This window comes from Streptomyces sp. NPDC002680 (genome assembly GCF_042889145.1).
GTDB classification, from domain to species: domain Bacteria; phylum Actinomycetota; class Actinomycetes; order Streptomycetales; family Streptomycetaceae; genus Streptomyces; species Streptomyces adonidis.
Genome location: NZ_JBIAQP010000037.1, coordinates 1 through 42,247 on the forward strand (window position 1 = coordinate 1; position 42,247 = coordinate 42,247).

The 42,247-nt window shown below is 71.0% G+C and carries 41 protein-coding genes; 26 read left to right on the plus strand and 15 right to left on the minus strand.

Annotated features, from left to right (window positions below):
• Together ACFYXF_RS50970 and ACFYXF_RS50975 are read right to left on the minus strand one after the other, a co-directional pair.
• Positions 1–560, minus strand: a 560-nt coding sequence (locus tag ACFYXF_RS50970) for an alcohol dehydrogenase catalytic domain-containing protein (protein ID WP_389361122.1), incomplete at its 3' end; no start/stop codon positions are given.
• A 68-nt stretch (positions 561–628) separates the two neighbouring features.
• Entirely contained in the window at positions 629–1,552 is a 924-nt protein-coding gene (locus tag ACFYXF_RS50975; RefSeq protein ID WP_389361124.1) for an SGNH/GDSL hydrolase family protein, read from the minus strand.
• 322 nt (positions 1,553–1,874) lie between these two features.
• Between ACFYXF_RS50975 and ACFYXF_RS50980 the strand changes: the two genes are divergently transcribed.
• The 5 genes from ACFYXF_RS50980 to ACFYXF_RS51000 all read left to right on the plus strand — a co-directional run bounded on the left by ACFYXF_RS50980 (position 1,875) and on the right by ACFYXF_RS51000 (position 5,190).
• Positions 1,875–2,402, plus strand: coding sequence for a MarR family winged helix-turn-helix transcriptional regulator (locus ACFYXF_RS50980; RefSeq protein ID WP_389361126.1), 528 nt, complete (start codon positions 1,875–1,877; stop codon positions 2,400–2,402).
• 77 nt (positions 2,403–2,479) lie between these two features.
• Entirely contained in the window at positions 2,480–3,184 is a 705-nt protein-coding gene (locus tag ACFYXF_RS50985; protein ID WP_389361128.1) for a response regulator transcription factor, read from the plus strand.
• 72 nt (positions 3,185–3,256) lie between these two features.
• On the plus strand, positions 3,257–3,454 hold the full coding sequence (locus ACFYXF_RS50990) for a ferredoxin (protein ID WP_389361195.1): 198 nt from the start codon (positions 3,257–3,259) through the stop codon (positions 3,452–3,454).
• Positions 3,451–4,638: an NAD(P)/FAD-dependent oxidoreductase gene (locus ACFYXF_RS50995; protein ID WP_389361130.1), complete on the plus strand. Its 1,188-nt coding sequence runs from the start codon at positions 3,451–3,453 to the stop codon at positions 4,636–4,638. The genes ACFYXF_RS50990 and ACFYXF_RS50995 overlap by 4 nt, the downstream gene beginning before the upstream one ends.
• 30 nt (positions 4,639–4,668) lie before the next feature.
• The gene (locus ACFYXF_RS51000) at positions 4,669–5,190 is read left to right on the plus strand and encodes a MarR family winged helix-turn-helix transcriptional regulator (RefSeq protein WP_389361132.1); all 522 of its coding nucleotides are present in this window, start codon (positions 4,669–4,671) and stop codon (positions 5,188–5,190) included.
• A gap of 138 nt (positions 5,191–5,328) precedes the next feature.
• Here the strand turns inward: ACFYXF_RS51000 and ACFYXF_RS51005 are convergent, their stop codons facing one another.
• Together ACFYXF_RS51005 and ACFYXF_RS51010 are read right to left on the minus strand one after the other, a co-directional pair.
• Positions 5,329–6,969 (minus strand): trehalase family glycosidase, encoded by a 1,641-nt coding sequence (locus ACFYXF_RS51005; RefSeq protein ID WP_389361134.1) that lies wholly within the window; start codon positions 6,967–6,969, stop codon positions 5,329–5,331.
• Between the two features lie 95 nt (positions 6,970–7,064).
• Positions 7,065–7,838 carry an SDR family oxidoreductase gene (locus ACFYXF_RS51010; protein ID WP_389361136.1) on the minus strand — a complete coding sequence of 258 codons (774 nt, stop codon included), beginning with the start codon at positions 7,836–7,838 and terminating at the stop codon, positions 7,065–7,067.
• Between the two features lie 112 nt (positions 7,839–7,950).
• Between ACFYXF_RS51010 and ACFYXF_RS51015 the strand changes: the two genes are divergently transcribed.
• The 4 genes from ACFYXF_RS51015 to ACFYXF_RS51030 all read left to right on the plus strand — a co-directional run bounded on the left by ACFYXF_RS51015 (position 7,951) and on the right by ACFYXF_RS51030 (position 12,072).
• Positions 7,951–8,664, plus strand: coding sequence for a TetR/AcrR family transcriptional regulator (locus ACFYXF_RS51015; protein WP_389361138.1), 714 nt, complete (start codon positions 7,951–7,953; stop codon positions 8,662–8,664).
• 84 nt (positions 8,665–8,748) lie between these two features.
• Complete coding sequence (locus tag ACFYXF_RS51020; RefSeq protein ID WP_369035708.1) at positions 8,749–9,129, plus strand: DoxX family protein; 381 nt, start codon at positions 8,749–8,751, stop codon at positions 9,127–9,129.
• Positions 9,126–9,593, plus strand: a complete 468-nt coding sequence (locus ACFYXF_RS51025; protein WP_389361140.1) for a peroxiredoxin — start codon at positions 9,126–9,128, stop codon at positions 9,591–9,593. The genes ACFYXF_RS51020 and ACFYXF_RS51025 overlap by 4 nt, the downstream gene beginning before the upstream one ends.
• Positions 9,594–9,705: 112 nt before the next feature.
• Positions 9,706–12,072: a SpoIIE family protein phosphatase gene (locus ACFYXF_RS51030; protein WP_389361142.1), complete on the plus strand. Its 2,367-nt coding sequence runs from the start codon at positions 9,706–9,708 to the stop codon at positions 12,070–12,072.
• A 30-nt stretch (positions 12,073–12,102) separates the two neighbouring features.
• Here ACFYXF_RS51030 and ACFYXF_RS51035 read toward each other — a convergent pair whose 3' ends face one another.
• From ACFYXF_RS51035 to ACFYXF_RS51045, 3 genes are all read right to left on the minus strand, one after another.
• Positions 12,103–12,537: a cupin domain-containing protein gene (locus ACFYXF_RS51035; protein WP_389361144.1), complete on the minus strand. Its 435-nt coding sequence runs from the start codon at positions 12,535–12,537 to the stop codon at positions 12,103–12,105.
• A 46-nt stretch (positions 12,538–12,583) separates the two neighbouring features.
• Positions 12,584–13,117 carry an MFS transporter gene (locus tag ACFYXF_RS51040; protein ID WP_389361146.1) on the minus strand — a complete coding sequence of 178 codons (534 nt, stop codon included), beginning with the start codon at positions 13,115–13,117 and terminating at the stop codon, positions 12,584–12,586.
• A gap of 67 nt (positions 13,118–13,184) precedes the next feature.
• Positions 13,185–13,607 carry a DUF3291 domain-containing protein gene (locus ACFYXF_RS51045; protein ID WP_389361148.1) on the minus strand — a complete coding sequence of 141 codons (423 nt, stop codon included), beginning with the start codon at positions 13,605–13,607 and terminating at the stop codon, positions 13,185–13,187.
• A 109-nt stretch (positions 13,608–13,716) separates the two neighbouring features.
• Between ACFYXF_RS51045 and ACFYXF_RS51050 the strand changes: the two genes are divergently transcribed.
• Positions 13,717–14,346 carry a MerR family transcriptional regulator gene (locus ACFYXF_RS51050; RefSeq protein WP_389361150.1) on the plus strand — a complete coding sequence of 210 codons (630 nt, stop codon included), beginning with the start codon at positions 13,717–13,719 and terminating at the stop codon, positions 14,344–14,346.
• Between the two features lie 33 nt (positions 14,347–14,379).
• Here the strand turns inward: ACFYXF_RS51050 and ACFYXF_RS51055 are convergent, their stop codons facing one another.
• Positions 14,380–14,991, minus strand: coding sequence for a hypothetical protein (locus tag ACFYXF_RS51055; RefSeq protein WP_389361152.1), 612 nt, complete (start codon positions 14,989–14,991; stop codon positions 14,380–14,382).
• A 228-nt stretch (positions 14,992–15,219) separates the two neighbouring features.
• Here ACFYXF_RS51055 and ACFYXF_RS51060 point away from each other — a divergent pair, with 228 nt between their 5' ends.
• Entirely contained in the window at positions 15,220–16,191 is a 972-nt protein-coding gene (locus tag ACFYXF_RS51060; protein ID WP_389361154.1) for a TauD/TfdA dioxygenase family protein, read from the plus strand.
• 13 nt (positions 16,192–16,204) lie between these two features.
• Here the strand turns inward: ACFYXF_RS51060 and ACFYXF_RS51065 are convergent, their stop codons facing one another.
• The 3 genes from ACFYXF_RS51065 to ACFYXF_RS51075 are packed head-to-tail and all read right to left on the minus strand — an operon-like array spanning position 16,205 to position 19,737.
• Complete coding sequence (locus ACFYXF_RS51065) at positions 16,205–17,245, minus strand: LLM class flavin-dependent oxidoreductase (protein WP_389361156.1); 1,041 nt, start codon at positions 17,243–17,245, stop codon at positions 16,205–16,207.
• Between the two features lie 30 nt (positions 17,246–17,275).
• Positions 17,276–18,832, minus strand: coding sequence for a metallophosphoesterase family protein (locus tag ACFYXF_RS51070; protein WP_389361158.1), 1,557 nt, complete (start codon positions 18,830–18,832; stop codon positions 17,276–17,278).
• Between the two features lie 20 nt (positions 18,833–18,852).
• The gene (locus ACFYXF_RS51075; RefSeq protein ID WP_389361160.1) at positions 18,853–19,737 is read right to left on the minus strand and encodes an MHYT domain-containing protein; all 885 of its coding nucleotides are present in this window, start codon (positions 19,735–19,737) and stop codon (positions 18,853–18,855) included.
• Between the two features lie 250 nt (positions 19,738–19,987).
• Here ACFYXF_RS51075 and ACFYXF_RS51080 point away from each other — a divergent pair, with 250 nt between their 5' ends.
• From ACFYXF_RS51080 to ACFYXF_RS51105, 6 genes are all read left to right on the plus strand, one after another.
• Complete coding sequence (locus ACFYXF_RS51080) at positions 19,988–21,088, plus strand: substrate-binding domain-containing protein (RefSeq protein ID WP_389361162.1); 1,101 nt, start codon at positions 19,988–19,990, stop codon at positions 21,086–21,088.
• Between the two features lie 102 nt (positions 21,089–21,190).
• Complete coding sequence (locus ACFYXF_RS51085; protein ID WP_389361164.1) at positions 21,191–22,540, plus strand: ABC transporter substrate-binding protein; 1,350 nt, start codon at positions 21,191–21,193, stop codon at positions 22,538–22,540.
• 47 nt (positions 22,541–22,587) lie between these two features.
• On the plus strand, positions 22,588–23,577 hold the full coding sequence (locus ACFYXF_RS51090; RefSeq protein ID WP_389361166.1) for a carbohydrate ABC transporter permease: 990 nt from the start codon (positions 22,588–22,590) through the stop codon (positions 23,575–23,577).
• A complete protein-coding gene (locus tag ACFYXF_RS51095; protein ID WP_389361168.1) occupies positions 23,574–24,437 on the plus strand; it encodes a carbohydrate ABC transporter permease in 864 nt (287 codons plus the stop codon). The genes ACFYXF_RS51090 and ACFYXF_RS51095 overlap by 4 nt, the downstream gene beginning before the upstream one ends.
• Positions 24,438–24,484: 47 nt before the next feature.
• Positions 24,485–25,516 carry a hydroxyacid dehydrogenase gene (locus tag ACFYXF_RS51100; protein ID WP_389361170.1) on the plus strand — a complete coding sequence of 344 codons (1,032 nt, stop codon included), beginning with the start codon at positions 24,485–24,487 and terminating at the stop codon, positions 25,514–25,516.
• Positions 25,513–27,435, plus strand: coding sequence for a DUF2264 domain-containing protein (locus ACFYXF_RS51105; protein WP_389361172.1), 1,923 nt, complete (start codon positions 25,513–25,515; stop codon positions 27,433–27,435). Before ACFYXF_RS51100 ends, ACFYXF_RS51105 begins: the two co-directional genes overlap by 4 nt.
• Positions 27,436–27,524: 89 nt before the next feature.
• Here ACFYXF_RS51105 and ACFYXF_RS51110 read toward each other — a convergent pair whose 3' ends face one another.
• From ACFYXF_RS51110 to ACFYXF_RS51120, 3 genes are all read right to left on the minus strand, one after another.
• Positions 27,525–27,731 carry a hypothetical protein gene (locus tag ACFYXF_RS51110; RefSeq protein WP_389361174.1) on the minus strand — a complete coding sequence of 69 codons (207 nt, stop codon included), beginning with the start codon at positions 27,729–27,731 and terminating at the stop codon, positions 27,525–27,527.
• An 80-nt stretch (positions 27,732–27,811) separates the two neighbouring features.
• Positions 27,812–29,335, minus strand: a complete 1,524-nt coding sequence (locus ACFYXF_RS51115) for a M81 family metallopeptidase (RefSeq protein WP_389361176.1) — start codon at positions 29,333–29,335, stop codon at positions 27,812–27,814.
• A 31-nt stretch (positions 29,336–29,366) separates the two neighbouring features.
• A complete protein-coding gene (locus tag ACFYXF_RS51120; RefSeq protein ID WP_389361178.1) occupies positions 29,367–30,572 on the minus strand; it encodes an ROK family protein in 1,206 nt (401 codons plus the stop codon).
• A 184-nt stretch (positions 30,573–30,756) separates the two neighbouring features.
• On the opposite strand from ACFYXF_RS51120, the gene ACFYXF_RS51125 reads away from it, so the two are divergent.
• From ACFYXF_RS51125 to ACFYXF_RS51145, 5 genes are all read left to right on the plus strand, one after another.
• The gene (locus ACFYXF_RS51125; RefSeq protein WP_389361180.1) at positions 30,757–32,553 is read left to right on the plus strand and encodes a peptide ABC transporter substrate-binding protein; all 1,797 of its coding nucleotides are present in this window, start codon (positions 30,757–30,759) and stop codon (positions 32,551–32,553) included.
• Positions 32,554–32,563: 10 nt separating this feature from the next.
• The gene (locus ACFYXF_RS51130; RefSeq protein WP_389361182.1) at positions 32,564–33,523 is read left to right on the plus strand and encodes an ABC transporter permease; all 960 of its coding nucleotides are present in this window, start codon (positions 32,564–32,566) and stop codon (positions 33,521–33,523) included.
• Complete coding sequence (locus tag ACFYXF_RS51135; RefSeq protein ID WP_389361184.1) at positions 33,520–34,404, plus strand: ABC transporter permease; 885 nt, start codon at positions 33,520–33,522, stop codon at positions 34,402–34,404. Before ACFYXF_RS51130 ends, ACFYXF_RS51135 begins: the two co-directional genes overlap by 4 nt.
• Positions 34,401–36,191 carry a dipeptide ABC transporter ATP-binding protein gene (locus tag ACFYXF_RS51140; protein ID WP_389361186.1) on the plus strand — a complete coding sequence of 597 codons (1,791 nt, stop codon included), beginning with the start codon at positions 34,401–34,403 and terminating at the stop codon, positions 36,189–36,191. Before ACFYXF_RS51135 ends, ACFYXF_RS51140 begins: the two co-directional genes overlap by 4 nt.
• 528 nt (positions 36,192–36,719) lie before the next feature.
• The gene (locus tag ACFYXF_RS51145; protein WP_389361197.1) at positions 36,720–37,655 is read left to right on the plus strand and encodes an ROK family protein; all 936 of its coding nucleotides are present in this window, start codon (positions 36,720–36,722) and stop codon (positions 37,653–37,655) included.
• Here the strand turns inward: ACFYXF_RS51145 and ACFYXF_RS51150 are convergent.
• Complete coding sequence (locus ACFYXF_RS51150; RefSeq protein ID WP_235472576.1) at positions 37,641–38,261, minus strand: L-threonylcarbamoyladenylate synthase; 621 nt, start codon at positions 38,259–38,261, stop codon at positions 37,641–37,643. The genes ACFYXF_RS51145 and ACFYXF_RS51150 overlap by 15 nt on opposite strands.
• A gap of 58 nt (positions 38,262–38,319) precedes the next feature.
• Between ACFYXF_RS51150 and ACFYXF_RS51155 the strand changes: the two genes are divergently transcribed.
• The 4 genes from ACFYXF_RS51155 (at position 38,320) to ACFYXF_RS51170 (ending at position 42,080) form a co-directional block, all read left to right on the plus strand.
• Positions 38,320–39,864 carry a helix-turn-helix domain-containing protein gene (locus tag ACFYXF_RS51155; protein ID WP_389361189.1) on the plus strand — a complete coding sequence of 515 codons (1,545 nt, stop codon included), beginning with the start codon at positions 38,320–38,322 and terminating at the stop codon, positions 39,862–39,864.
• Between the two features lie 287 nt (positions 39,865–40,151).
• Positions 40,152–40,538 (plus strand): DUF6479 family protein, encoded by a 387-nt coding sequence (locus ACFYXF_RS51160; protein WP_389361191.1) that lies wholly within the window; start codon positions 40,152–40,154, stop codon positions 40,536–40,538.
• A gap of 17 nt (positions 40,539–40,555) precedes the next feature.
• Positions 40,556–41,383: a methyltransferase domain-containing protein gene (locus tag ACFYXF_RS51165; RefSeq protein ID WP_389361193.1), complete on the plus strand. Its 828-nt coding sequence runs from the start codon at positions 40,556–40,558 to the stop codon at positions 41,381–41,383.
• A 79-nt stretch (positions 41,384–41,462) separates the two neighbouring features.
• The gene (locus tag ACFYXF_RS51170; protein ID WP_389361199.1) at positions 41,463–42,080 is read left to right on the plus strand and encodes a DUF6629 family protein; all 618 of its coding nucleotides are present in this window, start codon (positions 41,463–41,465) and stop codon (positions 42,078–42,080) included.
• Positions 42,081–42,247 lie beyond the last annotated feature (167 nt).

Genomic DNA, 42,247 nt, shown 5'->3' on the forward strand with positions numbered 1-42,247 from the left:
ACGGTGACGTGCTTGACGCCGCGCAGTTTGAGCCAGATGGTGGCGCCGAGTCCGATGGGTCCGGCGCCGAAGACGACGACGGTGTCGTCGGGGGTGGCCTCGGAGCGGTTCACACAGTGGCGGGCGACCGCCATCGGCTCGTTCAGGGACGCGATGTCGAAGGGGACGGTGTCGGGGAAGACGGTGACCGTCTTGCCGACCTCGCAGTCGTCCAGGAGCAGGTACTCGCTCATCGCGCCGTGCGCGCCACCACAGCCGATGATCCCGGACGACACACCCTGCGGGTTGACGACCACCCGGTCGCCCGCCTTGAGGCCCTCGACCTCGGCGCCGACCTCCACCACCTCACCGGCAGGCTCGTGGCCCAGCGGGATGGAGACCATGGAACCGTCCGGACCGAACGGGCTGCCGCCGATGTGGACGAAGAAGGTGTCGGTGCCGCAGATACCGCAGGCACGGACCCGCATGAGCACGTCCTTGGGCCCGGGAACGGGACGTTCGACCTCGACGACCTCGATCTTGCCCTGGGCGCCGGTCTTGACGGACTTCATGGTGGCCATGGGGTAACTCGCCTTCTGAGTACGGGAACTGATGTTTTCGTGGGGGGAGATCTGGGGGTCGGGTGCGCTCATCCCGAAGTCCTGAGGGCGCGTACGACGGCATCGGCCATACCGCGCTCACCGCGCTCGTTGGGGTGCACCGGGGCCGCGTCCGCCGCCGGCATCAGGGGCTCGATCCAGCGGGTGTCCCGAGCCGCACAGGCGTCACGGCCGACGGAGGGCCCGTAGGTGTCGACGTACACCGCCCCCGCTGCCTCGGCCCGCTCGCGCAGCACGCTGTTGAGCTGCCGTTCCTTGGCGTCGAGGAAGCGCACGTCATCGGGAGCGAGGGTCATGTCGTCGTCGCAGCGGTTTCCCTCGGACGGCAGGATCGCCGGATAGCCGACGACGTACACCTCGGCCTGGGGAGCGCGGCGCCTGACCTCGGAGAGCGCGCCGGCCAGCCGCTCGCCCGCCGCGTCGATCCGCGCCGCCACCTCGTCGGCGCCGTCGGAGACGTACTCCGCGCGACAGGGCGCGTCGTTCCCGGTGAACCTGCCGCTGCCGGTCAGCCGGTAGACGGCGCCCTTCTTCACGCACTCCTGGACCGTGGCGGCGAAGCCGATGTCGTTGCCGCCCACGCCGAGGGTGACCAGCCCGGTCCTCGCGGAGAGCGCGGACAGCTGGGCCGGGTTGACGCCGTCGTCCGTGGACTGGGCGGAGGAGAGGTCGGCGATCCTGGCGCCGCTGCAGCTCATGTCGCGGAAGTCGGCCGCGTCCAGGGCCAGGTGCTTCGCGACCAGGGAAGGGTAGTTGCGGTCGGAACGGTCGCAGCCGGCGGGCTTCCCGGTCCGGGTGGGGATCCTGGGGCCGGAGGTGTAGGAGTCGCCCAGTGCGACGTACGGGCCCTGCGGCGGGGCCGTGTCGTCGTCGCCTCGTCCGACGGTGAGCACGGTGACCAGCGCGCCGCACGCGATCGCCCCGGCCAGCCCGGCTCGTACGAAGGTCCTCATCGGGGAGTCCCGCCTTCCGTCTTCTGGTGTCCTCGGACCCGGCGCCGGACGGGGGGAGTTGTCCGGAGCCGGGTCCGTGGACTGCGCCGATCCCCGTCCCCACGGGTGCGGCGCGGCGGGGCCTCCTCCGCTCAAGGCGGCCCCGGTCTCGGTGCCCGCGGGTTGTTCGACTCGCGGGCTTCGGTGATTCCCTTTTGCTTGAGTCAGGCAAGCACATGTGAGTTACTTGAGTCAAGCAAGCTAAATGTCGAGCCAGGCGAGCCGGGGAGGGGGGTGGGTCATTTTGCTTGAGTCACGCAAGCAGAATGCTAGGGTGGCGTCCATGCCCACACCACCGTCAGCGGAAGTCCCCGCTTCGGCGGCGACGGACGTGGCCGAGATCGACCGCAATCTCAACCGGATGGCTCACCTGGCCAACCACTCCAGAGAGCACGGACGGCTGAGAGAGCGGGCCGGCATCCCACTGGAGCGCTCCGCCGTGGTGCTCCTGCGGCAGATCGCCGACTCCGAACCCCTGCGTCCGGGGGAGCTGGCGAACCTGCTGGCGGTGGAGGCCTCGCACATCACCCGCCAGGTGCAGCGCCTCCAGGAGGCCGGTTACGTCACCCGCGTACCCGACCCCCATGACCGCCGCGCCCAGCGCATCCGGCTCACCGCGGCGGGCGAGGAGGCGGTCGTCCGTATCCAGGAGGTCAAGCGCCACTCCATGCGGATGGCCCTGGAGGACTGGTCACCCCAGGAACTCCGGCGACTGGCCGCCTTCGTGGACCGGATGGTCGACGACCTGCTCGCGTACGCCATCGAGTCGGACGACGGCCCAGGGGCCGCCGTACCCCACCCCACCCGCTGACCGCACCGGGCGGTCGACCGCGTGGCTCGCACAGCTGTCGAGACGTGAAGCGTGGATCCAATATGAACGGTCTTTCCATGGTGAGCATCAGCGAGAAACCGGCGCCGGGCGACGGGCAGCACATCCTGGTCATCGCCGGTGATCCCGAGATCGCCGAACTGCTGTCGACCACACTGGAGTTGGCGGGCTACCTGGTCGCCGTGGCGGGCTCCGGGACCGAGGCGCTGACCCGGCTCGGCGGCTTCCGCTTCGACCTGGTGGTGCTCGACCTGACCCTGCCGGACCTGGACGTGCTGGCGCGCCGCCACCGCGTCACCGGCGAACGTCCGGCGGTCCTCTTCCTCGCCCCCGTCGACTCCCTGGGCATGCTGCTGTCGGCGATGGGCCGGGTCGGGCAGGACTACGTGACCACGCCGTTCCGCATCTCCGAAGTCCTGGTCCGCGTCCAGGTGCTGCTGCGGGGCTGGAGCCCGGCACGGCAGCTGAGGGTGCTGTCGTACGGCGATCTGGCCCTGGACGACTCCATCTGCGAGGCGCGCCGTGGGCAGCGCCCGCTCGATCTGACCCCGGCGGAGTACCGGCTGCTGCGCCATCTGCTGGTCAACTCCGGGAAGGTGCTGTCGAAGGAGCAGATCGCCCGGCACGTCTGGGGCGAGTACCGCGGCGGCAACGCGATCGAACAACTCGTCTCCCGGCTGCGCCGCAAGGTGAACCAGGAGAGACCGGCGCTGATCCACACGCGCCGGGGCTTCGGCTACTGGCTCGGCGGTTCCACGCCATGACCGGGCCGGCCGTTCAACCCGTATCGACCTGTACACACAACGACGAACTCAACGAGGAGCATCGACATGACCATGCGTGTGGAACTGGACGAGCCCAAGTGCGTCGCCTCGGGCCAGTGCGTGATGGCCTCGCCGGAGGTCTTCGACCAGCGCGACGAGGACGGCATCGCCATCGTCCTTGAGGAGACACCCGAGGACGGCCTCCTCGACGGCGTCCAGGAAGCCGTCGCGATCTGCCCGGCGGCGGCGATCCGGCTGGTCGAGCAGTGAGGCGGATCCTGATCGTCGGTGCTTCGGCCGCCGGCCTTGCGGCGGCCGAGACGCTCCGGCGCCAGGGTTACCACGGCGCACTGACCCTCGTCGGGGACGAACCCGAGGTTCCTTACGACCGTCCGCCGTTGTCGAAGCAGATCCTCGCGGGGGAGTGGCACCCCGACCGGCTGGCACTGCGCGAGCGATCCGACCTCGCCGCGCTCGGCCTCGATCTGCGCCTCGGCACCGCCGCGACCGCCCTCGAACCGGCCGACCGCACCGTGCTGCTCGCCGACGGCACCCGGATCCCGTACGACGGGCTGATCGTGGCCACCGGCGTCCGCCCGCGCCGCCTGCCCGGCGAGGGCGCGCACGTCCTGCGCACCCTCGACGACGCGCTGACCCTCCGTGACCGGCTCACGCCGGGTCGCCGCCTGATCGTGGTGGGCGCCGGTTTCCTGGGCGCCGAGGCCGCGGCCGTGGCCCGGGGACTCGGCGCCGAGGTCACGCTCCTCGAACCGGCGCCCGTGCCGCTGGCCCACGCGGTCGGCGAGGAGGTCGGGCGGATGCTGTCCAAGGTCCATCTCGACCACGGCGTCGATCTGCGCACCGGCGTCGGTGTGAGCGAGGTGACCGAGGACGGGGTGCGCCTCGCCGACGGTGAACTCCTTGATGCTGAGGAGGTGTTGGTGGCCGTCGGCTCCAGCCCCAACACCGAGTGGCTGGCCGGCAGCGGACTGACCCTGGACGACGGTCTGGTCTGCGACGAGTACTGCGCGGCGGCACCGTACGTGTACGCGGCCGGTGACGTGGCCCGCTGGTACAACCCCCTGTTCGGCACCCGGATGCGGATCGAGCACCGCACCCACGCCGCCGAGCAGGGCATGGCGGCGGCCCGCAACCTCCTCGACCCGGACGCGCGCAAGCCCTTCGCACCGGTCCCGTACTTCTGGTCCGACCAGTACGACATGAAGATCCAGGCGTACGGCTATCTGCGCGGCCACGATCAAGTCGCCGTCGTCGAGGGCGATCTGACGGAACGGCGGTTCCTGGCCGCCTACCGCACGGGGGACCGGCTGGTGGGCGTCCTGGCGGTCGGTATGCCGCCGAAGGCGATCCGCCGGTGGCGGCAGGCCATCGCGGCGGGCACCGCCTGGCATGATGCCGTGGCGGGAGCGGCCCCGGCGGCTGAATTTACTTGAGTTACGCAACGAGATGGTAAACTTGAGGGTATGTCCACACCGCCACCCAAAACCCCGCCTGCCCCGAAGGATGTGGCCGAGATCGAACGAGCTCTCACCCGCATCTCCTATCTGGTCAGCCGCGCCCGGCAGCACGACCGCCTCATGGCGGTCGCCGGAGTCCCGCTGGACCGGGCCGCGACCGCGCTCCTGCGGCAGATCGCCGACTCGGAACCGATGCGCCCCGGTGAACTCGCCAACCGGCTCGCGGTCGAGGCCTCCCATGTCACCCGCCAGGTGCAGCAGCTCCAGAAGGCCGGTTACGTCACCCGCGTACCCGACCCCGACGACCGTCGCGCCCAGCGCATCGAGCTGACCGCCACGGGCGAGGAGGCTGTCGACCGCATCCGGGAGGCGAGCATCCGCGGGATGCGGATGGCCCTCGGCAACTGGTCCGCCGAGGAACTCCAGCAGCTCGCAGGGCTGTTCCACCGAATGGTCGACGACTTCCTCACCTACTCCTTCGAGGAGGAGGGCGAGGAGGGCGCCGCCGAGCCGGTCCCCAGCGCCTGACGCGCCGCCCAGTGCCGTATCGCACCGTTCCAGCGGTGCGATCGGCCGGGGCCTGTCGTCTGGCATCACGCCGTCTTCAGCTGGATCACGCCGTCTTCAGTACGCCCTACGGCCCAGGCGTGATCCGAACGACAGCACCTACTCCCCGTCGAGCACCAGCTCGACCGTGTGCCGGCCCGTTTCGGCCGCCGTGAGAACCGGGGCGCCCGGACGGCCGTCCACCGTGCAGGAGCGCACCCGGTTGCCGGCGCCGGTCAGCGCGATGTCCAGCGTCAGGTCCCGCCAGCGCAGGCCGCGCAGTCGGACCGGGCCCCATCGCTCGGGCAGGCACGGTCTCAGGCGCACGGTGTCCGCCGAGTGCTCCAGGCCGATCAGGCCCTCGTGGACGAGGCGCAGATACGCGGTCGCCGACCAGGTCTGGTGCGGCTGTGAGACGAAGTGCTCGGGTCTGCCGCTCGCACCGCTCTGCCAGCCCCCGTCGACCTTCCCGTTCACCGAGTCGTACACCTCGTAGTAGTCGCCCCCGCTGCCGGTGACGAGATCCGCGAAGGTCTCGACGGCACGCGCGAACTGTTCGGTCCGGCCGGCCCCGGCCGCCGCCAGCCCGTACAGGCCGTGCACCATCGGCCAGATCATCACGTTGTGCCGTCCGGGACGGCCGGCGCCGAACCGGGCGAAGTGCGGCCAGACGTTGACGATGCCGTGCGGCTGCCAGTGGGCGCCGTCCAGGATCTGCCGCGCCCGCCGCTCGTCGGCCACCCCGAGCAGCAGCGCGAGCGCGAGCCCCGCGCCCTCCTGCGAGGTGTCGACCCGACCCGCGAACGGACCGCCCCCGTGCACGAGATACGTGTACGTCCCCGCTTCCGGCCGCCACAGGTGCCGGTCGACCGCCGCCCGCAGCCGCTCGGCCGCCGCACGCCATGCCGCCGCCTCCACCGGTCTGCCGAGCGCGTCGGCCATGTCCGCCAGTGCCGAACGGGCGCCGTAGTACAGGCAGTTCGTCGACAGGCACAGCAGGTCCGCGGTGTGCGGATGGTCCAGGACGAAGGACGAACGGACATCTGCGGCCGAGGGCGGATCGGGATATCCGGAGATCCCGTCGTTCATGAACCCCGGCCCCCGGAAGAGCCCGTACGAACCGTTGAAACTCTGCTCCTCGCGTTCCCTCATCGTGTGTACGGACGTCTCGTACGCCTTGCCCAGGAAGTCCCGGTCGCCGGTGACCAGGTAGTGGTGCTGGGCGGCCACGATCCACACGACCTGGTCCCACCACTGGTTGTCCTGCTGCACGACCAGCCCGTCCGGCCCCCGGTCCACCACCGACCACAGGGTGTTGCGCCCGATGTCCGGTGCCAGCAGGGAGGCCGCGCTCCACGCGTTGACGGCCGCGTCCCGGGTCCACCGCTGCGGCGCCGGATAGCCGGCTCCGGCCCGGACGAGCGTGCCGGGAGGGTCGGTGAGCAGTCCGGCACTGTCGTAGACCGCCGGATCCGCCGCGATGGTGTTGCGGTCGGACATATCCGTGAGCGCGGACGCGTAGAGCCTGCCGAGCCGTTGCTGGGTGGCCGGGTCGTCGAAGGTGAGTGAGGGCATGGTGTCCCCGATCCTGGAGGTCACGGCACGGGTGCGGGCGGTGGGTCTGGTTGAGGCTGGGGCCGGTGCGGCGCCGACTCCGGCCGCCGTGAGCGCCGTACCGCTCGCGGCCTTCAGGAACCCCCGCCGACGGAACGGGCCTCCCTTGCCGTCCCGGTCACCGGTGTCCTGCTCCGCAGCCGCCATGGTCATTCCTCTCCGCATCCCGTGGGCCGTGTGGCTCCCGGAGCCTGGAGAACGACGGCACCGCGCGGACGGTGACGTGCCGGGGCGCGGGCGGATCAGGCGATGCCTCCGTTCGCGCGCAGCACCTGGCCGTTGACCCAGTGGCCGGCCGGGCCGACCAGGAAGGACACGACCGAGGCGATGTCCTGCGGTGTCCCCAGACGCTCCAGCGGGGGCTGGGCGGCCAGGCGGGCGACGGTCTCCTCGTCCTTCCCGTCGAGGAACAGGTCGGTGGCCGTCGGTCCGGGCGCGACGGCGTTGACGGTGATGTCCCGGCCGCGCATCTCCCGGGCGAGGATCAGGGTGAGGGCCTCGACGGCGCCCTTGCTCGCCGCGTAGGCGCCATATCCCGGGAACGACAGTCCGAGGACCGACGTGGAGAAGTTGACGAGCGCTCCGCCCGGCCGCAGCCGGCGCGCCGCCTCCCGGTCGACGACGAACGTGCCCCGGATGTTGGTGCGGTGCACGGCGTCGAGTTCGTCCAGGTCGAGATCGGCTATCGGCGACAGGGCCATCCGGCCGGCCGCGTGGACGACGGCGTCGACACCGCCGTATGTACTCTCCGCGAGGTCGAACAGGGCGTTCACGTCGTTCTCGTCGGCGACATCGGCGCGGGCCGAGAGCGCGGTGCCGCCGGCGGCCTCGATGGTGCGGACGGCGTCCTCGGCGGCCTCCTTGTTGCCCGCGTAGCCCACCACCACGGCGAATCCGTCGGCGGCGAGCTGCTGGGCCACCTGGCGCCCTATTCCGCGCGAGCCGCCGGTGACGATCGCGACGCGCGGGCCGGTGAGGGGGCGGTCGGACGGAGGCGTGCTGGGCTGACTGGTCATGACGGTTTCCTTCGTAGCGACGTTACGGTCGATTCGTATCGACGGTATCACGGAATCGTAGCGATGTTAAGAGGTGCTCGTAGCGCCGCTACGAATGGCGTACCGTGAACGCATGGACGCGAGAGAGAAGATCCTGGACGCCGCCACGGAACTGCTGGCCGGGGCGCCGGCCGCCGATGTCTCGACGCGCGCCGTGTGCGAGGCCGCGGGCGTGGGAGCGCCGATGCTCTACCGCCTCTTCGGAGACAAGGCGGGGCTGCTCGCCGCGGTGGTCGACCGGGGATTCGAGCAGTACCTCGCCTCCAAGCGCGCCGCCCGGCCCAGCGCCGACCCCGTCGCCGACCTCAAGCGCGGCTGGGACAACCACATGCGGTTCGCGCTGGACCACCCCAACCACTACCGCCTGATGTACTCACCCGAGCTGACCGCACCCCCCGCCGCCGCCAAGGAGGCCCACGCCCTGCTGCACGGCGTACTGGAGCGCTGCGCGGCGGCCGGACTGCTGACCGTCCCCCCGGAGGCCGCCACCCGGGTCGTCATGGCGGCGAACGTCGGCGCGGCCCTGTCCATGCTCACCAGACCCGAGCAGTACCCCGACATCCGCTTCGCCGCCCGGCTGCGCGACTCGGTGATCGACTCCCTCACCCGCCCCGCAGGTACCGGCGAACCGCGCGACACCGGCCCGGGGAACGCCGTACCGACGGCGGCGGCCACCCTCGCGGCCCGGCTGCGCGCCGAACCCCCGCAGCAGCTCACCGTGGTGGAGGCGGCCCTGCTCCAGCAGTGGCTGGGCACCCTCGCGGAACCCGGCGAGCCCCCGGCCTGATCACGGGTGACAGTCGAACACCCGCCTCCTCGCCCGTAATTACCGTCCCGTAGGATCGCCCGGCACACCATCCGAGGAGGAAGCGTGCCACGGTCCCAACGCTCGCCCCTGCTGCTCGCCGGTCTGCTGGCCGCCGCCGGCGTCACCCACTTCGTCGCGCCCCGCCAGTACGACGCGATCGTGCCGCGCGCACTGCCGGGCACGCCCAGGACCTGGACGTACGCCAGTGGTGTCGCCGAACTCGCGCTGGCGGCCGGGGTGGCGCTGCCGCGCACCCGGCGGGTCGCCGCGCTCGCCACGGCGGGCTTCTTCGTCGGGGTGTTCCCGGCCAACGTGAAGATGGCCGTCGACTGGCGAAACCGGCCCGCACCCCTGCGGACCGGTGCCATCGCGCGGCTGCCGCTCCAGGTGCCGCTCGTCCTGTGGGCACGCAGTGTCGCGAAGAACGGAGAGGGCCGGTCATGACACGCAAGGTGAACGTCGGAGACAAGATCGAGGACTTCGAGCTGCCCGACGAGAGCGGAGCGCCCAGGCGGCTGTCCGAACTCCTCACGGACGGGCCGATCGTCCTCTTCTTCTATCCCGCCGCCCTGACACCCGGCTGCACCGCCGAGGCCTGTCACTTCCGGGACCTGGCCGCCGAGTTCGCCGCCGTCGGCGCGCGGCCGGTCGGGATCAGCGGGGACTCGGTCGACAAGCAGCAGGAGTTCGCGCAGAGCCACACGCTCGGCATGCCGCTGCTGTCCGACGCAGACGGGACGGTCCGTGAGCTGTTCGGGGTGAAGCGCGGCTTCTCGATGATGCCGACCAAGCGGGTCACCTTCGTCATAGCCCAGGACCGTACGGTCCTGGAGGTGGTGACGAGCGAGCTGCGGATGAACACCCACGCGGACCGTGCCCTCGAAGCACTCCGCGCCCACAAGGGCTGACGCCCTTCCCGTCCGTCCTCCGTACCCCGGTGCGGCGGACGGGCGGAGTCCGCTTTGCCTGGGTCCGCCATCCGGGTTGATGCCAGGGAGCCCAGGGACCATCCTGGGGCGTATGAAACAAGTCGCCGCCGCGGTGATCATCGATGCCCGAGGCATGGTGACGGGATGGAGCGAGGGCGCCCGGCGGCTGACGGGACACCCGGCCGAGGCCGTCGTCGGACACCCGGCCGCCGAACTGCTCGCCGAGCCCCTGCCGCCGACGGCGCTGACCGAGCAGACCGGAGTGGTGGCGCTCCGCCACCGGGACGGCCACCGCGTCGAACTCGCCGTCAGCCTCTGCCCCGTACTGGGCGAGGACGGCAGCGCACGGGGATTCGTCGTCACCGCCCTCCCCGAACCGGCGGCACCGGAGCCGCAGGCGACCGCACAGGGGCCCGCCCCGCTGGAGCGGGCCATCAGGCAGGCTTCCGTGGCGATGTCCGCCTTCGACACGGAGCAGCGCTACCTGTGGCTCAACAGCGCCGCCTCCGGCCTGATGAAGGCCGACGAGCAGGCCCTGGTCGGAAAGTTCTACGCGGACGTGAACTTCGTGCCCGACGACCGGATCAGCGAGGGATTCCTGCTCAACCTGCGTGAGGTCACCCGCACCGGCGTCCCCGTGCGCTACGAGACCTCGGGCAAGAACGCGGACGACGGCCGGGAATACGCCTGGAGCCTCGAAATGTGGCCGGTGCGCGACGACTCGGGCGCCGTCACCTCGGTGGGCATCGCCGCGTTCGACAGCAGCGAGGAGCACTGGGCGCGGCGGCGGCTCGCCCTGCTCAACGAGGCCGCGACCACCATCGGAACCACCCTCGACGTCGTCCGCACCGCCGAGGAACTCGTCGAACTCGCCGTGCCCCGGTTCGCCGACTTCGTCAGCGTCGACCTGCTCGACTGGGTGCTCGGCGCGGAGGAACCCCCGACAGCGGCCCACACGATCGTGCTGCGCCGGGTCGCCCACGGATCCGTCACCGAGGGCACCCCCGAGGCCGTCATACCGCTGGGCGCGAAGGACACCTACCCGCCGTCCACCCCGCCCGTGCGGGCGATGGCGGAGGGCCGGGCGCTGCTCGGCCGGGCCGGCGAGCGGGCGTTCGACGAATGGGTGGCGGAGCGCAACGCCCGCGAGCCCGTCGGCCGCCCGTACCGCAAGGGCGTCCACTCCATGGTCACCGTGCCGCTGCGGGCCCGCGGCACCACGCTGGGCGTCGCCGTCTTCCTGCGCATCGGCCGCCCCGACCCCTACACCGAGGACGACGTCGTCCTCGCCGAGGAACTGGCCAGCCGCGCAGCCGTCTGTATCGACAACGCCCGCCGCTTCGCCCGTGAACGCACCACCGCGCTGGCCCTCCAGCACAGCCTGCTGCCCCGGGGACTGCCCGGCCAGGCGGCCGTCGAGGTCGCCCACCGCTATCTGCCCTGCGGGTCGGTGGCCGGCATCGGCGGCGACTGGTTCGACGTCATCCCGCTGTCCGGCAGCCGCGTCGCCCTCTGCGTCGGCGACGTCGTCGGCCACGGCATCCAGTCCTCCGCGACCATGGGACGGCTGCGGACGGCCGTACGGACCCTCGCGGACGTCGATCTGCCGCCGGACGAACTCCTCACCCACCTCGACGACCTGGTCACCCACCTGGCCGACGAGGAGGACGGCGCCGACGTCGCCGAACTGGGCGCCACCTGCCTCTACGCCGTCTACGACCCGGTCTCGCGCCGACTGACCCTTGCCTCCGCCGGACACCCGCCGCCCGCCGTCGTACCGCCCGGCGGTGCCCCCGAGCTGATCGAGGTGGCGGCGGGACCGCCGCTCGGCGTCGGCGGCCTGCCCTTCGAGGCGACCGAGCTGAAACTGCCCGAGGGCTCGCTCCTCGCCCTCTACACGGACGGGCTGATCGAGGACCGCGACCGGGACATCGACCACGCCACCGCCGAGCTGTGCCGCGCTCTGGATCTGCCCGGTGCCTCGCTCGACGCCGTGTGCGACGCGGTGCTCAAGGCCGTGCTGCCCGAACAGCCTGGGGACGACGTGGCGCTGCTGCTCGCCCGTACGCACGCGCTCGGTGCCGGCCGGGTGGCCACCTGGGACGTCCCGCAGGACCCCGCGCACGTGTCCGTCGCCCGCCAGGCCGCGATGGAGCAACTGGCCGCCTGGGGGCTGGAGGAGGAGGCGTTCGTCACCGAACTCGTCGTCAGCGAACTGGTCACCAACGCCGTCCGGTACGGCGAACCGCCCATCCAGCTCCGGCTGATCCGCGACCGCGCCCTCATCGTCGAGGTCTCCGACGGGAGTTCCACCTCGCCCCACCTGCGCCGGGCGCACGCCTATGACGAGGGCGGCCGTGGTCTGCTGCTCGTCGCCCAGCTCACCCAGCGCTGGGGCAGCCGCCAGACGGGCACCGGCAAGACGATCTGGGCGGAGCAGCCGCTGCCCGCGGAGTGATCTCCGCGGCCGGTCAGATTCGGCGGCCGGTCACTCGAAGTCGCACCCGGGGTTCGGCGCGTCCTCCGAGAAGGGCGAGCCGTGCGGCAGTACGTACAGGACGTCGAGCACGACAGGTGTGCTGCCGAGGTTCCGGCCTATGTGGACGTTGCCGGGGCCGGCCGGCTCGGTGATGGTGCTGCCCTTCGGATACACACCGTCGGAGGCGCAGGTGGCGTCGAAGTGGCTGAGGGTGCCCTGCTTGACGATGCCGTAGAGCGGGCCGTCGTGGTAGTGCCAGCCGGTGGCCTGACCTGCGGGGATGGTGATCTCACGCAGGGTGTAGTCGGTGTCGCCGATGGTCTTCTGGGCGATGATCACGCCCGAGACTCCCGGCCCGGGCGGTGTCGCCTGGGCGGTGCCGCCGACGAGGACCGCGGCGACGGTGACGGCTCCGGCCGTGGCGGTGCGAAGCAGGTTGCGCATGGTGGGGGTCCCCTCAAGGGCGAGAGCGTGAGCGCGCCATGACATCTCACGATGACCTTAAGGGGCGGCGTGGTCGGCGGAAAGAGGGGTGGAGGGGCGCCCGGCGGACAGTTGGCGCCGGCGATCGCCTGTCCGTCACGTACGGGCAGTCACCGGCGCGGGGGAGGGGCCGGGGCGCTGAGACCCGCTCGGCCACCGCGCCCGCCGGGACCTGAGCCTCCTCCGCCGCTTCCGGCCGGGGTCGGCGCGGAAGCCCCAGCGCGCACACCGCGCCCGCGAACACCACGACGACGCCGGCCCACACCGCCGGGTGCAGCCCGTCCACGAACCGCTGCGGCGAATCCGTGCTGCCGTGCGCCACGAACACCGTGCTCAGTACGGCGATCCCGAGGGCCCAGCCGATCTCCCGGACGATGGTGTTGGCGCCGGACGCCTTGCCCGCGTGCTCGCGGCTGACCGAGCCCAGCACGACGGCCGCCGTCGGCGCGAACACGAAGCCCATGCCGATCCCGGCCACGATCATCGGTCCGACCAGGAAGGGGTACGCGGTGTCGGTGCCCGCGACGGGCGCGACGAACATCGGCATCAGCGTCCAGGCCAGGGTGCGGACGCCGGCCTCGAACCAGTTGGCCGACAGGCCGGTGAAGTCAGGCAGTCGGCGAGTTTCCGTCGGTGTCCGCGCGTTCCTGTGCGGCCAGCCGGTCGCGGGCGTCCGACCAGTCGATGGGCAGGCTTGTCGACGGCGTCTCCCAGAAGGTGAAGACCGAGCGGTCCGTCGTCGAGCGCAGACCGATCATGATCGACCTGTGGGGCTCGGTGTGCGCGTACGTGTAGAGGGCCTGCTTGTCCTCCCAGGCCGACAGTGTCCAGAACGTGCGTTTGAGCGGCTCGGCGATCAGGGACGCGCCGTACGCGCCGGGCGCGCTCCTCACCTGCTTCCACGCGGCGAGGGACCGCAGGAAGAAGCGGGGCACGTCCCGCAGGGAGCGGACCTCGAAGCGGGACGCCATGACGTATGCCGTCGTGTCCGGAGCGGGCTTGTCGACCTTGGTCCAGGGCAGGGTGGGCATGGCTGCGGCCTTCTTCCGGGAGGCAGGGCGAAGCGGAGGCTCTATTGGATACCTCCACTATCCATGTTAGACAGTGGAGGTATCCAATTACCAGAGCGGAGCCCGACCGATGCGCATGTCCGAGCTGAGCCGCCGTAGCGGCGTCTCTGTCACGACGATCAAGTACTACCTCCGCGAAGGTCTCCTCCCGGCCGGCCGCCAGCTGTCGGCGACCCAGGCCGAGTACGACGAGAACCACCTGCGCAGACTCCGGCTGATCCGCGCGCTGATCGGTGTACGGGGTCTGTCCGTCAGCACGACCCGGGAGGTGCTGGGCGCGCTCGCCGAGGACACCACCGACACCCACCGCCTCCTGGGACTCACCCTCGGGGCGATCCGGGTGGCCGGCGAGACGGATCCGGACTCCCCGGAACCGGCCGAAGTCGACGCGCTGATCGAGAAGTTGGGCTGGAACGTGCACGGGGCGGCGCCCGCCCGCGCCACCCTGGCCGAGACCCTCGCCTCGCTGCGCAGCCTGGGCGCGCCGCTGGACTGGCGTGTGCTGCTGCCGTACGCCCGGCTGGCCGAGGAGACCGCGGTCCTCGACCTCGACCAACTGGACGGAATCGAGGACCCGTTGGAGGTCGCCGAGCGCGCCCTCCTGCTCACCGCCCTCCTGGAACCCGCGCTCATGGCGCTGCGGCGCATGGCCCAGGAGAACGAGTCGGCCCGGCGGCACGCGGACGGCGCGGACAACTGACCGGGGAGACGTTGGACGGACGCGCGGCCCGCCCTACGGTACGTACGCCGTCCCGCCCCCGGCTGCCAGCGTCGTGGCGATCCGCCGATGGGCCGACAGCCGTTCCGACTCCGGTACCGCCGGCAGCAGTTCCTCCCACAGTGGGAGGAACGTGCCGCGCAGCTGGGTCAGCCCCGCGGGCCGGGCCAGCAGCCAGAAGTGGAGATGGGCGCCGCCGTCGCCCCACCGGTTGACGTGCACCGGGGCGACGCCGTCCACGGCGAGGACGGCCCGCTCGGTGCGCTGCAACAGCGGGCCCAGTTCGGCCGAGCGGGCGGCGGGCAGATCGGCCAGGTCGTAGTGCCCGCGCGGCTGGAGCAGCACGACAGCGGGCAACCGCGCCCCGCCGACCGCGTCCACCCGCCAGTGCTCGTCCGCCCAGAGGGCCTCCACGACGGGCTTACGACAGACCACGCACTCCTCGGCCCCACCCTCCCCGTCACGCTCCGGCTCGGGCAGCACGGGCGGCAGCAACGGCTTGACCCGCAACTCCCCGTCGACCACCTCGAAGGGAAAGGTCTCCCACCCGCTGACCGACTCGGCGGGCATCGACAGCCGCTCCCCGACAGCCAGCCGCCGAACGAAGTCACTGGGCTCGGAGGTCATCCTCGTAGTTTCCACCAGCACCAGCACCAGCCGCGCCGGAACCCCATGCCGGGCCCCTGCTGATCGGGCGTCAGACAGTCCCGCTTGAGGGGCGTGGGGAACTGCGCGACCAGCCACGACGGACCCGCGGACGAGGTACCGGGGTTTCCAGCGCGGCGTTTACGCTGGCACGCTCATCAGGGAGGCCGACAGCCGACCCATGACCCATGACCCACGATCGGAGCGTGTATGAGGACGGACCCGACCACGAACGGCGAAGTACGGCCGACCGCCGTGGAGGTGAGGCCCGTCGCCGGACACATCGGCGCCGAGATCTCGGGCGTGGACCTGACCGAACCCCTCGACGACACAGTGGTCGCCGAGATCAGGGCGGCCGTCCTGCGCTGGAAGGTGGTCTTCTTCCGCGGTCAGCGGCTCGACCACGCCACCCACATCGCGTTCGCGCGAAGGTTCGGCGAGCCGGTCCTCCTCGGCCGGCGCGGCAGCGCCTCACCCCCCGACTTCCCCGAGATCGAGACGACCGCCGACCGCCTGGAACTGGGCGGCCGCTACGGCATGGAGCACGCCGAATGGCTGGAGCGCCGCCGGCACTCCCTGCTGCGCGGCTGGCACTGCGACCACGGCGCCCGTATCGACCCGCCCGCCGCGACCGTCCTGCGCGCCGAGACCGTACCGCCGTACGGAGGCGACACCACCTGGTCCAACCTGGCCGCCGCGTACGCCGGACTCTCCGCGCCCGTACGGGAGTTCGTGGACGGGCTGCGAGCCGAGCACCGGCTCGGCGTCGGTTACCAGTCACGCCCCGGCGACGACGCCTACCTCCGGCATCTGCTGGACCACCAGGTCGCCTCGGTGCACCCGTTGGTACGGGTCCACCCCGAAACGGGGGAGCGGGTGCTGTTCGTCAACGGCTACTACCTGGAGCAGATCGTGGACGTCTCCCGCGCGGAGAGCCGCCTGCTCCTGGAGATGCTGCTCGAACAGGCGACCAGGCCCGAGTACACGGTCCGCTTCCGTTGGGAGCCCGGCAGCGTCGCCTTCTGGGACAACCGGGCCACCATCCACCTCGCCCCCAGCGACAACGCCCACCTCGGCCACCCCCGGGTCATGCACCGCGTGATGCTGACCGGCGACATCCCGGCCGGCGTCGACGGGAAGCCGTCCGAGCCGGTCACCGGCATCGAACCCGGACGCTGGTGAAGGCTGTCGCCGGTCAGCCGGCGGCCGGCTTCCAGCCCAGTGCGGGACCGAGCCGGGTCGCGATGTCCGTGAGGATCTGGACGTAGTCCTCGTGGTCGAAGGTGAACGGCAGCGCGAAGGCCACCTCGTCGACCTGCTGGAACGCGACGTGCGCGTACAGGCGTTCGGCGATCTCGGCCGACGTCCCGACGAGGTCCGGCGCGAACATCAGCCGCGCCGGACCCTGCGGGGTCGCGGTACGCGGCAGCCGCTTCGCCGCGTACTCCTCGTACTTCGCGCGCTGCTCGGGCGAGGCACTGTCGGTGGGGATCACGACGAGCCCCTGGGAGACCCGGGCCCGCTCACCGTCCGGATGACTGTCACGGAACGCCCGGATGCCCGCGAGCTGGATCTCGGCGAAGTCCGGCGACCTCTCACCGCCCTCGCCCCCTTCGGCCTTCACGACACTGCTGGTCAGGAAGTTCATCCCGTGCTCACCGGCCCACTTCGCCGACCGCACACTCCCGCCGCCGTACCACAGCCGCCGCCCGAGCCCCGGGGAATGCGGCTGCACCCGGTCGGAGAACACCTCGAACCCCTCGACCCCGCTGAAGTCGGTGGCCGACTTGCCGCGTACGAGGTCCAGCAGCCGCTGGACACGCTCGTAGCTGAAGTCCTCGGCGTCCGCCGTGTCGGGGTAGAGGGCGTCCTTGACCTGGTCGTAGTGCATGGGCGGGCCCACGCTCATCCCCGGGTTGAGCCGGCCCCCGGACAGGATGTCGACGGTCGCCAGGTCCTCCGCGAGGCGCAGCGGGTTCTCCCAGCCCAGCGGGATGACGGCGGTGCCCAGCTCGATCCGGCGGGTGCGCTGCGAGGCCGCCGCCAGGACGGCCACGGGGGAGGAGATCCCGTACTGGAGATGGCGGTGGCGCAGCCAGGCGCTGTCGAAGCCCAGCCGCTCACCCAGCTCGATGATCTCCAGCGTCGACTCGTGACCCGCCCGTGGGTCGTCCCCGTCGAACAGCCCGATGGTGAGAAAGCCCAGCTTGCGCAGAGGCTGTGAGGGGGACGGCACGAGCTCCTCCAACGATCGTCGTACGGACGTTCACACGCCGTCGATTGTGCCAGGCGACCGGGTCAGCGGGATGGTCACCTCGTCCTCGACCGGCGGATCCAGCTCCTGACCGAGCTTGCCGGTCGCGGAGAAGCAGCGCAGCCTGACCGCCTCCGGGGACACGTCGAGACGCAGGAAGCTCTTGAAGAACGGCGGGCTGTACGTCGCCGAACTCGGCGAGAAGAGCTGCGTGTACGCCTTCCGGACCGGGAGCCGGAAACGCCGAGTACGGCCGGGACGGCGGGCCGCGCCCAGCAGACCGGCGACCAGCCGGATGCGCCAGGTGAGCCGGACGTCCTCGCCGGGTGCGCGCGCCGGACGGATGCCCAGGCGCTCGGCGATCACGGCCGTCGCCTCGGCCTCGGAGAGGGTGAAGAAGCGCCGCAGGTGCAGCCGTCGGCCGTAGACGCGGCTGTAGAAGGCCAGCGAGTCGCCGCGCAGCGGATAGCAGCGGAAGTCGTCCTCGGTGACATCGGCGACCGAGACGCGCTTGATGGTGTGCGTGGCGTGCATGAAAGCCCCGCCGCCACCCGAGACGACGTACTGGATCCTCCGGCCGTGCACGTCCACCGGATAGCGCTGGTAGTTGTGGATGTCGCCGCCTATCGCGGCCACGAAGTTCCGCTCCGGATCGCGGACGAGGTCGTCGACCGTGCCGCCGCCCTCGATCGGGCAGGGGTGGTGCTCGCCGTCCACGTACAGGGGCGACCCGGTGACGAGGATCTTCGGGACCGGCCCGGCGGACACCTCCTTCAGCCAGCGGCCCTGTTCGGCGTCGAGCGTGCCCAGCAGACCGGTGTCGATGCCTATGATCCGCACGGGTCCGGCGTCGATCGCCCAGTACGGGCCCGGCTGGACGGCCTGTTGGGCGGGAACCGACCTCAACTTGCTTGCCTCGGCGAGGCGTTGCTCGTCGACGGGGCTCGGTCTGTGCCACAGCAGCCCTCGCAGCCAGGCCCGGGTGAGGGGGCGGGGCGCGGGTTCCGCCGGGAGGGGCGGGGCGTCGCAGAAGACGCGCATGAACCCGTTCAGGTCCTCGTACCAGTCGTGGTTGCCCGGTATCGCGTAGATGGGCGCCGGATAGTCCTGGTAGGGACGGAAGAACTTGGTGTTGTAGTCGTCGGTCGCCCCGACCGGGTAGATCACGTCACTGGCGAGCACGGTGAACGCCGTGTCCTGACCGACTGTCAGAAAGCCCGGGACGACGGCGTATTGGGGTGCGTCGCCCTCGCCCGTGTCGCCGATCACCATGAAGGAGAAACGGTCCGGATCGCTGCGCCGGACGACCTTGTCGGCGGGAGCGCCCGCGGCCGTGCGCTGTTCGGCCCAGCGGCTCCGGGTACGGCCCGTCGGGTCCCCGAACCAGGAGGCCAGGATGCCGTTGCGGGCCGGCCACAGTGTCCGGGGGTTGATCCACGAGAGCTTCTCGACCCGACTGGGCATCAACTCCCGGTAGGTGCCCGGATCTTCGGCGCCCCAGCCGGCGCCCTCGGGGGTGTCGCGGGACGAGTGGGCCCGTACGGAGTCAGCCCGTGAGGAGTCAACCATCGGGGCACCGTAGCAATGTCCTACAGCCGGAGATCCGTCCGGGTGGAAGTCGGATTCTGCTGCCAACCCGGGGACGGCTGCTCCTTGCCCTGCCTGGCCGAGGGCTGCCTCGGTATCTGCCGCGTGTCCTGCGCGGGTTGCTGCTGGGCACCCTTTCCGCCCCACTCGCCGTCGCCCAGGACCAACAGCGGATCGAACATCACCACGACCGCCGCCAGCAGCAGGAAGATGGCCGGGCCGATCAGCATCGGCAGCAGCAGCGAGGTCGGCGAGTCACCGGCCCAGGTGGTGCCGCCCGAGTCGTGCAGATGCACGCTCACGGCGGCCATGCCCGTGTAGTGCATCCCGCTGACGGCCACCCCCATCACCAGGCTCGCCCCGAGGCTGGTCAGAAAGCCCCGGATGGAGACGGCCGCCCACAGCGCGGCCGTCGCGGCGACGACGGCGATCACCACGGAGAGCGCCACGGTCACCATGGCGTAGTGGATTTCGCCGTTGAGGTGGAGCGCCGCCATGCCGAGGTAGTGCATCGCGGCGACACCCAGACCGGTGATGGTGCCCGCGACGGAGAGCGCCGCGGGCGTGGCGCCGCGATAGCCGACGACGAACACACCGATACCGACGACGACTATCGCCACGGCGAGACTGGTGACCGTCAGCTCGACGTCGTATCGGACCGCGGTCTCCTCGACCTGGAACCCGATCATCGCGATGAAATGCATGGTCCAGATTCCGCACCCGATGGCCGCCGCTCCCAGCGCCAGCCAACCCGGTTTCCACGATTCCTGGTTGAGCAGTGATCTGACCACACAGCGCAGACCCAGGGCGCTCCCGAGGCAGGCCATGACGTAGGCGGCCACCGGGGTGACGAACCCGTAACTGAATCCGTCAATTGTTCCTTGCATATGCCAATTCCCCCCGAGGTGCAGCATGTTGAGGGGTGAAATTCTCGCCTCAAGTGAGAGTAAAGCAAGCAGTTACCACGAGTATTCGGTGAATATTTCTTGACTGAAGGTCAGGGTCGGCTGGAAAAGATGAGACCCGGTCGGAACCCCTTATTCCGGTAGTGGTGCCGCCGTCCGGCCCGCCGATCGCTATGCTGCGCGACAAAGCGTTCAAACGAACATCGGGCGGACCGAACATGGAGCGAACGGTATGCGCGAGCCGGTCGAACTGAGGCGGCAGCGGATCCTGGCCGCGGTGCAGGCACGCGGTTCGGCCCGGGTGACCGATCTCGCCGCCGAGCTGGAGGTCTCGGTGGTCACGGTCCGCCGGGACGTGGAGGAACTCGCCCGCGAGGGCAGACTCCGGCGCGGCCACGGCATCGCCCGCTCCACCCTCCCCGCACCGGACGCCTCGTCCGAGCACGTCACCGCACCCGAGGACGGCGACACCGTCGTCCTGGTCGTACCCGCCCGCCACTCCTACCTCTACGAGACCCTGCACGGCGCCCGCCCGGTCCTGGAGGAGGCCGGTGTGCGCATCGCCCTGCACATCGCCCCGCAGGTCGCCGGCGCCGAACACCCCCTGGTGGAGCGGGCGTTGGCGGACGGCGCCCGGGGTGTCCTGATCGCTCCGCGCTGGCGCGCCCTCGCCGACGAGGAGGCCGACGCGAAGTGGCTGTGCGGGCTGGGCGTGCCGACGGTCCTGATGGAGCGCAGACCGCGCCCCGGCAGCGCGCTGCACGCCCTGGACTCGGTCTGCTCCGACCACTGGTACGGCGCCCATCTCGCCGTGGAGCACCTGATCGCCCTCGGCCACCGCAGGATCGTCTTCGCCACCCGCGACGACAGCCCCACCGCACGGGCCCTGCGCGCCGCCCTCACCGAGATCGCCGGGGCCCACCCGAAACTCGACGCCTGGACCCTCACCCTCAGTTCGCCCGACGCGGGCCCGGATCGCTCGGCCGGCGCGGACCGTCCGTCCGTCGACCTGCCCGGCGTCCTGCGCGAACTGGATGCCACGGCCTGTGTGCTGCACGGCGACGTGGACGCGCTGATGCTGGTCCAGGAGCTGGCCGCGCAGGGTGTCCGCGTGCCGGAGGACTGCTCGGTCGTCGCGTACGACGATGTCGTGGCCGCCCTCGGCAGCACCCCCCTCACCGCCGTGTCCCCGCCCAAGGGCGAGGTCGGCAGGGCCGCCGCCGAACTGCTTCTGCACCGGCTGAGGGACCCGCGGGGCGGTGGGACGGCGCCGGCGCGGCGGATCGAACTGTTGCCGGAGCTGAAGGTGCGTGGGTCGACCCGCAGTGTGTAGCGATCGTTTGACCGCTTTATTTTCTTCTGATCGCTCTATTGACCGTTTCTGGTGGGCCGATGAGGATTCCCGTATCTCGATCGAACAGGACGGGAGGCACCCATGCCTGGTCGACAGAACCCCCGTCGACGAAGCCGTCGGTCCGTGCTCACCGCGATGGCCGCATTACCGCTGGCAGGCGCGGTGAGCGCCTGCAGCGGGGGAGCGGACTCCGCCTCGCGCGCCGCCGGCGGGAAAGTTACCCGCATCACCTTCTGGTCCGCGTTGCGCGGCAGCCAGGAGGTGGTGGACGCCTTCAACAGCACCCACGACAGCATCCAGGTCGACTACCAGCAGGTTCCGTCCGGCGGTCAGGGCGGCTACGCCAAACTCAGCAACGCGGCCCGCGCGGGCAACGCTCCTGACGTGGCCACCATCGAATATCCGCAGGTGCCCGGCTTCGCCATCGACGGAGTCGCCCGCGACCTCACCTCCATGGTCAGCGACGAACTGCGTGCCAAGCTGCTGCCCCAGGCCCTCGGCCTCACCACCTTCGAACAGCGCGTGTTCAGCGTCCCGTTGGACGTCGAACCGATGGTCATGCACTACCGAGCCGACCTGTTCGCCGAGCACGGCTTCGAAGTGCCGGGCACCTGGGCGGAGTTCGAGGAACTGGCCCGCGCCGTCCGCCGCAAACTGCCGGGCCGGCGGCTGGTCCTCTTCCCCACGGACGGCGGCACCCAGTTCGCCGCCTACTCCTGGCAGGCCGGCGCCCAGTGGTTCGACACCACCGGCGGTGCTTGGAACGTCTCCCTTGCCGACGCCCCCACCCGGCGCGTCGCCGCCTACTGGCAGCGCCTCATCGACGAGGACCTCGTCTTCGCGAACGCCGTCGAGAGCAGACAGTCCGACGCGCAGATCGCCGACGGACTGGTCCTCACCCGGCTCACCGGCGCCTGGGAGGCGGGCGCCCAGATGAAGGCACGCCCCGCACAGGCCGGCCAGTGGCGGATCGCCCCGCTGCCCCAGTGGGACACAGGCCGCCCGTCCGTCGGTACCCACGGCGGCTCCACCTTCGCGGTCACGAAGGACAGCCGACACCCGGAAGCCGCCCTGGAGTTCATCGCCTGGCAGGTCTCCCACCCCGACGCGCTGCGCGCCCGCCTCTCCAGCGGCACCAGCAGCCAGTACCCGGCCGCGTCCGCACTGGTCACGGTGGGCCGAGAGGCGTTCGACCGCTCCTACTACGGCGGCCAGGACATCTACACCCTCTTCGAGGAGGAGGCCCACAAGATCCGCGACGGCTGGGTCTGGGGCCCCCGCTTCACCGCCACCCAGCGGGTGATGCAGGACAACTTCGCCCGCGTCGGCGGCGGCCAGGGCTCCCTCATCGACTCCGTACGCGCGGCCCAGGACGGCACGATGCCCGACCTGAAGGCACTCGGCCTGTCGACCACGCAGCACAGCACATGAGCCGCGACCTCCGCACGGTCCGCCGCCCGAAAGGCAGGTGACACCCCATGACCGCGACCACCCAGGCCCAGCCCACTGTGCCCGCCACCGCCTCCCGCGCCGCCGTCCCGGTCTCGGCCCAGCGCGCCCGCAAGAGGGCCCACCGACGTCAACTCGTCGCGTGCGCCGTCCTGATGGCCCCCTTCTTCGCGCTCCTCGTCACCGTCTTCCTGATCCCCGTGGGCACGGCGGTCTACCTGAGCTTCTTCAGCGACGACCAGCCCGGCCTCGGCTTCGGCCCCGAACGCACGATCTTCGTCGGCCTGCGCAGCTACGCCGCCGTCCTCACCGACCCGACGTTCCTGTCCGGGCTCGCCACGGTCGCCCTGTACTGCCTGATCTACATCCCCCTGATGGTGATCGGCGCGCTTGCCCTCGCCCTGCTCCTCGACTCCGGCGTCGTACGGCTGCGCGCCTGGGCCCAACTCGGCCTGTTCCTGCCGCATGCCGTGCCCGGCATCATCGCCGCCCTCATCTGGCTGTACCTCTACACACCAGGCATCAGCCCGGTCATCGACCTGTTCGCCAAGGCCGACATCACCATCGACTTCCTCGGCATCCACACCGTGCTCCCGTCGATCGTGAACATCGCCCTGTGGAGCAACCTCGGCTACAACATGGTCGTCTTCTACGCCGCCCTCCAGGCCGTACCCCGGGAAGTCATCGAGGCGGCGGTGGTCGACGGCGCCGGGCCCGTCCGCACCGCACTCCAGGTCAAGACACCCCTCGTCCGCACCTCGATCGTCATGGTCGCCATCTTCACCCTCATCTGGGCGCTGCAGCTGTTCACCGAACCCATGCTGCTCAGCCAGTCCTCCCCGATGATCAACTCCCGTTTCTCGCCCAGCATGTACATCTACGACGCCGCCTTCACCCGCAACAACTACAGCCTGGCGGCAGCCGCCTCGGTCGTCCTGCTCGTCTGCACGATCGCCCTGTCGTACGGCGTCACCCGCTGGACCAGCCGCGCCAACACCCCCGAGGAGACGGCCCGATGAGCACCGGCGACAGCACCCTCATGCGCCCGCGCCTGCTCGGCCGGGCCACGGTCAACGTGGTCGTCACGCTCTCCGTCCTCTACACCCTGCTGCCCGTCCTGTGGCTGGTCCTCGCCGCCGGCAAGAACCGGGACGCGCTGTTCAGCAGCAACCTGCTGTCGCTGAGCGACTTCTCCTTCGTGCAGAACCTGCGCGACCTGTTCGCGATGGACGACGGCCTGTACAGCCGCTGGTACGGCAACAGCCTGCTGTACGCCGTCCTCGGCGCCGGGATCGGTGCGCTGGTGAGCGTGGCCTGCGGTTACGCCTTCGACAAGTTCAGCTTCCGGCACAAGGAGAAGCTGTTCGGCCTGGTGCTGGCCGCAGTCATGGTGCCGCAGACCGTGCTCGCGCTGCCGCTGTACCTGATGGCCTCGGAGGCCGGCCTCGTCAACACCTACTGGGCCGTGTTCATCCCCGTCCTGTTCAACCCGTTCGGCGTCTACCTCGGCCGGATCTTCAGCCAGGGCTATGTCCCCGACGAGGTCCTTGAGGCCGCCCGCGTCGACGGAGCGGGCGAACTCACCACCTACGTACGGGTGGCCCTGCGGATGCTGGGCCCCGGCCTGGTCACGGTGTTCCTCTTCCAGCTCACCGCCATCTGGAACAACTTCTTCCTGCCCATGGTGATGCTCTCCGACCAGGACCTCTATCCCGTCAGCCTCGGCCTGTACCAGTGGAACAGCTCGGCCTCCGTGTCGCCCGAGTACTACCCGGTGGTGATCATGGGCTCCCTGCTCGCCGTCATCCCGCTCATCCTGGCCTTTGCCCTGCTGCAACGCTTCTGGCGCAGCGGCCTGACCGCCGGCTCCGTCAAGTAGTGGTGGTCGCAGCGGAGTTGTCGACAGCAAGGAGTACCAGACCCCGAATGACCGTGTCCTCGCCGGGCCCCGGCTTCCGCCCCCGCGCCGCCCTCGCCATGTCCCCGGACGCCGCGGCCGCCGTCCTCGACCCCGCCTCCCTGACCGCCCTCGCCGCCGTCTGCGACCTCGCTCCGCTGCCGGTCCTGGACGACTTCGGCACCGAGCGCGCCCGCAAGATCCTCGCCGACGTCGACCTCCTGGTCACCGGCTGGGGCTGCCCCGTACTCGACGCCGACGCCCTCGCGGCGGCGCCCCGGCTGCGGGCGGTCGTGCACACGGCGGGCAGCGTGCGCCCGCATGTCACCGAGGCGTGCTGGGAACGCGGCATCGAAGTGTCGTCCGCCGCCGCCGCGAACGCCCTGCCGGTGGCCGAGTACACCCTCGCCATGATCCTGCTCACCGGCAAACACGTCCTGGAACGGGCCGAGGCGTACGCCACCACCCAGACCCGGGACGACTGGCTGCGCACCTCCCGCACGATCGGCAACTACCGCCGGACCGTGGGCATCGTCTCTGCTTCCCTGGTAGGCCGCCGAGTCATCGAACTCCTCCACCCCCACGACTTCGAGATCCTCCTGTACGACCCCTACGTCACCGACGCGGACGCCGCTGAACTCGGCGTGGAACGCGTCGAGTTGGACGCCCTGTTCGCCCGCTGCGACACAGTCAGTCTGCACACTCCCCTGCTGCCCGCCACCCGGGGCCTGGTGAGCCGTACCCTGCTCGACTCCATGCGCCCGGGCGCCGTGTTCATCAACACCGCAAGGGGAGGAGTCGTCGACCAGGACGCCCTCACCGACGCCGTCCGGGCACGCCGTATCCGTGCCGTGCTCGACGTCACCGATCCCGAAGTCCTGCCGCCCGAGCACCCGTTGTGGACGTGCCCCGACGCGCTCCTCACCCCGCACCTCGCCGGCTCCCAGGGCAACGAGTGGCGCCGCCTTGCCGACCTCGCCGTCGGCGAGACGGAACACTGGGCGTCCGGCGCCGGATTCCGCCATCCCGTACGACGCGAAAGGCTGGCCTTCCTCGCATGAGCAGCACGACCCGCAACAGGAGCAGCGGCATCCCCTTCGAACTCCCGCCCGAGGACCGCGAGTCGAGCCCGCATACCGGCTACACGCGGGCCCACTGGGAGGCTGTGGCCGACGGACTGCTGGCCGCCGCCTGGCGCTGGAGCACCCCCGGCGGAGCCCTGCTCGACCTGCCCGGCGTCCCGTCACGCTCGGGCGTGCGCTCCGACGGCCTCGAAGGCTACGCCCGCACCTTCCTCGCCGCCGCCTTCCGCGTAGCGGGCGCGGGCGGAGACGACCCGCACGGCTGGCTCGACCGCTACGCCCAGGGCCTCGCGGCGGGCACCCGCACCCCCGGCCGCGCGGACACCGAGTCCTGGCCGCTCATCCTCGACCACGACGTCCAGGGCCAGCCGATGGTCGAGTCGGCCTCCGTGGCCCTGGGCCTGCGGCTGACGGCGCCCTGGCTGTGGAAACGGCTCGACTCCGCCGTACAGGACCGGGCGGAGGAATGGCTGCGCGGCTCGCTGCGCCACTCGCCGGCCCCGAACAACTGGTACCTCTTCCCCTACACGGTCGCCGGATTCCTGGAGTCCGTCGGACGCGGCGACGCGGAGACGACGAGGGCCCGCGAACGCGCCCAGGAGCTGATGGAGACCTGGTACCGGGGCGACGGCTGGTACGCCGACGGCGACGGCCGGGCCTTCGACCACTACAACGGCTGGGCCCTGCACCTGTACCCGGTGCTCGACGCCCACCTGGGCGACGACCAGGAACTGTCCGCCCGCTACGGCCCGCGTCTACGCGAACACCTGGACGGCTTCGGTCTGATGTTCGGCGGCGACGGCGCCCCGATCCACTTCGGCCGCTCCCTCTCGTACCGCTTCGCCGCATCGGCGGCCGTAGGCCTGGGCGCCCTCACCGGCGACACCCCGCTGTCGCCAGGAACCAGCCGCCGCCTCATCAGCGGCAGCCTCCGCCACTTCCTGGACCGGGGCGCCCTGACGGAGGACGGCCTGCTGACCCTCGGCTGGCACGGCCCCCACCAGGCCACCCTCCAGACATACTCGGGCCCGGCGTCCCCGTACTGGGCCTCGAAGGCATTCGTCTCCCTGCTCGCCCCCGCCGACGCCCCCCTCTGGACGGCCCGCGAGGAACAGGCACCGGTGGAGGAGAGTGACCGGGTACTGTCGCTGCCCGCCCCCGGCCTGCTGGTGCAGTCGACCCGAGCGGACGGGATCGTACGGCTCCACAACCACGGCAGCGACCACGTCCGCCCGCACGAGGGTGAGACGGCGGCCGAGAACGACCCGCACTACGGCCGCCAGGCCTACTCGACCCACTCAGGACCGACCGCCCCCGCCAACATCGCCGACAACCACCTCTCCGTGGAGATCGCAGGCCGTGGCAGCGTCCGCCGCCGTATCCACCCCCTGGGCGCGGGCCACGAGGACGACTGGGGCTGGGCGGCCTCCTGGCACCGCCCGGTCTTCACCGCGGGCCCGCCCATGGTGCCGGGTCTGCGGGTGGAGAGCGTCACGGTGGTACGGGGCCGTCACGAACTCCGAGTCCACCGGGTGATCGGCGCCCCGGCGGGGACCCGAGTCACGCAGACCGGCTGGGCGACGGGCCCCGAGGAGCCACTGACATCGACGCTCCACGCCCTGCACGGCTGGACCCCGGAGGCGGAGGAGACCCGGGCCCCCCAGGGCACGGCCTACACCCGCTGGGCCGTCGTCCCCCGCCTGACAGGCGAGGGCGCGTCCCTGTACGTGGCTCTGGCGACTCTCACGGCGGACCCGACCCCGCTGGTACCCGAGCAGGTGATCTCCGAGGTCGAGGTGACGGACACGACGGTAGAGGTGACCTGGGCAGAGCACGGTGTGCGTACCAGGATCACCTTCGATCCGATGGCGGTGCAGCAGAACCAGGCGGTCCAATGAAGTCGCGCAGTCCGACAACGCGCCCGTTTTTAGGGGCGCGGGGAACTGCGCGACCAGCCCCCACCGGACCCGCACCCAACAACGAACCCCTAGGGCAGCAACTTGTCCAACGCAGCAGAACCCTCCTCCGCCAACTTCCGCTCCGCCCACGCAAGACTTCGCGGAGTCACATCCCGTCCCGTCGCAAGCACCAGATCCTCCGCGGACGCCCCATGCTCGGAACCGGTGTGCAGCAGGGCGTCCGGGGTCGTGCTGTCGTCGGACGGAGAGGACGAATCAGAGCTCTTGATCGGCATGACGTCTCCTTGCTCGACCGGACTCCCTACCACCATGCACAGCCCACGCCCCGCGCGCACCCCGCACCGCCACGAGCCCCCTATTCGTCGGCCCCTCCCAGCGGCTCGTCGGACGGCGGAACGATCCTCGCCGCAAGATCCGGCTCCCCCATCTCCGCATCGAACGGAAACATGGGCCGCCGAATCCGCCGATGCCCCAACCGCCCCAAGTCCTGGTCGACACCACCGGGGGTCAACGCCAGCTTCCACCCCACAGCCATGTCGAACAGCTCAGGTTCGAGATAGCCGATCTTGACGAGGACAAGATCGGCCCCGCGAGGATCGAGGTCCAGGTCGGTGAAGTCGTTCTCGTGGTGGTACGGCTTCCGCAGCCGCGTGAGAATCACGTGCACGCTGCCGACCCGCAGCACGACCTCGGTCCCGGCGTCCCGGTCCCCGTGCCGCACCGCGTGCACGACCCCGGTCATGGTGAGCGGCCTGGCATGCCGGTCGTCCACCTCGGCACCGGCGGTGACCGTGACGACCGCCCCGACACCCGCCGCCACCGCGGCCTCGACGGCGGCGGGCCCCGGCACGGAGGCGTAGATCACGGTCGGACCGTCCGGGTCCTTGAACTCGGGCCGGTCCAGGACACGCCCGAGCCCCCAGGTCACATCACCCGCACCGCCCGCCGTCGGGTTGTCGCCGGTGTCGCTGATGAAGTACGGCCGGGCGTCCGACGCGAGCGCCTCGTCCAGACACGCGTCCAGCGAGCCCGTCGGCGCGACGAACGCGAACCTGCTCCGCGCCTCCCAGAAACCGCGCGCCAGCCGCTCGGCACCGGCGGACACGGCGGCCTCGTCGAACCCCGTGACGACGACCGCGGCCCGGTTGCGCGGCTCGTCCGCCCACGCGTACCCGACCCAGATCGCGGCGTCCAGCACACCCTCGGCCGCCTCCACCTCGTCGACGGCCGCGTACACGCTCCGCGCGGGCTCCATACGCGTCGAGGTCTGCTCACCGGCCAGCAGCACCGGCACCGGGATCCAGGCCTTGACCGGCCGGGGGGCGCCGCTGACCAGGACGTCCACCAGGTTCCGTACCGCCCGCTCCTTGGTCTCCATGTGGTCCTCGTGCGGGGCCATCCGGTAGCAGGTGATCAGATCGCTCTGATGAGCCAGCTCGCGCGACACATTGCCGTGCAGATCCATGGACGTGGACACGATCACGTCCGGGCCGACGACCTCCCGGATCCGTTCCAGCAGAACCACCTCGGCATCATCGACACCCTCCACGGTCATCGCGCCGTGGATGTCGTACCAGAGGCCGTCGAGCGGGCCCAACTCCCGCAGCTGGTCGATGAGTTCGTCGGAGAGCTGTGCGAACGCTGCAGCCGTCACCGTCCCGCCGGGCAGCGCCTTGCCGACCAGCGCTCCCCGCCACTCGGCCGCCTCCCGCAACGGCTCACCGGGAGCCAGGAACGGGTAACGCGTGAGCACGTCCGCGCCGCGCTGCGGATGGAACGCGGGCGCCTCGGTGCGCGCGGGGGAGAAGGTCGACGACTCGATACCGAGCCCGGCGACGGCGATCACCGGACGGGCTATGGCGGTACGGGACTGGGGCATGGCTCCTCGCAGAATTCAGGGGTGCAGAGGTTCAGGAGTGAGAGGAAGGGGAGGGCCCGGTCAGGGCCGCCAGGGCATGCGCCAGCGCCCGTTGCAGGGCGAACTGGCCCGCGCCGACCAGTCCGGCGTCGGCGCCGAGACTCGCCCGCTCGATCACCAACTGCTCGGTCACCAGCGGATGGCAGCCCTCGTACAGCTGACTGCGTACCGCTGCGACGAACGGCTCCAGCGTCGACAGCAGACCCCCGAGATACACGGCGTCGGGGTTGAAGAAGTTGACGTTCGCCGACAGGACCGTGCCGAGATAACGGCCGGCGCGGCGCACGGCACCGGTCGCCTCCGGGTCGGCGTCCATGGCCAGCTTGACGACGTCCTCGATGGAGTCGACCCGGGCGCCCCGCTCCCGGAGGATCCGCACCAGCGCCGCCCCCGACGCGACCGTCTCCAGGCAGCCCGTGTTGCCGCACGAACAGGGTGTGCCGTTCTCGTTCTCGACGCGGACGTGGGTGATCTCGCCGGCCGCTCCGGTGCCGCCCCGGTACAGCCGGCCGTCGGCGATGACACCGGCGCCGATGCCGGAGCCCATCTTGACCATGATCGACTGGCGCCGTTCGGCGGGCTGGACGCTGTGCTCGCCGACGGCCATGCAGTTGGCGTCGTTCTCGATCGCCGCCGGGACACCGAAGCGGTCTTCCAGCCAGGCCCGCACCGGGAACCTGTTCCAGCCGGGCATCCGCGCCGGGAGGGTGACGACGCCCGACTCGACGTCCACCGGGCCCGGCAGGCACAGCCCGACACCCCGCAGCAGCTCCCGGCCGTGCCGGGCGGCGAGCGTCTCCAGGGTCTCCGCGAGACCGGGCAGGGCCGCCTCCGGGCCCTCGGCGGTGGCGAACGGCACCGTCGACACATCGGTGAGCCCGCCCCCGGGGAACACCACCCCGACCCGGGCATGTCGGCTGCCCAGGTCCGCCGCGACCGCGAACCCGTCGCTGCCGCCGAGCCGCAGCACCTTCCGGGGCCGCCCGCCGGTGGAGGACCGGGTGCCGTGCTCCGCGACCAGCCCGTGGGTCACCAGCTGGCCGACGGTGAAGGAGATCGTCGAGGGCGCGGCGCCGAGCAGATCGGCCAGCTCGGTCCGGGTCGTCGCCTGCCCGGAGGACAGCAGTTCGAGCACGCGCTCGGCCAGCGAGGAGACACCTGGAGCGGCCCTTCGGTGCGAGGCACTTTTTTCGGTCATGGGCGAAGTAACTTCCGACGACGGGGCTTCGAGTGACGAGCGTACGTCGGTGATCGCCCTCTCCGGCTTTTTCCAGAACAGCAGAAACAGGCTTTTTACAGCGGTGCGTCTGTTTCTTCGTACCCGCGAGTCGTTGACTGGCTCATCAATCGCCCATCACATCTCCGGTGATCCGAGGAGAACCATGTCGTCCCCTGCTCGCACCGCGCTCGTCGCCGGTGTCATCGTCTCGGCGAGCGCGCTGCTGCTCGCAGGTTGTTCCGGCACGAGTGACACGTCGTCCGAGTCGAAGGACTCCATCAACTACGCCCTGCCCGCGAACTTCACCCCGAACTGGATCCTGCCGATCGGCACCGCGGCGCACCTCAACACCAACAACAACTCCATAGCGGCCAGCCTGTGGGAGCCGCTCATCGCGTACGACGGCTCCACCGGGAAGATCGCCTGGAACAAGAAGGCGTCGATCGCCACCGCCGCGGACTTCGCCGCCGACGGAAAGAGCGTCACCATCACGCTCGGCGACCGGAGTTGGAGCGACGGCAAGCCGATCACGGCACGGGACGTCGAGTTCTGGTTCAACGTCATCAAGGCGAACAAGGCGGAGTGGGCCGGCTACAACCCCGGCAAGGCCCCCGACAACTGGACCGCGTTCAAGACCGTCGACGACCGGCACTTCACGATCACCTTCGACAAGGCCTACAACTCCCAGTGGATGCTGGCCAACGAGCTGAGTGCCATCACGCCGCTGCCCCAGCACGCGTGGGACAAGACCGGTGCCTCGGCCGCTGTGACGGACGCCGACCGCACGGCCGCGGGCGCCAAGCAGGTGTGGACGTACCTCAACACGGCCGCGAAAAACATCTCCGGCTACGACAGCGACGCCCTGTGGAAGACCATCAGCGGCCCCTACTCGATCAAGTCGTTCGCCACCTCCGGGAAAGTCGTCCTCGCCGCCAACAAGAAGTACGACGGCGGCGAGAAGCCGAACATCGCCACCGTGAACCTCCTCCCGTTCACGACTGCGGACGCCGAGAAGAACGCCCTGCGCTCCGGAAGCGTCGACTACGGCTACATCGAGGCCACCGACCTCGACCAGAAGGACAGCTTCACCAACCGGGGCTACGCCGTGCAGCCCTGGTCGGGCTGGGCGATCACCTATCTGCCGTACAACTTCAACAACCCCACCATGGGCGCCGTGTTCAAGCAGCTGTACGCCCGCCAGGCCGTCCAGAAGTCCATCGACCAGGCCGGTCTCGCCAAGGTCATCTTCAACGGCACCGCCGTGCCCGGCTACGGCCCGATCCCGCAGGCCCAGTCCTCCGACTTCCTCTCCGCCACACAGAAGAGCAACCCGTACCCCTTCTCCACCGAGGAGGCCAAGTCCCTTCTCGCTAGCCACGGTTGGACGGAACAGGGCGGGGTCATGGTCTGCACGGACGCGGGCACAGGAGCGACCCAGTGCGGTGAAGGCGTCGCCAAGGGAACGAAGTTCGAGATACAGGTGCTGTCGCAGTCCGGCTCGACCGTGACCGACAACATGATGAGCGCGATCCAGTCGTCCCTCGCCAAGACCGGCATCAAGTTCTCCATCAAGACCGCGCCCGTCAACTCCGTGCTGGCACAGACCCCGCAGTGCACCGCGAGCCAGGCCATCTGCAAGTGGCAGCTTTCCTTCTTCGGCACGGCCGGCAGCTGGTACTTCAACGCCTTCCCGACCGGCGACTCGCTCTTCCAGACCAAGGGCGGTTCGAACTTCGGCAACTACTCCAACCCGGACGTCGACAAGCTGATCACCGCCTCCACCACGTCCACGTCCAACCAGGCCATCCAGGACTACAGTTCGGCCCTCGCCAAGGACCTGCCCGTGGTCTGGCTGCCCGAGCCCGTCTACCAGATCTCCGTCGTCAAGAACGGCCTCGGCGGCTTCTCCCAGGACTCGCTCGCCAACTTCCATCCCGCCCAGTGGAAGTGGACCAGCTGAGGCCCCTCGCATGGACACCTTCCTCTACCTGACCCGGCGGGTCCTCCAGGCGCTCGCGGTGATCCTCATCGTGACCGTGGTGGTCTTCTGCCTCCTGCACGCGCTGCCCGGGGGTCCCGCACGCGGGATCCTCGGCCCGCAGGCCACCGCCCAGCAGATCGCCGCCTTCAACCACGAACAACGCCTCGACCAGGCACTGCCCGTCCAGTACGTCCACTACCTGGGCACGCTGCTCCACGGCGACCTCGGCACCTCGTACACCCTCAACGAGTCCGTCTCCGCGCTCATCGAACAGCGCCTGCCCAAGACCCTGGTCCTGACTGTCCTGTCCGCGTTCGTCGGGCTGCTCCTCGCGATCCCGCTCGGCATGTGGCAGGCGGTGCGGCGCAACAAGCCCGTCGACTACGTCATCACCACGCTCGGCTTCGTCGCGTACGCGACCCCCGTCTACTTCCTCGGCCTGATCCTGGTGCTGGTCTTCACCCAACTGCTGCCCTGGTTCCCGTCCCAGGCACCCCAGGGCGAGACCCTTGGGCAAGTCCTCGCCCAGCCCAACGCGTTGGTCCTGCCGGTCGTCGCCGGCGCCGCCTCGATGGTCGCCGTCTTCAGCCGCTACATGCGTGCCGCGACTCTGGAGAACCTCTCCGAGGACTACGTCCGCACAGCGCGGGCGGGCGGCTCACGGCAGGGCGCCATCCTGCGTCGGCACGTCTTCCGGAACTCCCTCACGCCCGTCGTCGCGATGCTCGGCTACTACGTGCCCGTGCTCTTCGGCGGCGCGCTCGTCGTCGAGCAGCTCTTCAACTACCCAGGAGTGGGGCTGCTGTTCTGGAGCGCGGCCCAGTCCTCCGACTACCCGGTGCTGCTCGGCTGCGTCCTCGTCATCTCGGTCGCGACCGTCGTCGGCACGCTGCTCGCCGACATCGTGCAGCGACTGGTCGACCCCCGAGTGAAGGCAGGCCGAGCATGAGCGCCGTACTCCGGACGACGACCCCACCGACGGAGGCGGTCGCCGGATACCGCCTGCCGCTACGTCGGTTCGCGCGCAACCGGCTCGCCGTCGCGGGACTGGCGGTCGTAGTCCTGTTCCTCCTCTTCTGCTTCGTGGGCCCGTTCCTCTACTCCACCGACCAGACCCACACCGACCTCACCCAGGTCAACCTCGCCCCGAGCGGCTCCCATTGGCTCGGCACGGACGCCGTCGGCCACGACGAACTCGGGCGGCTGATGTACGGCGGGAAGGTGTCCCTCCTCGTCGGTCTCGCGGCGGGCATCCTCGCCACCGTCATCGGCACGCTGTGGGGAGCGATCGCGGGCTATGCGGGCGGCTGGATCGACGCGGTGATGATGCGGGTCGTCGACGCGGGCATCGCCATCCCGGCGCTGTTCATCCTGCTCGTCGTCTCCGCGATCACCACTCCGGACACCCTCGGCCTGATCGTCATCCTCGGCCTGGTGTCCTGGCTGGTCCCGTCCCGCCTGATCAGAGCGGAAACCCTGACCCTGAAGAACCGCGACTACGTCCTCACCCTGCGTGCCATCGGGGGCACGCACGGCCGCGCGATCGCCCGGCACATCCTGCCCAACTCGGTGTCGACCATCGTCGTCGCGGCCACCTTCCAGGTCGCCGACGCGATCCTGCTCGTCGCGTACGTCTCCTACCTCGGCCTCGGCGTGCAACCGCCGTCGACCGACTGGGGCGGCATGCTGTCGGCCGGCCTCACCGCCGCGTACTCGGGCCGCTGGTGGCTCATCGTTCCGCCGGGCCTCGCCATCATCCTCGTCGTCTGCGCGTTCAACGCGATCGGCGACGGGCTGCGCGACGCCTTCGACGTCAAGGGGCGTGGATGAACATCCTGGAGATCGAGAACCTGGACGTCACCTTCACCACGGAGACCGGTGACGTACCCGCCGTCCGCGAGGTGTCGCTGCACGTCCGCCCCGGCGAAACCCTCGCCCTCGTCGGCGAGTCGGGCTCCGGCAAGTCGACGGTCGCGCTGGCCGCATTGGGCCTGCTGTCGGGCAACGCACGGGCGACGGGCCGGGTCGAGATCGGGGGAGTGGATGTCGTAGGTGCGAGTGAGGCGGACCTCGCCCGCCTGCGCGGCCGTACGGCATCGATGGTGTTCCAGGAGCCCGCCACAGCTCTCGACCCGCTCACCCGGATCGGCGCCCAGATCGCCGAGGTCATACGGAACCACCGCCCCCTCTCCGCCAAGGAGGCCGCGTCGGAAGCGGTCGATCTCCTGCGCCGCGTAGGCATCCCCGACCCGGAGAGACGGGCCTCCGCCTTCCCCTTCCAGCTGTCCGGCGGCCAGCGCCAGCGCGTCGTCATCGCCATGGCCATCGCCAACTCGCCCGGCCTGCTCATCGCCGACGAGCCGACCACCGCTCTCGACGTCACCGTCCAGGCCGAGATCCTCGACCTCCTGCGCGCCCTGGCCGCCGACTCCGGCACCGGCGTCCTGCTCGTCACGCACAACATGGGCGTGGTCGCGGACTTCGCCGACCGGGTCGCCGTGATGCTCCAGGGGGAGATCGTCGAGACGGGCCCGGTCGAAGAGGTGCTGCTGCGGCCTGCGCACGAGTACACGCGCCGATTGCTGTCGGCTGTGCCGCGACTCAGGGTTGCCGAGTCGGGGGAGGGAGCGGGGCGGTTCTCCGGTCCTGGCTCCGAGGGGATGGCGGTGGCTGAGTCGGGGGGCGGGCCGGAGCGGTTCCCGGGCGCCGGTCCCAAGAGACTGACGGTCGCCGAGCCGGGGGACGTGCCTGTGGCGGCACCCGAGGCCCCCACCGACGCTCCCGTGGTCGAACTCCGGCACATCTCCGTCCACTTCGGCCGTGGCCGCCGTACCGTACGGGCCCTCCAGGACGTCTCCCTCACCGTCGCCCCCGGTGAAACCGTGGGCCTGGTCGGGGAGTCCGGCTCCGGCAAGTCGACGGCGGCGCGGGTAGCTCTGGGCCTGGTTGCCCCCGCGTCCGGCTCGGTCGCGCTCTTCGGCACAGACCTCGGCCGGGCCCGGGGACGCGCAAGGCGCGCTCTGCTGGCCGGGGTTGGCGTGGTCCTCCAGGACCCGGTGGCGTCCCTGGACGCGCGGATGAGCGTCGGCGAGTGCGTTGCCGAGCCGCTGCGCGTCCACCGCCGGGGCATGTCGGCGGCGGAGCGTCGGGCGCGGGTCGCCGAGGTGCTCGAACGGGTGCGGCTGCCAAGGGAGTTGGCGGGGCGCGGGCCGCGCGAGCTGTCCGGCGGGCAACGACAGCGGGTCAGCCTGGCCCGTGCGCTCGTCCTCGAACCACGGCTCCTGGTGGCCGACGAACCGACGAGCGCCCTCGACGTGAGCGTCCAGCAGACGGTCCTCGAAGTCATCAGCGAACTCCAGGACGAACTGGGCTTCGCCTGCCTCTTCGTGTCCCACGACCTCGCCGTTGTCCAGCAGTTCGCACAACGAGTGGTCGTGATGCGCGCCGGACAGGTCGAGGAACAGGGCCCGACGGAAACGACTCTCCTGCACCCCGGCACGGACTACACGCGACGCCTGATCGCGGCCGTTCCGGTGCCGGATCCGGTGGTGCAGCGCCAACGCCGGACGCAACGGCGGGCCGCGTCGGCGGTGAGCGGAACGGGGACCTTGGCATGACGACCTCTCTGCATCCCGGTGCGGGCCATGCCCGGCGTCCGATCGGCGAAGCCCCGGTCCCGCAATGGCGGCGTCGCACGGAATGCCGGGCCGCCCTCGTCTTCGGCGGAACGGGGACCTTGGCATGACGACCTCTCTGCATCCCGGTGTGGGCCATGCCCGGCGTCCGATCGGCGAAGCCCCGGTCCCGCAATGGCGGCGTCGCACGGAATGCCGGGCCGCCCTCGTCCTCGGCGGAACGGGGCTCCGGCGCGACGAATCTTCTGCGCCCCGGCGCGGACTGCGCCCGGTGCCTGATCGCCGTGGTCCCGGTGCCCGACCCGATTCCGCAGCGCAGGCGCCGGACGGAGCACCTGGCTGCCCTGGCGGTCGGTGGAAGGAGGGCTTCGACGTGACGAGTTCCCGGTGCCCCGGTACGGACTGCACCCCGCGCCTCGTCGCCGCCGCGCCCGACCCGCTCCCGCAACGTCGGGCCGCGACCACCTCCAGTGCAACGGGGGCCGCCGCGTGACCCTCCCCCTCCCCGCGGTGTACGCCGGTGTGGACATCGGCGGTACGAGCACCCAGGTCGTGCTGTGCGCGTCCGACCTCGCGGTTCTCGCGCGGGCCGAGGTGCCCACTCCGGCGGCGCACGGCGGACAGGCCATGATCGACGCGGCGTTGGGTGCGCTCGCCGGGCTTCTCGCCCGGACGCCGGCCCGGCTTCTCGGTGTCGGGGTCGGCGCTGCGGGGATCGTGGACGCGGACGCCGGGCGCGTGCTCGTTGTCAGCGACTCCTTCCGCGGCTGGGCCGGGTTCGAGGTGACCGCTGCGATCCGGGGCGCGCTCGGGGTTCCGGCGTACCTGGACAACGACGTCAACGCGTTTCTGCGGGGCGAGGCGACGAAGGGGGCCGTGGCGGGCGTACCCCATGTGCTCGGTATGACACTGGGCACCGGGGTCGGTGGGGCGCTGTGGATGGGCGGGGCGCTGTACGAGGGTCCGCACGGGGCCGCCGGGGAGATCGGGCACGTACCCGGCTTCGGCGATCTGCCCTGTACGTGCGGTGGCCGTGGGCATCTGGAGACGCTTGCCTCCGGGCGGGCGATCGGGCGGCGGTACGGCGAACGCACCGGACGCGCCGGGCTCAGCGCGAAGGCGGTCGCGGCAGCCGCGGACGGCGATGACCACGACGCGGCCGTCGTCTACGAGGAGGCGGGTGCTGCCCTCGCCCGGGCGATTCTCATCACCGCCGGACTGGTGGACGTCACCGCCTATGTCGTCGGCGGCGGTGTCAGCCGTGCCTGGCATCTGCTCGAACCGGCCGTCCGTGCGGCCCTCGCCGCCGAGCCGCCCGTCAGCGGACGGCCCGTCAGCGTCGTACGGGCCCGGCTCGGCAGCGATGCCGTGGCCGTCGGAGCGGCCTCCCGCGCGCGGGACGAACTCGGGGCGTACGAGGTCAGGGAGGCGTCACTCGAAACGTGACGTGTCGCCCGCGCCCCGGCGGACGATCTCGGCCTCGCCGCTGGAGAAGTCGATGACCGTCGTCGGCTCCGTGCCGCAGTCCCCGGAGTCGACGACCGCGTCCAGGACATGGTCGAGCCGCTCCTTGATCTCCCAGCCCTGCGTCAGCGGATCCTTCTCGTCGGGGAGGAGGAGGGTGCTGGACAGGAGGGGTTCACCCAGTTCGGCCAGCAGGGCCTGCGCGACCGTGTGGTCCGGGATGCGCACGCCCACGGTCTTCTTCTTCGGGTGCAGCAGCTTGCGCGGCACCTCGCGGGTCGCCGGGAGAATGAACGTGTAACTGCCCGGCGTGGACGCCTTCACGGCCCGGAACACGTCGTTGTCGACCTGCACGAACTGGCCGAGCTGGGCGAAGTCCCGGCACACGAGAGTGAAGTGGTGACGGTCGTCGAGCTGCCGGATCGACCGGATGCGGTCGATGCCGTCACGGCTGCCGAGCTGACACCCCAGCGCGAAGCAGGAGTCCGTCGGATACGCGATCAGCGCACCGGAGCGAATGCTGTCGGCCACCTGACTGATCGTGCGGGGCTGCGGGTTGTCGGGATGGACGTCGAAGTACCTTGCCATCCACCGAGCCTATGCCCTCCGTGAGGTAAATTCCGGACCGGGAAGCGGTGTGAACGTGATGGACCAGGGGAGAGGCGTCGTGGCAGGCAGCGGGACCGACTACGGGCACGACGGCGTAGGCGCCTCCGGCAGCTGGGCGGACGAACTCCTCGACCAACTGCGGCCGGCCACCCGTGACATCGGCAGAGTGACCGCCTGGCTCGCCGGAACCATCGACGCCGAGGTCTCCCTCCAGGACGTGACCGGCACCCTCCTCGCCGGTGACCGGCTGCCCGCCGCCGACGACCTCGTGATGGACGTGGCCACCGGCAGAATCGCTTCTGCAGCGGTGCACACCCAGGGACGCCATGTCCGCCTGGCCGGACTCGGCCACCCCGTCACCAAGGGCGTGCTCGCGGTGGCCCGCAGCCGGCCCTTCGACCAGCGAGCCACCGACATCGTCGCCCGCACGGTCTGGGTGCTCGAACTGCTCCTGCGGGAACGCGAGACGATCAGCGCCGAACGCCGGCTCGACCGGGCGACCTCCGACCTCCGGCTCGCCATCCTCCAACTGCTCATGGTCGGCGACATCATCGCGGCCCGCCGGGTCGCCGCCGGCCTCTGGCCCGGCCTGTTCGACACCGACACCGCCTGCGTCTACGTCCTGGAGGTCCACGCCGCACGACGTGACGATCTCGCCGAGGAGTGCCAGGAGGCGGCGGAGGGGCACGCCCTCATCGTCCGCTGCCCGGCAGTCGACGAGCATCTGATCGTCGTGGCGCCCATCGAGCGGGGCCAGGACAGGGCGGGTCCGGAACTGCGCTCGGTCGTCGGCGAACGTACCGACACCTTCATCGGCGGCAGCGTCCGGCAGAACCTCGTCCAGACCGCCACGGCGTACGGACAGGCCGTCAGCGCGCTCGCCGTGGCCCGCTTCCGCCCGGACCGGGCCGCCGTGTACGCCGAACGCACCCACCCCGAGCGGCTGATGAACCCCCTCGCCCTGCGCGGCTGGGCCGACCGGCTGCTGCGGCCCCTCGACGACCTGCCCCACCACACCCGCGCCGAACTCCTCGCCACCACCCGCCTCGGCTTCTCGTTCACCGCCGTCAAGACGGCCATCATCCTCGGCGTCAGCCGCAACACCGTGCGCGCCCGGATGGAACGCGTGGAAGGCCTGCTCGACGCCGACTTCTCGGACCTCACCACCCGGGCCGCCGTCCAACTCGCCCTCAACACCCAGGCCGCCGTCCCCGACGGACCGCGCCCGCCCGCGACCCCGCCCGCCGGTGTGACCGAACTGCTGCGCACCGACCCGCTCCTGGCCTGGGCGGACGGTCTCCTCGGCCGCCTCGCCGCGGACACCCGGGACCTGCGGCGGACCGTCCGCACCTGGATCGCCGCCGGTGGCAACGCGGAACGCACCGCACAGGTGCTCGGCATCCATGCGCAGACCGTGCGCGACCACGTACGCAGCGCGGAACCCGTCCTCGAACGCCAGCTCCTCGCCGGCGGCAGCGACCTGTACGAGGTCGTCCTCGCCCATCTGGCCCTCGGCGACCTCGACGAACCCGCCGTCGGCCGGGCGAAGCGGGACCATCCGGACGTGACCGTGCACGAGTGAGTCCTCGGCGCGAAAGAGAGGGCACCGGCGAGATACACACAGCGACTCGACGCGCGTAGGTTCATCTGGACGCCGGTGCTCCGGTACGCGCGCCTCCCCGAGAGGTGTGCCCGGGCGCCGGTGCCCATGACGGGTGCCTGGCCGGAAATGGCCCCCAGGACCCGCGGGTGCGGGGGCGCGGCCGGCACGGGGGTCCGGCCGTTTCCCGCACCCGCGGCTTTCACCCCGTACGTCGGATTCGGGCGGGCCGGGTGAGTAGCCGATCGTTTCGTGGGCACTCGGCGGCCATGAACACCGCACGAGCAGCAGCAGACACGGGACAGGTACTCGCCGCATCGAGCGACGTACTCAATGTGATCGCCGCCTTCGCCGGTGGCCTGATCGTGGCGGGCCTGCTGATCTGGGCCGTCCGGTTCGGCGTGCGGGTGAAGGACGCGGAGGCACCGCGGCCCACGCCGGACGAGCAGCCGAAGCTGCCGGAGTCCGGGGCGGTGCACGAGGAGCGGGAGCGGCGCGAGCCCAACGAGGTGCCGCAGACCTCGGACGAGGACGAGCGGCTCAGGCCGCACAACCTCCACCCCTCCGGCACCAAACGCGGCGACGACCAGACCCGCCCGCGCTGGTCGCCCGGCAACAGCGGCTCCTTCGGGAGCGGTGGCTCGGGCAGGACCTGACTCCTAGAGTGGGCCGCATGGGGGAAACACCTGACACCCGGCCCACCTCGGAGTTCCACGCGCGCAACTTCGCCACGGCGGACGTCGACAGGCTCGTGGCGGGCCTGGACGCACAGGACGCGGCCGACGGCGTACGACGGCTGCGCGCCTGGGCACAGAACGCGCTCGACCCGCGTCCGGGCGAACACGCGATCGACGTCGGAAGCGGCACGGGAACGCAGACCCTGGCCCTGGTGGCGGCCGTGGCCCCGTCCGGCGACGCGCTGGGCATCGAGGCGAACCCGGTGATGCGCGAGGTCGCCGAGCGGCGGGCGGCCGCGGCCGGCAGCGCGGTCCGCTTCCTGGACGGCGACGCGCTCGCCCTCCCGGTGCCCGATGCCTCGGTGGACGTGGTCTGGTGCGAGCGGGTCCTGCAACATCTGTCCGAGCCGGACAAGGCCGTCGGCGAGATCGCGCGGGTCCTGCGGCCCGGCGGCCGGGTGGCGCTCATCGACTCCGACTGGGGGACCGCCCTCCTGTACCCCGGTGACCCCGACACGGTGGCCGCGCTGACGGCGGGGGTCCTGGCCATGGCGGCCAATCCGTACTCCGGGCGCCGGCTGCTGAGTCAGCTGACCGACGCGGGGCTGGAGGTCGACGACCAGGGCTCGCAGGCGCTGATCCAGGACAGCGGGACGGTGACCTGGCCGTTGGTCCGCATGATGGCCGAGTCGACCGTACGGAGCGGGCTGATGACCGAGGCGCAGCGTGACCGGCTGTACGCGGATCTGACCGAGGCGGCTGAGCGGGGCGCGCTGCACATGTCGGTGACGATGTTCGCGGTGGTGGCACACCGGCCCGTCTGACCCGTCGGCGTGCGGCTGGAGGCGGGGCGTGGTCCGCTGTGAGGCCGAGGCGTGCGACGACGGAACCTGTGGCGGCGCGATGTGCTGGAGTGCGACGGCGGACCTGGTGGCGGGTGTGGGCGTCGCCGCCGTGGGCGTGGCGTGCGTGACGACGGTGACGCGGGCGGGCCGCACCCGTGATCTGCCGCTGGCCGCGCTGCCGTTGCTCCTCGGGGCCCACCAGATCGTCGAGTCCCTGGTCTGGCGGGCGGACGGTGGAACCGGCCCGGCGACCGTGACCTGGGCCGTCATCGCCCTCCCGCTGCTGGCGCTCTGGGTACCGGTGGCCGTCCTGTGCGCGGCGCCCAGGAGCGCGCGGTCGCGCCTTCTGCTGCCGCTGGGCGCGGGTATCGCGACGAGCGCGGCACTCGCGTACAGCCTGTCGGACCACCCGGTGACGGCCCACATCCGCGGCCACACCGTCGGGTACGCCGTCGACCTGTCCCACTCCGGGCTGCTCGTCGCGGGCTATCTGTTCGCCACGGTCGGCTCGCTGCTCCTCTCCGGTGACCGGCGTCTGGTGCTGTTCGGGATGCTGGCCGGTGTGGGCGCGCCGGTGTGCTGGGCACTGTGGCGACTGGAGTTCGTGTCCACCTGGTGCGCCCTCGCCGCACTCTGCTCCCTGGTCCTGCTGGACTGGGCCCGGGTCCGCGGGTGAGTTTTCTCGCCCCCGCCGCCCCTACCCGTTCCCATCCCTGGGGGCTGCGCCCCCAGACCCCCGCTTCGGCCTGAACGGCCTCGTCCTCAAACGCCGGACGGGCTGGTAGTCAGCCCCTCCGGCGTTTGAGGAGCGGGGGTTCGGGGGCGGAGCCCCCGAGGATGGGA

Bases quoted from the DNA above. Each gene is read 5' to 3' on its own strand.
- ACFYXF_RS51035 (WP_389361144.1), bottom strand. From the start codon at position 12,537: ATGCGCAACCTGCTTCGCACCGCCACGGCCGGAGCCGTCACCGTCGCC.
- ACFYXF_RS51105 (WP_389361172.1), top strand. From the start codon at position 25,513: ATGAGCAGCACGACCCGCAACAGGAGCAGCGGCATCCCCTTCGAACTC.
- ACFYXF_RS51115 (WP_389361176.1), bottom strand. From the start codon at position 29,335: ATGCCCCAGTCCCGTACCGCCATAGCCCGTCCGGTGATCGCCGTCGCC.
- ACFYXF_RS51000 (WP_389361132.1), top strand. From the start codon at position 4,669: ATGTCCACACCGCCACCCAAAACCCCGCCTGCCCCGAAGGATGTGGCC.
- ACFYXF_RS51055 (WP_389361152.1), bottom strand. From the start codon at position 14,991: ATGACCTCCGAGCCCAGTGACTTCGTTCGGCGGCTGGCTGTCGGGGAG.
- ACFYXF_RS51155 (WP_389361189.1), top strand. From the start codon at position 38,320: ATGGACCAGGGGAGAGGCGTCGTGGCAGGCAGCGGGACCGACTACGGG.
- ACFYXF_RS50990 (WP_389361195.1), top strand. From the start codon at position 3,257: ATGCGTGTGGAACTGGACGAGCCCAAGTGCGTCGCCTCGGGCCAGTGC.
- ACFYXF_RS51120 (WP_389361178.1), bottom strand. From the start codon at position 30,572: ATGACCGAAAAAAGTGCCTCGCACCGAAGGGCCGCTCCAGGTGTCTCC.
- ACFYXF_RS51015 (WP_389361138.1), top strand. From the start codon at position 7,951: ATGGACGCGAGAGAGAAGATCCTGGACGCCGCCACGGAACTGCTGGCC.
- ACFYXF_RS51125 (WP_389361180.1), top strand. From the start codon at position 30,757: ATGTCGTCCCCTGCTCGCACCGCGCTCGTCGCCGGTGTCATCGTCTCG.
- ACFYXF_RS51030 (WP_389361142.1), top strand. From the start codon at position 9,706: ATGAAACAAGTCGCCGCCGCGGTGATCATCGATGCCCGAGGCATGGTG.
- ACFYXF_RS51140 (WP_389361186.1), top strand. From the start codon at position 34,401: ATGAACATCCTGGAGATCGAGAACCTGGACGTCACCTTCACCACGGAG.
- ACFYXF_RS51160 (WP_389361191.1), top strand. From the start codon at position 40,152: ATGAACACCGCACGAGCAGCAGCAGACACGGGACAGGTACTCGCCGCA.
- ACFYXF_RS51095 (WP_389361168.1), top strand. From the start codon at position 23,574: ATGAGCACCGGCGACAGCACCCTCATGCGCCCGCGCCTGCTCGGCCGG.
- ACFYXF_RS51170 (WP_389361199.1), top strand. From the start codon at position 41,463: ATGTGCTGGAGTGCGACGGCGGACCTGGTGGCGGGTGTGGGCGTCGCC.
- ACFYXF_RS51135 (WP_389361184.1), top strand. From the start codon at position 33,520: ATGAGCGCCGTACTCCGGACGACGACCCCACCGACGGAGGCGGTCGCC.
- ACFYXF_RS51025 (WP_389361140.1), top strand. From the start codon at position 9,126: ATGACACGCAAGGTGAACGTCGGAGACAAGATCGAGGACTTCGAGCTG.
- ACFYXF_RS51070 (WP_389361158.1), bottom strand. From the start codon at position 18,832: ATGGTTGACTCCTCACGGGCTGACTCCGTACGGGCCCACTCGTCCCGC.
- ACFYXF_RS50975 (WP_389361124.1), bottom strand. From the start codon at position 1,552: ATGAGGACCTTCGTACGAGCCGGGCTGGCCGGGGCGATCGCGTGCGGC.
- ACFYXF_RS51110 (WP_389361174.1), bottom strand. From the start codon at position 27,731: ATGCCGATCAAGAGCTCTGATTCGTCCTCTCCGTCCGACGACAGCACG.
- ACFYXF_RS51075 (WP_389361160.1), bottom strand. From the start codon at position 19,737: ATGCAAGGAACAATTGACGGATTCAGTTACGGGTTCGTCACCCCGGTG.
- ACFYXF_RS51100 (WP_389361170.1), top strand. From the start codon at position 24,485: ATGACCGTGTCCTCGCCGGGCCCCGGCTTCCGCCCCCGCGCCGCCCTC.
- ACFYXF_RS51045 (WP_389361148.1), bottom strand. From the start codon at position 13,607: ATGCCCACCCTGCCCTGGACCAAGGTCGACAAGCCCGCTCCGGACACG.
- ACFYXF_RS51130 (WP_389361182.1), top strand. From the start codon at position 32,564: ATGGACACCTTCCTCTACCTGACCCGGCGGGTCCTCCAGGCGCTCGCG.
- ACFYXF_RS51060 (WP_389361154.1), top strand. From the start codon at position 15,220: ATGAGGACGGACCCGACCACGAACGGCGAAGTACGGCCGACCGCCGTG.
- ACFYXF_RS50980 (WP_389361126.1), top strand. From the start codon at position 1,875: ATGCCCACACCACCGTCAGCGGAAGTCCCCGCTTCGGCGGCGACGGAC.
- ACFYXF_RS51080 (WP_389361162.1), top strand. From the start codon at position 19,988: ATGCGCGAGCCGGTCGAACTGAGGCGGCAGCGGATCCTGGCCGCGGTG.
- ACFYXF_RS51050 (WP_389361150.1), top strand. From the start codon at position 13,717: ATGCGCATGTCCGAGCTGAGCCGCCGTAGCGGCGTCTCTGTCACGACG.
- ACFYXF_RS50985 (WP_389361128.1), top strand. From the start codon at position 2,480: ATGGTGAGCATCAGCGAGAAACCGGCGCCGGGCGACGGGCAGCACATC.
- ACFYXF_RS51010 (WP_389361136.1), bottom strand. From the start codon at position 7,838: ATGACCAGTCAGCCCAGCACGCCTCCGTCCGACCGCCCCCTCACCGGC.
- ACFYXF_RS51150 (WP_235472576.1), bottom strand. From the start codon at position 38,261: ATGGCAAGGTACTTCGACGTCCATCCCGACAACCCGCAGCCCCGCACG.
- ACFYXF_RS51005 (WP_389361134.1), bottom strand. From the start codon at position 6,969: ATGGCGGCTGCGGAGCAGGACACCGGTGACCGGGACGGCAAGGGAGGC.
- ACFYXF_RS51040 (WP_389361146.1), bottom strand. From the start codon at position 13,117: ATGTTCGTCGCGCCCGTCGCGGGCACCGACACCGCGTACCCCTTCCTG.
- ACFYXF_RS51090 (WP_389361166.1), top strand. From the start codon at position 22,588: ATGACCGCGACCACCCAGGCCCAGCCCACTGTGCCCGCCACCGCCTCC.
- ACFYXF_RS51165 (WP_389361193.1), top strand. From the start codon at position 40,556: ATGGGGGAAACACCTGACACCCGGCCCACCTCGGAGTTCCACGCGCGC.
- ACFYXF_RS51085 (WP_389361164.1), top strand. From the start codon at position 21,191: ATGCCTGGTCGACAGAACCCCCGTCGACGAAGCCGTCGGTCCGTGCTC.